The following is a 57671-nucleotide window of genomic DNA, read 5'->3' as shown; positions in this document are numbered from 1 at the left end:
CCAAATAAAATCAATATTAATGATATAGAAGAAAGCATTATCATATTTCTAAACCAAACTTTTAAATTATTCAACATCTTAGTTTGATATTGTATTTCTCCAATATAAGCTTGTTTCATTTTGCTCTGCATAAAAAATCACCTTTCATCAATAAGTTAATCCTGTATCGAAGAAACCAACTAATACACCAACAAAAGCAATAACTACTAATAAAAGCATAACATAAATTGGTGACATATTTCTCTTAGTCAATAAATACCAACAGAAAATAACAAATACAGCTGATAAAATATTAGGGAATACGCCATTTAATGTATCTTGGAGTACTAAGAATGGTTTATCTGCACCTTCGGCAGTCATAGTGAAACCTGTTCTGATATTAATCCAAGTACCAGCAACAGCACCAATTACGATAGTACCTAACATTACTATAGATTCACGAATAGCTGTAGCTCTTTCACCAACTAAGAAATCAATTGCTTTACCACCGAGTTCATAACCTTTGAAGTATAAAAATCTCATACCCCAAGTAATAAGTAAGTTCCAAACGATTATATAGAAGATTGCCCCGATTGGTGAACCGCCAGTAGATAGACCCATTGCAATACCTAATAAAATTGGAATTAATGTACCTACTACCAAGGAATCACCGATACCAGCGAGTGGTCCCATAAGACCTGCACGAAGACCATTAATTGTTTCTGCATTGATATCATCTGCGCCATTAGCTTTTGCTTCTTCCAAACTTGCAGTAATACCTACAACTACACTACCAACCTGTGGTTCTGTATTAAAGAAGGCTGTATATGTCTGCATTGCCTTTTTCTGTTCTTCTTTTGTTTTATATAATTCTTCGATAATTGGCAACATAGCACATAAATAACCAAAAGTCTGCATATGTTCTTGGGAGAAACATGTTAAATGTCCATAGTACCAATTTCTAAAAGATTTATTTAGTGTTTTCTTAGAAATTTTCTTTTCCATTTAAATATCCTCCTCATCGTCATCATCATAGCTTGTTGCTCCACTAGCTGCTGCTTTTTTAGCTTCTATGCGAAGCATTTGAATTTTATAATTGATAATTGCAAACATACCGCCAACGATAGCAGCACCGATTAAGTTTAATCCTAAACCTGCAGCTAAAGCAAAACCTAAGAAAAATGGAATGAAATCCATAACATCATTAACAACTTGTTTTAATAAGATAGCAACCCCAACTGATGGAAGTAATGCACCTACTGTGAATAATGTCTGCATTGCAATACCATCCATTGGTAAATAAGTTTTAATAGCTTCTACAGCATCTTGACCATATAAACACATAACTACTGTTGGAATGAAAGAACATATAATATGAGAAATCCAAGGAAGACCCATATCTACGAAATATAACTTATGAAAATTACCTTCTTCAACAGCTTTCCAACCAATATGTTGCCATGCAAGGTTGATAGTAGCAGTACCATAGAATAAAACTGTACCAAGTGTACCTACCATGGAACCAAATGAAGTAGCCAAACCAATACCTGCTGGACTTGCTGGATCAAGACCTAAAGATTTAACAGCTATCATTGCAAGAGGAATACCGATATAACTTACGGCACGAACATCAGCAGAAACTGTACCACCTGGAGTAACAAGTGCTATGTATACAACCTGCATTGCAGTACCAATTAAAATACCGCTTTGAATATCACCTAAAACAATACCACAAACTAAGCCCCCAACGAGTGGACGACCTAATGTATAGTTACCAATTACAGTACCACCCATACCAGGCATACTAGCTAAACAAGCAAATATACCTAATATAATAGCTTGGAGCCAACTTATTTCCATGAAACTCCCTCCAATTCATCTTATATACAATCTAATTAAAAACCAAATTTACCTTTGAATTTATCCCAATTACCAATAGAAACATCTGGTAATAAAGAAAATTCAATGCTATAACCAGCTTTACTGATATCTTCTAAAGCTTGTGCTTCTTCTTGAGTAATGGACTGATTATTTCCAAGTGTTGTTGAACCTTCGCGGTCATTACATGGACCTACGATTACTTTTGTAATACCACATTTAAAACCTTGTTCAACTAAAATTTTTCTCATATCAATAGGGTCTTTTGTAATTAAGAAATAACGTGTATCGCTATCTAAAACTTTTTGAGCTTTCTTTTTGAAATCTTCTACAGTCCAAACAAATGTTTTTTTACCACTAGCTGCTTTATAAGCTGCTTTTAATACATCGGATTTTGCTGCTTTATCATTTACAGCGATTAATCCATCACAAGGATATTCTCTAGCCCAACGAGTACAAGTTTGACCATGAATCATACGGTCATCAATACGAATAAAAGAAACTGACATTATAAAAACCTCCTAAAATAATTGCCTAAAATTAAATATCATCCTCAGACTCTTCTACTATTTTAAATTCTTGCATAGCCATACGAGCCTGTTCTAAAACTTGGTCTGCTATTTCATCTAAGGAAACAGTATCTTTCATCAAAACAGTTGTCAAAGCTAATGGTAAATTCATTCCGCCTAAAATAACTGTTTTAATTCCTTTATTAACTAAAACATTTGTGGCATTTGTAAGTGGTGAACCACCGATTATATCACCTAGTAAAATAACTTCATCATCAGTTGAAATATCTTTTACTTTTTCAGTGAATAATGCTACAAATTCATCTACGCTTTTTCCATTTTCAAGACCAACAGATAAGATATCTTCTCTGTTTCCTGCCAACATGGATAAAGCATCATTTAAGCCATTTGCAAATTTTCCATGGCTAACTAATATTACATACTTCATAGTAGTTGCTCCTTCGTTTTTTATATTTTCTAATAATTCTCTTTACATCAACTATTCTATCAATATTTACGAAAATAATCATATGTCTACAATCACTAAATGAGTATTACATTTGTCACAATTTTATTTCATTCATTATGAGCAATAAAAAATAGTAGCCTAAAAACAGAATTTTAAGCTACTATTACCATCAAAAACAGTATAACATTATTTCTCATTATTCATTTAAATACTTATTTATATCCTTTTGTAATTCCAACAAACCTATATCAATATCGCTTTTATTTCTTATCATATCATTAATTTTTATATCAATTAAATTCAAAGCTTGATTATATTTTTTAAATCTACTATGTTCTAACGTTTTATTCATAACTTCATCTAAAAGATTTACATTTATCTGATTTTCTTTATTATCTTTACCTAAAAGGCATACAATATCTTCAGATTTATTGATTGATTTTAAAGAAGAAATTCCTTGTGAATACTTATATAAATCCTTTTGTGTTTCTTTTTCATAGGTGAGCATTTTCAAAAATTCCCAAGCTATATCAGCATTTTTACTTCTCGAAGATATTCCCATCAATAATGAAGAAATTTCACTTCCTTTATCATTAGATGATATCAACGGCATTTTTATACAATCCCATTCAAAATCAGAGAATTTTTTTACTCTCCAAGGATATGGCTTATATGTACGATATTGCGCAAAAGACATAGGAGCAAACGCTACTTTACCTGTATTAAATTCTTCCTTCGTAATGATATGTTCTTGATTTAATTTATTTAATTTTTCTACGAAAATAACTGCTTCTTTCGCTTCATCTTGGTCGATAAAACATTCTTTTCCATCTTCATCGAATAATCTTATACCATGACTATACATAGAATTTAACCAACTAAAATTATAACAACCATACTGGTCGATAGCCCCATCACCATTAGTATCTTTTGTAACTTGTTGACAAATATTATAAAAGTCATCTAAAGTCCAATCATTTTCTGGTATAGGTATATTTTCCTTTTCTAATAAAGTCTTGTTTACAAACATCAACATAGGATTACTTTCGTATGGCAAAGCATATTGTTTATGCTCATATTGACCAGCTTTTAACGTGCTCTCATAATAATCATCTTTATTAAAGTTCTTATCATTTTCTATTTCTTCTGTTAAATCCTTTAAAACACCTAAAGAACTCAGCGTATTAAAATCTTCATCTACAATCATAAATACATCAGGTTCTTCACCATTTACAATTTTATTGGCTAACCACAAAGAATAATCAGATTTTAAAATACCACTTTCATATTCAATCTCTACATTAGGATGTAATTTTTCAAAACGAGCTATAGCATCATCTATGACTTTATAATCATTTCCATTAGGCAATTCCCAATTGCCTACAAATATACCTAAATGTATTACTACTTTATTCGTATATAGATTTGTTACAGCTACATAAATAAATACTATAGCCATAAAACTTATTATAACTTTCTTAATCATTATCAAAATCCTTTGCAATTTGACCTGTCTGTACAGCCCAAATAGCCAATTGCGTGCGGTCTCGTAAATCTAATTTGGATAAAATGGAACTTAAATAATTTCTGACTGTACCTTCAGATAAAAACATTTTTTTAGCAATTTCTTTATTTGATAAACCCAATCCTATATTTTGAACTATCTTCCATTCATTTTTAGATAATTCATCTAGACAATTTTCCTCAACATTAATGATTAAATTTCTATTTCTCGACATATTAGAAAACATGCTTACTACTTTTGTAGCTATATCTGGATTAATCAAAGCTCCGCCATTATAGATAACCATAATATCTTCATACAATTCTTCCATGCCTACATCTTTTAATAAATAACCACTTGCTCCATATTTTAAAGCACTAAATATATATTCATCATCATCAAAAGTCGTCAATATCACTATTTTTATCTCTGGATATTGTTCTTTTACGACCTTAGTACAATATACACCGTCCATTTTAGGCATTCTTATATCCATTAAAATTATATCCACTTTATGTTTTTTCAGCGTTTCTAATACTTCATATCCGTTTCCTACAACACCAACAATTTCAATATTATCATGTGCACCTAAAATTATCTTTAACGACTCTCTTATCAATTCTTGGTCATCTGCTATTAATACTTTTATCATTTTCGCAATTATTATTGGAAATACCGCATCCAATAATTCTCCTTCTCTATAAGATTTTTACTCTATAAAGGTATTTTTATCTCAGTTGTAAAACCATTTTCACTATAAAAATTTATATCTCCTCTTATTTGAGAAACTCTTTCTACCATTTGTTTTAGACCAAAACCATAGTTTATAGCCTTACAACCTTTACCATTATCTTTTATTTTTAAACACAATAAATTATTTTCTTTGTAAATATCAATATCCACAACTGTAGCCAATCCATGTCGTATACTATTTGTTATACTTTCCTGAATAACTCTAAATAAGATATCTTCTATCTTGGTCTCAAAACCAGTTTCATCTATTTGATAATTTAAATTTATCTTTAAATCCGTTACATCAGATATCTCTTCTTTCATTTTTTCAATAGCTTCTTTTAATCTATACTGCTGTAAAAAATCCGGTCGCATCTTATTTAGTGAATTTCTAACATCTTTCATTCCTTTACGTATAGCTTTAGAGATTATCTTTAATTGCGCTTTTGCCAATTGAGGATTTTTATCAATCATAGTAATACAAGCATCAACGCCCACAGCCATTCCTGCCAAAGCATGTCCTATCGTATCGTGAAGTTCTCTAGCCAAACGCTTGCGTTCATTTTTTTCACCAAATTTTTCCGTAACAATAACATATTTTTGCATTTTTTTATTTATCATTGCCACCATGGATAATTTTTTACTGATATACTCATTTTCCTGTATCTGCTTCAAGATATAAATAATCATAAAAATTATAAACAATATTATATTAAAACCTTCTAATAATCTCTTTATGATTATTAAACAATTTCTTATGCTAGCATCATAGACTAGGAAATATTCTTCTATATTAACTAAAGGATAAAAATATGTAACTATTTCATAATTTGCCAATAAATATATAAGACCTAATGTAACTAATAAGACTTGATACTTCAAGCCTTTTTTCAGATGATACATACAATCACAAAAAACAAATAAAATTATTCCATTATATGATAAATATATCAAAAAAATAAGTATTACTGAAATTACTACTTCCAACAAACTATATAAGTAATTTATTGTTTTATTTCTTATATTATTAAACTCTCGATAATAAACGCAATAAGCTAAACAAAGTAATAAACCAACAGACCCACTAATAATATATACTGGAGCCGTAGGCATATACATTACTTTATCAAGAAAACTCCTCGCCAAATCATTTCCAATGATATATTTTGTTGTAATCGCAATAACTGCTACATAAAATAAAACAATTATCACATTTAAAATAAACATCGTATTTTTAACAATAAAGAAAAATAATCCATATGTTCTATTCATTATTGCCACCTATCTTCATCATATTTAAATAAATTTTCTTTGTTTATCAGCGAAATAGGTATTATTATATTTTTTTCTATTTTTTTGCCATTTAAAATATTATACATATTTTCTACAGCTATTTGCCCCATCTTGATAGGTGATTGCTCTACCGTACCGACTATCATTTGATTTCTGCCAATCAAAGCTTTTATTTCTGGCGTGCCATCTATTCCATATACCATTACATCATTTTTATTATTCTTTTCCAAAGCAGCCAATGCACCTAAAGCACTTGGGTCATTTAACGCCATTACCACATCTATATCAGGTGTTTCTTCAATAATCTCTTGCATCTTAGGCATGGCAATCTCTAATTGCCCATCACATTCAGCTTCGTTTATAACTTTATATTTTTCATTATTATCAATTACGCTCAAAAAACCTTCAATTCGCTCTTTTGCTGATTTTGCTGTTGTATGTTTCAATAAAACAATATTCGCACTATCTAATCTTTCCATCATATCTTTTGCACATTGAACACCAGCATCATAATTATCCGAAACAATCGTACAATTCACTAAACTTTCATCACTAACTGGAGCGTCTATGATAATTACAGGAATATTTGCTCTTTTTGCTGCCTGTAAAGCTGGCTCTATTTGTTCAAAATCAATAGGATTTATAAAAATTCCATCTACTTTTTGGTCTATGAATTTATATATCTGCTCATTTTGCTTATCTACATCTAATTCTGGGTCTAAAGTAATCAATGTATCATTATTTTTCTCTACTACTTTTAAAATTTCATTATTGATTATTTTATAGAATGGATTATTCATGGTCATATAACTAACACCAAAAACTTTATGTTTAGCAACAGGTGCTGTGTATATGTTGTATGTAACTGTAAAAATTATTAATACCATAAAAAAAATTATTATATATGTCATGTTCTTATAAAAACGCTTCATCTATATCACCTTCTATCATTATAGCATTAAGCTAGGCATAAAAATAAGTGACAAAAGTCATATTTGTATTTATGTTTATACATACATATACAATCACTTTATAAAAAAACTGTATTTTAAAAACTAGACTAAATAAATTCATCTAATTTCTAAAATACAGTCTCAAAATCTAAAATTATTTATTATCCTTTAAATATTTCCTACCGATAACAATAGCAGCATAATCATCAACAGGAACTGGTGGTACTTGCATACCTAAAGGAATTAATTTTTTCCAACCTTTAGGTGGATTTTCCTGAAAATATAATTTTCTGGCTTCATCTGTTGTTCGATATTCATTTATTAAAACTATATCTCTATCTATAAATTCTTGTTTTAATAAATCATATTTTTTCTTACTGCTCGTACCATTTCCCATGACAATCGTCTTGATAATGTATTTCTCCAGCAAAGACTTTATTATTTGCACTAATTCGTCTGAATTAATTATTTTATGCTCTAAAACATCACTATTCTTTAAAATAGCTATGCCTGTTTTTTCTCTACCTGGATCAATAGCTAAAATTTCATCATTCATGATTAATCTCTTGCTCTGTTTCATTTTTTAAATAGATATGCAAACGCAATGGTCCTAAAACTTCTGTATCAGCAGCTGCAAAGGCACTAATTAAAACGTCTTTACCTCTGTTTTCAGCTAAAGCTTTTTCAATGGCATATATCTGATTGCCGTTTATCACACCAACTGTACCAGTCAAAGGATTTGGCAAAATACCATTATTTATAGCTGTCATATTCACATTACGTAGAAAATCGCTTATCAACATTTCACTATTACTACCATCAATAGGAACATTGTATATCTTTTGATATACAAATTCATTTTCTTGATAAACTACACGATTAGGATGCATCTCTAATTCAGTCAATACAGGATCACCTTTTACTAAATTAGCAGCTACAATAAGGCGAATAACTGTATCTCCTTTAGCTTGCTTTAATCTATCCATCGCTTTTTGATATTCGATAGGATAAATCCAAACGCCATCTTTAGAGCCTTCTGTTCCCAATCTATCAATTATTTTACTATTAGCTAATGCTATGATTTGATTTAAATCATTTTGAATTTTTACTGGGTCATCAGTCTTTTTAATTACACCGCTAGCCAACAATTCGCCTACACGATAAATTATTGGTCGTTCACGAATATTTTCTATACCTTCTTGCAAGTCATTATTCGTTTTTTCCAATTCTAAATTATCGGCTTTCAAACTTTCATTATTGGCTAATAAAAATTGATTATTTTCGACTAAACTTTGATTATGTTCTATCAAAGTCTGATTATCTGACCACAATTCTTGATTTCTATTTTGCAAAGCAACTTGTTCTTGTCTTAGAAGTTCAGCTGCTTGCTGGGCAATTTCTAAATCCTCTTGAGTTTCTTCTAAATTCTTTTTAGATTTAGCATATTCCTCTTTAGTCGTATTTAAATCGTTTTTTACATTGACTAAAGCGCCTGAAGCTTCTTCAAGCATAGATTGTTTTTCATTTAATTCTGCCTTTAATTTATTCATACCAAAAAGAGCGGTACGAACATCTTTGGAAGCAATAGCCAATATACCAAAGGTAACAGTTGTAATCAATATACCTGTGATAATTGTTACCAAAATAGATGTATGTCTTGGTCTTAAACCAAATAATGATAATTTTTTCTTGCCAACTTTACTGCCTAGGCGGTCGCCAATGAAAGCGATTACGCCACCGGTTAAAACTAATACGACAATCAGCATAATGCCATACACGGTTCATACCACCTACTTATTATTTTATTTTGATTCTTTACGAATTAAATAAATACCTGCTATCAAAGTTACAATATTAGGTATCCAAACAGCTATAACTGGCGGAATAAAGGAATTTTGTCCAATTGCACCAGCTAAAGTCATCAAAGTATAGTAAATGAAAATAATTATAATACTTATACCAAAACCGATAGAAGAAGAACTACGATTTGGCTGAATGCCAAGTGGTGCCCCAATTAAAGCAAACATCAAGCTAGCCATTGGCACTGTGAAACGTTGATATAATTCTATCTCTAATTTTTTAGTATCCACATATTGAGATTTCATTATATTAATCTGTTCACGAAGTTCTTTAATTGTCATCTCATCAGGTTTTTTCTGACTTTTAATAATCTGTTTAGGAGTTTGATTTATTGGCAAAACCTGTGAGTCAAATTTCATCATACGTTCTGTGTTTGGTTGAGATAAATCATATAATACACCATTATACATTACCCATTCGTCAACACTCCATTTAGCATATTCTGCGTTTTCTACACGCACCATTTTACCCTGTTCAAATTCCTGTATGGATAAATTATCTAAATTTCCTGTTTCAGCATCATATTTACGAGCATATACTAATCTTTGAATATTACCATCTTGGATTTGTTTGATAATTATATGCTCTTGAGATTCTGGAGATGTATTTCCTTGAATTTCATATCGCACTAAATCAGCATAAGCTTGGTTAGATGCAGGTACTACATATTCATTAAAACCAATGGAAAAAATACTAACGCCAAGAGAAAAAGCTATAACTGGTGTTACTAATCGTTTAAAACTAACACCACATGCCTTCATAGCAATAATTTCACTATTGCCTGATAATCTACCAAATGTCAATAATGCTGCAAGCAACATAGACATTGGGAATGTCCACACTATAATGCCTGGTAAACTATAGATGATTAAACGCACTATAGCTGAAAAAGATGCACCATATTGTGTTATATATTGAGCAATTCTCAATAATGTTCCTGACCCTAAAAATACAGCTGAAAATGCACAGATGCCAAAGATAAAGGTCATAATTGTTTCTTTTAATATATATTTATCTAAAATACGCATCTATCATCTTCTCCTATAATTTAAAGTCTTCACCTAAATAGAACTTACGAGCGAGTTCACTATTAGCAATTGTATCGCTATCGCCTTCTAAAAGAATTTGTCCACTATTCATAATATAAGCTCTATCTACAATTTGCAAAGTTTCTCTTACATTATGGTCAGTGATTAAAATTCCCATGCCACGTTCTTTTAAATAACTGATAATTCCCTGAATATCAGCCACTGCTAAAGGGTCAATTCCTGCAAAGGGTTCATCTAATAAAATGAAATGAGGTTCTAGTGCTAGACCTCTTGCGATTTCTACACGTCTACGTTCCCCACCAGAAAGTTGCATACCTAAACGAGTTCTTATATGAGTGATATTAAATTCTTCTAAAAGGTCATCAATCTTTTTATCTTGTTCTTTTTTGGATAAATTTCTAGTTTGTAAAATTGCTCGCAAATTATCCTCTACTGTCAATTTACGAAAAATAGATGCTTCCTGTGCTAAATAACTTATACCTAGATCTGCACGTTCATTAATAGGCAATCTAGTAATATCAATATCAGAAATAAATACTTTTCCTGATGTTGGCTTTTCTATTCCTACAATCATATAAAAAGTTGTAGTCTTTCCTGCACCATTTGGACCTAATAAACCTACAATTTCACCTTTCTTTACATGCAAAGAAACATCTCTTACTGCAGGCGTTCCTTTATACTCTTTAATAAGATTTTTTACTTCAATATGCAAACGTGTCACTCATTTCTATCTTTATCATCTAACCATCAACTATTTTATTTAATATTCACATTATCTCCTAAATAAACAGTTAATGTATTTCCTCTAACAATATTACCATTTTGAGTAGCTACTGCATTTCCTGTAAGTACTAATTTACCATTTTCTGTACTGTTGTAAGTAGCATTGTCACTATTAGTTACAATATTTCTTGATGGACTTTTAATATTTACATTGCCTGTAGCTACAAAATTAAAATCTTGACCATTGCCACTATAAGTTGCTGTATCGCTTGTAGATTGTACATCATTAGTTTTACTATTTAAATATACATTGCCTGTAGCTGTATATTGATTTGTCATCAAATTTCCTGATAATACATCACCGCGAATATCAGCTTGTGGTCCAGTTGCATTTCCGCCTAAAGGCATGGATATATCACTTGTTGCTTGATTATAATGTATTTCTTCTCCAGTTAATGTATTATCAGCTTTTACCAATACTACAGAACCTTTAGCTACAACTTCTTTATTAGCATTAGAAATCAAGCTTTCTGCCTTTAAGTTCATATCATCTTTATTTGCAGTTACGCCACCTGTAATAGAGGCTTCCTGTGTTTTAAAATTATATGTTGCTTGACCGCCAGTTAATACGCCACCATCACGAATAATAGTTACGCCACCTGTAGCTATTGCCATATCTGTCTGCGCATTATATTCTATTACATCGCCTTTTAATTCAATAGGAGCATCTGCTGCAATAACTGTATTTATCATTGAAAAACTCATAATAGCTACAGCAAGTGCTGTTTTTAGCTTACTATATTTTTTCATTTATTGATTATCTCCTTTTATAATATGTGCATTACCCATTAATTTGAAATTAGTAAATGCATCTTTACTTTCAGCCTTATCTGCTGTTGCCCTCATACCTGGCTTATTGATATCAACATTTCCTTCACAAGTCAATATGCCTTGCTCACCATTCCAAGTGACTTTATCTGTTTTAAATTTCAATTCATCACTTGATTTAGCTTCTATTCCATCAACCAATTCAATATTTTTATTTTTCTGGTCATATGTCGCTTTAGGAGCATTTATTTCTATGCTTGTTCCATCTTCACGATAAAAAGTACCTTTTACTTTTTCCATGGTAAACATCTGTGAATCTTGGTCTACTGTCATTGTTTCTGCATAACATTGCCAAATCAATTTACCATTTACTTCTTCTTTCAAAGTATTATTGTGATATACCATAACTTTATTTGTCTGTGTATTTTGTGTTTCTTCAACTTTTGGTCTACTAGCATAAGCCCAATAAATCAAACCAACTACTAACAAGACAAGAATTAAAACTATGGCATTTTTTTTATTTACCTTTTTAGTCATTTATTGACCACCTTAGTTTTTACGGTATGATGTTTTACTTTCTGCTGTTCAGGACGTGTATTCCAACGTTTTTGGAACCATATCCACTGCGTAGGATGTGCTATGATTTGCTCTTCAATAACTTTTGTCATACGCTCTGTGAAATCATACAAATCAGCATTTGTATCTCCAGTATCATTATATACTATTGGTTCATAAATTTCTATTTTATGTGTACCATCACTTTGACGAATGATAAATGCTGGCACAACTGGTGACATAAATTTACGAGCAAATACAGCAGGACCCATTGGTGTTGAGCATACTTCACCTAAAAATTCAATAAACGCTCCACCTGGACCTGCATCTTGGTCTGCTAAAAAGCCTAAAATACGACCTTTTTTCAAAGCTCTTGAAGCTGCCAAAAGCTCTGAAGCTGCACCACGTGCAAATATTTCTACCCCTACTTGAGCACGATATTCATCTAATAACTTTGTATACTGAGAGTCTGGCTGTGTTTTGGCAAGTGCTGTAACAGAAAAACCTGCTTTAACAAGACCAGCAGCAAGCCATTCCCATGTACCCATATGTGCTGTTAAAATTACAACACCTCTATTTTTTGCATATTCACGTTTTAAAATGTCTAAGCCTTCAAATTTTATATATTTAAAATCATCTTTTTTCAATCTTGGCATATATAAAATTTCCAAGACATTTTGACTTAAATTGATAAATGAATCTTTGACAATTTTCTTTGCCTTTTCCTCATCTATTTTAAAGGATTTCATCATTCTATCAACTGCACGATTGCGTTCTTTAGCTATTAAATGAAAATATAATATACCTAGTATATGCCCTAATCTAAGCAAATTTTTATGTGATAAACAACATAAAAAAGCACTAAAATATTTTAATAATTTATATTTCATTCTAATTCCTCTAATGTCTAAATAAACTTTTATTGTGAAATATTTTTTTCTACTTCTTTAGCATCTGTTTCATCTTCTATATTTAAATAACTATCAATAACAGCTTGCCATTTTTCTTGTGCTTTCAAAATAAATTCTATAATTTGACGAACTGCGCCTTTTCCACCAGCAAAATCACTTATTAAAATAGACACAGATTTTGCTTCTTCGGTAGCATCAGCTACAGTTGCTGGAAATCCAACTCTTTTCATTACAGCTAAATCAAATAAATCATCGCCAATATAAGCTACTTCTTCATCTTTTAATTGATATTCAGCCAATAATTCCTTATAAGCTGGAACTTTATTTTTTTTATTTTGATAAAAAGCATTTATTTTTAATTCCCTAGCACGATAAGCGAGCATCTTAGATTCTCTACCTGTGATAATAGCTGTTTTTATCCCTAATTTTTGGGCTAGAGTAATCCCTAGCCCATCTCTTACATTAAAAGTTTTAAATAATTCACCATTATCACCAACGGCTATAGAGCCATCTGTCAATACTCCATCAACATCTAAAATGAGCATTTTTACATTTTTTGCTCGTGCTAATGCATCTTGTGTATATTGCATTAAACCACTCCCTGACGAAGTAAATCAGTAAGATGAACTATACCTACTGGTTCATTTTTCTCTACATCAATTACTGGAAGCACTGTAATTGGTTTTGGTTGATGTTTTTCCATCATACTGAGTGCTTCAGCAGCCATTTTATCTTTTGTAATTATTACTGGATTTTTAGTCATTAAATCTTCTACTGGCTCATCTAAAAATTCTGCTCCACGAGCAAGCATACGGCGAATATCACCATCTGTTACAAGTCCAATGAATTTGCCATTTTCATCAACAACAGAAGTTGCACCTAATCCTTTTGCAGTCATTAAGAACAATGCTTCTTTTGCTGTTTTATGCACAGAAATAACAGGATTATCTTCTCCTGAATGCATAACATTTTCTACAGTTAAAAGTAATCTTCTGCCAAGTGCTCCACCTGGATGGAATACTGCAAAATCTTGAGCAGTGAAATTACGTGAAGATAAAAGTGCTATAGCTAGTGCATCTCCCATAGCAAGAGTCGCTGTTGTACTAGCTGTTGGTGCAAGACCTAATGGACATGCTTCACGCTCTACACTTATATCAATATAATAATCTGCATTTTTGCCAAGTGTAGATTCACGTCTACCACTCATAGCAATAATTTTTGCACCTATGCGTTTAATAATCGGTAAGATATTTACAATTTCATTGGATTCACCGCTATTAGAAATAGCAAGTACCATATCATTAGCTGTAACCATACCTAAATCACCATGGAAAGCTTCTGCTGGATGCATAAAAAATGATGGTGTTCCTGTACTAGCCAAACTAGCTGCTATTTTTCTACCTACATGACCAGATTTTCCCATACCTGTTACAATAACGCGACCATTACAAGCTAAAATAGCATTTACAATTGTTTCAAATTCATCATCAATATGATTAATTAATTTTTTTACCGCATCAGCTTCTATTTGAAGTGTTTCTATAGCCTTTTCTTTTATCATGATTATTACCTCACAATTTAACTCTCAAAAATCCCAGTAATATTTTATTTGTTTATTTTTTTCTTTGTTATTTCATTGATTGCGATTAAATCTTTTAATAAATCTTCTAATTTATCTAAGTAAACCATATTTGGTCCATCGCAAAGTGCTTCTTCTGGATTATCATGAACTTCCATGAAGAAACCATCTACACCTACACCAGCTGCACCACGAGCTAAGAATTCTACATATTCACGATTGCCAGCAGAACTTGTTCCTGCGCCACCTGGTAATTGTACGCTATGTGTAGCATCAAAAATAACTGGATATCCTGTAGAACGCATAATAGGGAAAGAACGCATATCTACAACTAAGTTATTATAACCAAAGCTTGCTCCACGTTCTGTGAGTAAAATCTTTTCAGAACCAGCTTCTTCTAATTTTTTTACTACATTTTTCATATCTGCTGGAGCCAAGAATTGACCTTTTTTTACATTTACTACACAGCCAGATTTTGCAGCTGTATATAATAAATCTGTTTGACGGCTTAAAAATGCTGGTATCTGTAATACATCTACTACTTTAGATACTGGTTCTACCTGTGTTTCATTGTGAATATCTGTAACTACTGGAACATTGAGTTCATCTTTAATACTTTGAAGCCATTTTAAACCTTCTTCTAATCCTGGTCCACGATATCCATTATAAGAAGAACGATTTGCTTTATCGAATGAAGCTTTAAATACATAAGGAATACCAAGTCGAGAAGTTATCTCTTTTATAGTTTTACCAATATATAAAGAGCGTTCATATGATTCTAATACACATGGACCTGCTAAAAGTACTAATGGATTTCCCGCACCAACTTCAAAATTGCCAATTTTTACTGTATGCATAGCTACACTTCCTTACTTTTTAATTTATTTATTTTTTTCCATTTCTTGGTATATTTTATTTACTTCTTCTAAATCTTCTTTTGTATCCACACCAACAAAATGTTTATCTGTGGCTATAACTTTTATTTTATAACCATTTTCTAAAGCTCTAAGTTGCTCTAAAGACTCTGTCTGTTCAAGTGGTGTTGGTTGCATTTTAGCATATTGTAACAGAAAATCTCTACGATATCCATAAATTCCAATATGTTTATAGACAACAACTCCTGTAGCTTCACGAGGATATGGTATTAAAGAACGTGAAAAATACAATGCATAACCATTTTTATCTGTAATTACTTTTACATTTCCTGGTTTTGCTTTTTCTTCTTCTTTCATAGGAGTCTTCACTGTAGCCATTTTTAAATCTTCATCATTTAAAAATTCTTGTGCTAAATCATCAATAATCTGTGGATCAATAAGTGGTTCATCACCTTGAACATTGATGATTACATCTGCATCTGGGCATTTTTGAGCTACTTCTGCCAGTCTATCTGTACCTGTTGGATGATTTTTTGCTGTCATTATAGCTTTTCCGCCAGCTTTGACCACAGCTTCATATACTCTTTCATCATCAACAGCTGCTATTACTTCTGCTGGTTTTGTAGCATTTAATACACGTTCATATACACGTACAACCATTGGTTTTCCAGCTATATCAGCAAGAGGTTTCCCTGGTAATCTTGTAGATGCATAACGAGCTGGTATTACACAAATAATTTTCATATTTATCCCTTCAATCTAGGTAATTTTTCTTTCAAGTATTCAAATAAAACTTGTGTTTCATCAATAAAAGTAACTTCTATACTAATGATGTAAATTGGTATAGGTCGTTTTTTACACAATAATGTTTCAGGAATTTTTACAGCATCTTTATCAGTGATAATGATAGCTTCTGCACCTTGCTCTTCGGCTTGATGCATTACATCTCTTATTTCTTCTTCTGTATAATCATGATGGTCTGGGAAACGCAAGCTTTCTGTAATGACAGCTCCAATATCATTTAAAGTTTGTTCAAATGAAGCTGGATTTCCAATAGCTGACATAGCTATGACTTTATGACCTTTCATCATATCTACAGATAAAATTTCATTTGGTTTTCGACTGAATAAATTGCCAATTTCTACAAAGCCTAATGGCTTATGTGTACTTTTTACTACTAAAGCATGATCATTGTATTTTGCCAAAGTATCTCTTATTTCCTTGCATGCGGATTTGCTAGCTTGATCCACTTTTGTCAATAGACAAACATCTGCTCTATTTAAATGATTTAATGGCTCACGAAGAGTTCCACGTGGTAACATATGACCATTGCCAAATATATTAATAGCATCAACTAATAAAATATTTAAGTCGCGTTTTAATTGCCAATGTTGATAGCCGTCATCTAAAATTACCACATCTACATTGAAATTATCTACAGCATATTTTCCTGTGATCGTTCTATCTGTACCAATTAAAACTGGAATATCTGGCAAACTTCTAGCTAAAAGATAAGCTTCATCTCCTGCTTGATCTGCTGACATAAATACTTGATTGCCATCAGATACAATGCCCACTTCGCCTTTCCATTTTGCACGATAACCACGATTTAAAATTGCTACTTTATAGCCTAAATCGCGAATATATCTGGCTAAAAGTTTAGCAGTTGGTGTTTTTCCTGTGCCACCAACAGTGATATTACCAATGCTGATGACAAAACAATCCAATTTTACTTGTTTAGCAATACCCCATTTATATAAATTCAATTGGAAATTTACTAAACTACGATAAATCAAGGAAAAACTATATAACACACCTAAAAATAATTTTGCTGGTATGCTTTTCTTATTTTTATCATGTACTAATTTGTATAAATAAGTTTGGAGATTTTCTATTTTTTCTGTAGAACGTACCTGCACAGGATTTACTTTTTCGTATTCATCTAATAATTCATGTAAAATAACAGCAGAACGACGAGAAGCTCCTCGATTATCTTCAATTATCTGCAAAGTTTCTCTTTCCATCTGATGACGTTTTTCAGGGCAATTAAATAGCTCTAGTACTGCCTCTGTTAATTCTTTGCTATTTTTTACAGTAATACATGCATTTCGCTTACTAAATAATACATGAGTATCTTTGAAGTTAAACATATTCGGACCAACTATTATCGCCTTTCCATGAGCTGCCGGCTCTAAAATATTATGTCCACCATGTTTTATTAAACTTCCACCTACATAGATAACATCGCCTACACTATAGACTTTACCTAATTCTCCAATAGTATCTAAAATCACTACATCTTGTTCATATGATGGTTTTTCTTTTAGTACAGTACGGAAATTTGTCTTAAATCCGTGTTTATGACAAATACTAGCAATTTCATCTTTACGCAAAATACTTCTTGGTGCAATCAATAATTTAACATTAGGATGCTGTTTTTTTAATTCACTATAAGCTTCTAAAACAGCTTCTTCTTCACCTTTATGCGTACTTCCTGCTAAAAATATTCCTTTTGCCTTATCCAAACATAATTCTCTCAACATATTGTTACGTTCTTTTTCATCTACATTAGTATATGTTTGGTCAAATTTCGTATTACCTGTAACGGTAACTAAATTTTCATCTGCACCTAAACGAATAATATATGAAGCATCTATTTCTGATTGCATAGCAAATTTTCTTACTGTGCCAATCATATCAGATAAAATACTAAACATATATTTATAACGTTTTACAGATTTATCACTAATTCTGCCATTTACCATCATTACTGGTATATTATATTTTCTTGTAGCCTTTAAAAAATTCGGCCAAAGTTCTGTTTCTACAGGTAAAAATACACGAGGACGAATTTTTTTGATAAAACGCTCAGGAAGCCATGGCAAATCTAAAGGAAAATAAATTATACTATCTGCATCTTTGATAATGCGATTAGCCATAGTATATCCTGTATTAGTTACTACTGATACTAATATGGGAGTATCGGGAAATTCTCTGCGAAATTCTTTAATAATTGGACTTGTCGCTACAATTTCTCCCACAGAAGAGGCATGTATCCAAATACAATTTTTGCCTGCCACTTTATCTAAGGCATGCTCTGGCAAAAAACCAAAACTTTGAATCATGCGTTTTAAAAATCCTTTTTCACGAATAGTTCTAACTATAAAATATGGTATCAATAGTATAACAAGCAATATAGCTACAATATTATATAAAATCTGCATATGCTTCACCTATTTTGCTTTCTTATTACTAAATTGTATGTTATACAAATGACTATATAAACCACCTGTCTGCATAAGTTCTTGATGTGTACCCATTTCTTGTACACGTCCATTGTCTAACACAACAATTTTATCAGCATGTACAATTGTTGATAGACGATGTGCTATAACAAATGATGTTCGACCAACCATCAATTTATCCAATGCCTCTTGAACAATTTCTTCACTTTCTGTATCAAGTGCCGATGTTGCTTCATCTAAAATCAAAATACGTGGATTTTTTAAGATAGCTCTAGCAATCGCCATACGTTGACGTTGACCGCCAGATAAAGTTATACCACGTTCACCAATTTTCGTATCATAGCCATCAGCTAAATTCATAATAAAATTATGTGCATTAGCTGCTTTTGCTGCTTCAATGATTTCTTCATCAGTTGCATCTAATCTACCATAGCGAATATTTTCTTTAATTGTGCCACTAAATAACATGGTTTCTTGAGGCACTACACCAATTTGTTCACGCAATGATTTTATAGTAACATCTCGAATATCTATATCATCTATTGTTATAGCGCCCTCAGTTACATCATAAAATCTAGGAATTAAATTTGCAATAGTAGATTTTCCTGCTCCACTAGGACCTACAAATGCAATTACTTGACCTGGATTAGCTGTTAAAGATAAATCATGTAATACATTCACACCATCTTTATAGCCAAAACTAACATGATCAAATTTAACTTTACCACTGATTTTAGGAAGCTCTTTAGCATCAGGTTTATCCTTTAAATCTTCCTGTGTATCTAATACATCAAATACACGTTCCGCCGCTGCCATAGCTTTATTAATTGTGCCATATACTCTACTAATACGTTTTACAGGATTAGCTAAATTTACGGCATAAGTTAAAAAGGCGATAAGTGCCCCAGCTGTCAAAGCGCCATTAACTACTTGATAACCACCAAACCATAAAATTACAGTTACAATTACAGCTGCTAAAAATTCTACAGTTGGTGTCAACAATGAACTAAGCTGTACACTTTTCATATTTGCTTTAAAGTTTAAATCATTTTGATTTTGAAATCTTTCAATTTCATGTTCTTCTCTAGCAAATGATTTTACTACACGAACGCCAGAAATTGTTTCTTGTAATAATGATGTTATTTCTGCTGTACGTTCTTGAATTAATGAACCACTTTTTTTGAGCTTTCTACCAAAAATTTTCATAGCTTGCCCAATCAATGGTACAACTATCAACGTAACTAAACTCAATTTCCAATCCAAATAAAACATCATAACTAAAGAACCTATCAAAATTGATGATTCTGTAACTAATTCTATTAAACTATCAACTAATGCTGCTTGAAGTGCTGCTACGTCATTAGTTATATAGCTCATAATTGTTCCTGTTTGTTTTTTTTCATAATATGCTAACTGCAACTTCTGAAATTTCACATAAAGCATTTCACGAACATCAATAATTACTCTTTGTGCTATATATGATACTAAATACGACTGACCATAGAAGAATATCCCTCTAAAGAAAAATACTACCACTATGCCTACTGCAATTAAATTTAACAGTACCATATCTCTTTCCATAAGTACCTTATCAATCATATCCTTTATAATCCAAGGTACATATAAATTTGCTGCTGCTGACATTATGATACAAACAATAGCTAATAAAAGCCTTTTCCAATATGGTTTTATAAATAAAATCAATCTCTTATAATCATTCATATCATTTATCCCTTAATCTCATTTTTAAATTTATCAGCTGTTTGTAATATTAACTCAGCTGTCTTATCAGCCACTCCTGGTGAACCTAGCTTTTCCTTTACCATTAATAATTCTTCTTTTACTTTTTTAGCAGATTCAGTATCTTTATATAAATCTCTAGCAAGTCGAGCTATATTTTCACCATTTACTTCATCTTGTAACAATTCTGGCAAAACTTGTTTATCAACTAAAATATTTGGCAAACTAAAATATTTTATCTTCACAAAAATTTTAGCTATGCGATATGTGATAGCAGACATCTTATATAAAACAATTGATGGAAGTCCCATAAGTGCAGCTTCCAAAGTAACTGTTCCCGAAGTTGCAATAGCAAAATCACAGCAATTCATCAAATCATATGTCTTTGTTTCACATAATTTTACTGTTAAACTATATTCATTTATCTTTTCTTCTAAATATTTTTTATCAATACCAGTAGCTACAGGTAAAAAAAACTTTACTTCTGGTCGTTCTTTCTTTATTAACTGCGCAGCTTGAAGCATTGGTTCTAATAAATTAGCTATTTCTTGCTTTCTACTTCCCGGCAATAATAAAATATTATCTTCTTTCAAATTTATGCCAAAAAATTCAGCTGCCATCTCGCGACTCATTGAAGCCTTTACATTATCCATCAATGGATTTCCTACAAATGAAATATCTGCGCCTGCTTTTTTATATACATCTAATTCAAACGGAAAAATCGCTACAATCTTATCAGCAATTTTAGCTACTTCTTTAGCTCTGCCCTTACGCCATGCCCAAGCTGAAGGTGGTATATATGAAAATACAGGTATATTCATTTTCTTAGCTTCTTTAGCGAGACGCCAATTAAAATCTGGATAATCTATTAAGACTAAAATATCAGGCTTTTGTTTTTTCATTTCTGCTACTAAGGCATCTTTTAATTTAAACATTTTGCGTAAATTAACTAATACTTCCCAAAAACCCATCACACTATAATCTAACATATTTTTACAAAGCTTTACTCCAGCTTGTTCCATTTGTGGACCACCAAAGCCAAACATTTCAATATCACTACAGATATTTTTCAAAGCTTTAGCCAAATTTGCTCCATGCATATCACCAGAAGTTTCCCCTGCTGAAAACATAATTTTATACATACAAACCTCCAGCCTTTATCAAGCAGAAAAAGACGCGATGATAACATTTTATAATGTATCGCCGCGTCCTACCATACTACATTGCCACAATAGTTATAGCATTTTCATCAGCTAGTGATAAAACTTTTTCTCTATCTACAATTAAAGTGCGTCCTGCTTCAATTACTAAACCAGAAGCTTTTACTTCTATCATAGATTCAATTGTTTTTACACCAACAGCTGGCATATCAAAACGATTATCTTGAGCTGGTTTTGCCACTTTTGCTACAACTGCATTTCCGCAAGCGAGTTTTCCGCCACGTAAAATACATGCATCAGTTCCTTCAATAGCTTCTAAAGCCATTACTGCTTTATCTTTAACAACTACAGTCTGACCAATATCCAAGCCGCCAAGAGCTTTTGCCATTTTGAAACCGAATTCCATATCTAAATTTTCTCTCTCTGTTGGTTGACGTTTAGTCAATACACCTTTTTTAGGCATAATCATTTTCAAAAGCATAGTCTGGTCAAATGTGGTAATTCCTTCTTTAGCAAGTTCTGCCACAAATGCCAACATCATAGTATCATCACTTCTATCTTTTAATGATGATAACAAAGCTATCATTCTAGCATCAGGTAATTCATGTTGTCCTGAAAATAAAATTTCCTTAGTAACTTTACCAATCATGACAACATCTGTTACTTCTTTACCTTTTAAATAATCAATTATACTACCCAATTGAGCTACATTGATGGATTTAAAATCTGTTGCTACATTTTTTAAATCTTCTTCTACACCATCAACTAAACCTACAGCATAAACATCTATACCCATAGCTCTTGCTGCTTTTGCTACTTCAACTGGTAATCTACCTATCCCAGATAATAAACCTATTGATTTCATACTAAAATCCCCACTTTAATTATTACCTTCATGGTTTTCTCTGCAAATACCACGATCAGCATTTCTTAAGAATCGTAAAAAATGTTCTACTTCAGCACAAGAATCAACTTCTTGTTCAATTACAGATATTGCTTGTGCTAATTTTAGTCCTGAACGGTACAAAATTTTATACGCTTGTTTAATAGCTTTTCTTGAAGATATAGAAATTCCTGCACGAGCTATACCTACACTATTTAAACCACAAACATTTGCAGGTCTACCATCTACAATTGTATATGGCACAACATCTTGTACTAATTTGGAAAAGCCTCCAACCATTGCATTTCTACCAATTTTTACAAATTGATGAACACCGGCAAAACCACCAAGAACAGCTCTATCTTCTACAATAACATGCCCTGCAACAGATGCATTATTTGCCATAATAACATTATTACCAATAATTGCATTATGTGCTACATGCGTATAAGCCATTAATAAGCAATCATTGCCAATACGAGTTTCTTCTTCAGCTCCACAAGCTCTATGAATTGTAGCATATTCACGAACTTTTGTTCGATCACCAATATATACATAAGATTTTTCTCCCACAAATTTTAAATCCTGTGGTTCTGCACCAATAGATGCTCCTGGAAAAATCACGCAATCTTTGCCAATTTTTGTCCAACCAGTAATAACCGCATGTGGTTCAATTCTTGTACCATCACCGATTTCTACATTTTCGCCAATAACTGCAAATGGACCAATTTCTACATTTTTTCCGATTTTGGCATTTTCATGAACTATTGCTAATGGATGTATTTTGCTTTCTGCCTCCATTTGTATTCACTCCTTAAAAACTACACCATTTGGTGAAATTCCATCATAGTAAAAGAGCCAATTAATTGGCTCTTTACACCTTAATTAATCATTTTATAAGTTTTCTGGTTTTTGTAAAGCAAAAGTAAAGTCACCTTGAGCTACTAATTTATCATCAACAAAACCTTCACAATGAACTTTACCAAAATCGCCACGAATTTTCACAATTTCAGATTTCATAATAAGCTGATCACCAGGAACTACTGGTTTTTTAAATTTAACATTATCCATACCGCCAAAGTAAGCTAATTTACCGCGGTTTTCTGCTGGATATAATAAAGCAAAACCACCAACTTGTGCCATTGCTTCTAAAATTAACACGCCTGGCATAATTGGATGACCTGGAAAATGTCCTCTAAATTGGTCTTCATTTATAGAAATATTTTTTATACCTACTGCATATTTCATAGGTTCTAATTCAATAATACGATCGATCAATAAAAATGGGGGACGATGTGGTAAAACTTTTTCAATTTCAGGAATATCAATTCTCATAGTATAACCTCTCTTCTGCTTAAGTAAAGTCTGCAAGAATTTTCTTTGCTAACTTTGTATTTAATTCATGACCTGATTTTACAGCAATTACATGACCTTTTATTCTACCTGCTAATCTCAAATCACCAATAGCATCTAAAATTTTATGACGAACTAATTCATCTGGGAAACGAAGTTTATTCATCCAACCTTCATCATTGTAGACGATTACATTATCTAAATTTCCACCTAAACCTAATCCCATTTTACGTAAAGCTTCTACTTCTTTTTCATAAGCAATAGTTCGTGCTATAGCTATTTCCTTCTTATATAAATCTTTACTAGTAAATTCAAAATCATGATATTGTATACCAATTAGTGGATGTGGATTTATGGAAGTAAAGCTCACACGAAAACCATCATAAGGCAATACCATTATAAATCTTTCTTTATCATCTATACGATATACTTTATCAATTGTTATTATATCTGCTTCTTTTTCCTGTTCTTTTATTCCTGCTTTTTCTAGCAATTCTAAAAAAACATTTGCTGAACCATCTGTTACTGGTGGTTCTTCACTGTCAATTTCAATATAACAATTATCTATATCACTAGCAAATAGTGCTGACATTAAATGTTCTATTGTAAAAATCTTGACATCTCCATTACTAATCGTTGTCGCTCTTAATGTAGATGTAACATTACTTGCTATTGCTTTTATCTGTGTTTTTTCTGGTAAATCCGTTCTAATAAATACAATTCCTGTATCTACTGGAGCAGGACGCAATTTCATATTAACCTCTGTGCCTGAATGCAGACCAATTCCAGTATATGAAACATCTACCGCAATTGTTTTTTGCTTTATCATCGTCGTCCTCCTAAAAATTATATATAATTATTTTACAAGACAACGCTATTTACTGCAAGTTATTTGCTTCTTTTTTCTTTCTTTCAACATATTTCCATCTATCATGAAGCCAGAACCACTCTTCTGGATAATCTCTTATATGTTGTTCTACTAAACTAGTTAAGCTTGCCATCATATCATATATATCTTTTTGTTTGTCTTTTGTTTTAGCTGTAAAAACTGGTTCTAATACTGTTAAAATATGATGTCCTGGTCTTTTTTTATCTTCAGTAATAAAAGCTGGTAATATTGGTGCCGATTTAAATCTGCTCATCACCGCTGGACCTTGCACACAAGATGCTTCATAACCTAAAAATGGCATAATAATCCCTGTAGAACCACCATCTTGATCCATAATTAAACCAATAAAATATTTTTGTCCAAGCATTTTCATCATTTCTTTGATATCCAATTTATCTGTTATATGCATACCTGTAAATGCTCGACAATAATTTATAAAATTATTTACACCTTCATTGCGTTGATGTTGAGCCACTCCTGCTATCTTCATTCCTTTATGAGTGAGTGCTGCTCCTATAATCTCCCAATTTCCACTATGTGCTGTGGCAATGACACCACCATTTCCATAGGACATAGCTTTTTTTATATTTTCTTCACCTTTTATAGTTACATATTTATCAATATTTTTACATATAACTTTAAATCGCAATACTTCCATGATCATTGGTCCAAATCTAGTCCAACTTTTCTTGGCAATTTGCTCAGCTTTATCAGTTGATACTTTTAAACAACGCTCAATATTATGTATTGCCATTTGTTTTCTTTTTTTAGGAACAACAATCCATGTTAATTCACCTAAAATCTTACCTATAAATCTTGCTACACTAGCTGGTAATAAACAACAAATATCACTTAAAAATACTAATATATGATATAGCATTTGTATCTCCTTTCACTTTATATTCCTATCTTATTTTTTCACAATATCAATTCATTTATAAACTAATAAAATCTATAAAAAAAGTAGCTAAGCATTAGGGCTTGGCTACTTTAATAATCAAAGAATTACTCGATTTAATTATTTTTCTCTTCTAACGCTTTTAAACGCTTTTCCATTAATTTTAATTTTTTCATCATATCTGGCAAACGAGATTCATTTGCTTTAATTCTAAGCCATTCTTGATGAGGACGAGCAGGGAAACCTGCATAAAATGAATTTTCTGGTACATCTGCAATAAGACCTGTACGTGCTGCCATAACTGAATTACTGCCAACTTTTATATGACCTTTAGAGCCAACTTGACCTGCAAATGTAACATTATGACCAACAATTGTTGAACCAGCAAGACCTGTTTGTGCTACAACTAAACAATTTTCTCCTAATACACAGTTATGACCAATGTGAACAAGGTTATCTACTTTTGTTCCTTTGCCAATCACTGTTGAACCTGTTGTTGCTCTATCAATTCCTGCATTACAACCAATTTCAACATCATCTTCAATTACTACATTACCTACTTGTGGTACTTTTGTATGTTTTCCATCTTTAGTTATAAAACCAAATCCATCTGCACCAATTACTGTATTATCATGAATAATTACATTTTTTCCTACTTTGCAATATTCGCGAACACTAACACCTGAATGAATAATTGTATTTTCATCTACACTAGCATATTGACCAATATAAACATTTGGATATATTTCCACATTATCGCCAATAATTGCATTATCATCAATATAGGCAAAATCCATTATAGCTACATTTTCACCAATTTTTACATTTTTACCTATATGTGCCTTAGAGCTGATAACTTTTTCTACTTTCAATTCAGGTTTAAAAATATTTAATAAAATATTGAAAGCTTCTCGAGGATTTTTTACTTTTATACAAGTTTTTGAAAAACCATCTACATCTTCTTGTATAATCACTGCAGCCGCATTACAAGCAATAGCTTCCTCTAAATGTGGGTCTACAGCAAAAGTTATTTCACTTGGACTAGCTAAAGCAATTCCTGTTGCACCTGTAATGACTAAATTCTCATCATAATCCCCACAAAGTTTACCATTTATTAAATTTGCTATCTCTGCTAGTGTTCTTTTCATAATATTACCCCTTTTTATTGCAACTTCTGAATTACATCGTCTGTAATATCAATTCCGCCTTGAACTACAAACTCTTGTTTTTGAACTTGCATACCATTTGAACGCACTAATGTTTTTGGCACTACAGCAGATAATTCTTTTTCTGTTGATACTTCTGCGAGTACCTTATCCATTGTATTTTTTACTTGAGATTTATATTGCATATCTAAGCCTTGATATTGACGTTGAATATCCATCTGGGCTTTTTTAAATTCTTCATCAGACATAGTTGCTTTTTTGCTCATTAAATCTGTTTCTTTAGCTTCGATTTCTTTATTCTTAGCATCAATATTATCTCTAATTGTTTTTATTTGTGGTGCTTCATTCATAACTCGTTCAGCATCTAAATAACCTAATTTAGTTTCACTTCCACAACCTGACATAAATACACTCATCAATGTAACAAGTGCTATTACTAACATTAATTTTATTTTCATGACACCCTATCGCCTTTCCATATATTATTTACCATTATTATTTTGCATTTGTTCATTTGTAAGTTCAGCCATTACATCGTCTGTAATATCAATTGCATCAGCACCAACTACCATACCATTTAAAACTGTATCATCAAAATTATCTATTTTTATATTACCCAAAAAATCTAATGTAGCTGGAACATCAGCAATAACTAATTTTAGATGTTTTTGAATTGCTATTTTCATAGCCTTACTAGCAATGTCTTTTAATATGCTTCTCTTTAATAAATTTATTTCATTTTCTTTTGTATGCAATAATATTATTAATCGTTCACTATCTTTTTTTCTAGCTTGAAGCATCTGCAATCTATCTTGAAGATATTGTGCCTCTCTTTTTTGTTCAGCTTGTTGTCTTTCTAAAGAGTTTTGTACATCTATTTGATGTATCTTTTGAACATTTATACCTAATTCTTGTTCTCGTTGTGCTCGCCACTTCATTAACTCATCAGCAACTTTTAAATTATATTGTTGCTCAATCAGCGCCACATTTTCTCCGCGTTCTTTTTTTAACTGTTCTAATAATGTTAATAGATTATCTTTTTCTTCTTGAGTCAATCTCAAGTTTTCAGCATTATCTAATTTCATAGTACAATTAAAAATAGCGTTTGTATATTTATCAGTTATTAATGTTTCTGCTTTATTTTTTTCAATAGATAATCTTTGTCTTATTTCATGTTCTTTTGTTATCGTTTCTTCTTTTAATTGTTGTTTAGCTTTTATTTCTTGTAAATTATTTTGTTCATCTACAACTTGTTCAAATACTTGACTTGCCGGATTTACTTGCGGTGGTTGCAATTGTTCTGTATTTAATGCATATGATTTTAATTTTATTAAAATCAACGTCTTCTCTGCTTGCAATTTTTCTAATTTAGCATAATCACTATGTTTAGACATCAATTTATCTATATCTACCGTAGCTATTGCTGAATTAACATCTAATTGCACTGGAGGTTTTTGTGTTTGTTTATGCCAAATATATAAAGCTCCTATAATACATAATAATACACAAATGACACCTGTAATAATAGCACTTTTTCTACTCTTATCCTTTTTATTCTCTTGCATATCATTATCTTTATCTTGCTCATTTGCCATAAAGCCACCTCCCTACAAATTTATTTAGATTATTAAAATACCGAGCATCACTGCATTTGCTCGGTATTTCATCTAAAAGCATAAAAATTAATTTTGACTAGAAGAATTTGTTGTATCTGTAGCTTCAGCAGAAGTTGCATCAGAACTATTAGTATTATCTGTAGTTACATCACCCTGAGCTTGAATTTTTGTTAAAACATCTTGAGTGATATCCTGTCCACCATATAATACATTGTTTTTATCTAATACAACATTAATACCTCTAGAATCAGCTACTGCTTTTACTTGTTCTTCTATGCTATTACGAATAGGATCGATTAATTCTTTTTGCTTATCTTGCATTTCTTTTTGTTTTTGTTCTATAAATTGTTGCTGCTGTTCAGGTGTCATATTTGCAGCCTGATTTTGGAAATCTTCTTGAACTTGTTTTGCTGCTGCTTCATATTTTTCACGAGCAGGTTGCATTCCTGGATGTTCTGCAATAAGTTTGGAATAATCTACAATACCAACATTAGAAGAAGATGCTCCTGCCATACCAGATTGATATTGTGAAACTCCAAGAGCGACAATACTAAATACAAATACTGCTGCAATAATAACACTAATAATTTTTACTTGTTTCTTTTCGAAATTAATCAACTTTATCTTCTCCCTTTATAAGGCTTTTGCCTCTTAGTTAAAACACTTTAATTATAACAAACTAAAAATTCTTATTCAAGGAAAGAATTAACTGCAGAAAAAATCCTGCAGTTAATCTTTACTAAAAAAAATAATAATATTATTAGAAGTTTCCACCTACATTAAAATGAAGTCTTCCGCCATCTTCACCCCAACCATAATCAAGGCGCATAGCACCTATTGGAGTTTGCATTTGTAGTCCTAAACCTACACTAGCATGTAAATCTAAATCTTCTTCAATGGAACTCCATGAACCCCAAGATTTACCACCCCAAGCATCACCTACATCTGTAAATAAGGCACCTTGTACTTTATTCATTAATGGGAAACGATATTCCATTGTACCCATTAACATTCTATTACCAGAAAATTGTCCATCACGATAACCACGAACAGAATTTTGACCCCCTACTTCAAATAAAGCAGCTTCTGGTAAATCTTCATTTGCATAACCTGCACTACCACGGAATGCTAAAACTTGTGCATGACCTACTTTATAATATTTTTGTACACTACCTGTCAATTTAGTATAATCAAAATCTCCACCTAAGCCAGCATATTCAACAGATAGACTAGTTCTAGTACCTTCAGTTGGATAGAAAATATTATCTCTTGTATCACGAACCTGAGAAGCTATAATACTTCTAGTTTCCCCAAAGTTATTATCAAGCCATTCTGTATTTTTACTACGGTCTAAACCATCTTCATGTCCACGATATTCTGTATTATTTATTTTAAAACCTAAATAATTCATTGTATATTCATCTGTTGGACGACCAAAGTTTAATTCATACCCTTGATTTTTTTTATCGTAAGTTTCAATAAGATCACCGCCATTATCGTAATCATCATATTCAAACTTACGATCATAAATACGGAAAGTACCTGTAGTTTCTTTTTCATCAAGCCATGGTTTAGTATAAGAAATGCTGTATCCGCTATCGTCTCCACCGTCGCCGCCAAATTCATACATAGCTTTTACAGAATCACCAGTACCTCTGAAATTAGTATCCCCAATACTTACCATTCCTAAAAGACCATCTTCGCTACTGTAACCAGCACCAATACCAAAAGAACCTGTACGTTTTTCAATAACAGTCAATTCCATGATGATATTATTTGGATCTTCTTTACCTGGTAAAATTTTCACACTAACGTCTTCAAAAAATCCTAAATTATATACACGTTGCATACTACGACGTGCTTTTTTGGCATCAAATACTTCGCCTGGTTTTATACGCATTTCACGAGTAATAACATAATCTTTTGTTTTATCATTACCTTTTACTACATAACCTTCAAGAATACCTTCATTAAAAGTTAAAGTTAAATTACCACTTTCATCAATAGATATATCTCTTAATTTTGCCAAAATATATCCATCTTGGCGATAGCTAGCTTCAATATTTGCTAAATCTGTATTCAATTGACGAATATTTAAAATTTCGCCTTTTTTTACAGTTAACATATCTTCAATTTTATCTGTAGAATAAACTTGATTTCCTAAAATCTCTACAGAATTTAACACAGGATTTTCCATTACATGATAAGTTATTTTTACACCTTCAGGGACAACTTCATAAGAAGGATAATTATCATAAAAATAGCCTGTATTATAAATATTATTCCTATCTTGTTCTATATTTTTTATATTGAATTTATCTCCAGCTTTTACAGTTAAAACATTTAAGATATCTTCTTTAGCTATTTTTTCATTTCCCACAACATCTACACTGACTACTGTCATATCTGTATATGCACTATTATTATTTTTAATAGTTTCTTCTGTTGGTCTTTGTTCTTTCCAAGTATTCATTTTAGCAATAGCTTCAGGATCTTGGACTTTATCCACTTTATTTTTTTTGTCATTATTGATAACAATTTCTTTGTCTTCTTTTGCAGCCTCATTGTCCGCAGATACATCTTGCATTGTTTCATCAATTTTTGCTGCTACTTCTTCTTCAGTTAAGTTTTCAGCAGATACAATATTTTCATGTACATTATTATCTGCAACATTTGCAAAACAATTATTTATACTAAAAGCACTGATATTAGCCATAGCTAACGCGCAGACTAATAATTTATAATTTTTCTGTTTCAAACAAAAAACCTCCTTAATTTGGCAAAACTCACCAATACTGTAATTTTATCACAACTATATTAAAAATAATATCTTTCATATGAAAAAAGTTATGATACTCAAGAAAATATGAGTATCATAACAAATTCATCTTAAAAATAAATTAAAATTTCCACTGCATTTCTAATTTTATATTATATACACCATCATCTTCTACTTCTGTGATAATACCTACATTATTATTCATATAATATTGTAAGCCCACCCTATTTAAATCATAATTTATGCCTTTTGTATAACGAAGCATAACCTTATCTGACAAATATTTTCCAATTTGAACACTATACACATCGCCATCATCTGTATCAAAGCGTTTTTTAGCACTATCAGATAAGCTATCTCGAGAAATTCTAAATTCATCCAAATTCAATACATTTCTTAATGTACCCTCAATTTCATTTAAGAAACTCATCTGTAATCCCACAGATGCTAAGGATAGTAAATCATCTTCTGTTATTTCTCCAGAACTGCCTTCTTTATAATCTGTTCTAAATGCTAGTAATTTTATTATTTCTGCATCATTCATTGCTGGTTCAGAAAACAATCTCGGTTCTAATTGCTTATCTAAAGGACCTTGTAGGCTTGCAAATATTTTTGTTCTATCAAGTCTAGTCACAGCTAGAAAATCTATACTTGGGAAGAACGAATCTACTTGATTAAATACTATATTACCTACTTCAATCTTAAAGATATTTTTCAAAACATTAATTGTTCCTTTATCAACAGTTAAACTACCTGAAGATTTTGGATGAATAGTTGTTCCTTTTATGTTAAAAGCACCTTTTATATACAAATCATATAATAAGGCATCATAAGCATGTACATTATCACCTAAGGTAACATTTATATCTAATAACATTTCAGGAAGCGGTGTATCTGTTGTTTCTGGAAGCGGTGGCATAGAAACTTCGATATTATTAAAGTCAAGATTAGTTATCAATTTTGGCAATCTTCTACCATGAAATTCTTCTTCGATTAATTGTAAATTGCCCACTAAATGACCTGTATAATAATCTGACACAATATCTAAATTATTTAAATCAAGATTAAAGCTATAACCTGTAATACCTTGACTTGTGAGATGTGCCGTTCCTACTAAATTATAATCTCCTTCTCCCATTTTACCTGTGAAACGCTTAACGGTCATTAAATCTTGGTCAAAATCTATATCTACATTTATATTTTCTAATGGACTATCTATATATTTAAATTTAATAGCACTATCTACTGTAGATATATTTCCTTTAAAATTAGGTTTTTGTACTGTTCCTGTAATATTTAAATCACCTTGGACATTACCCATAGACCATTCAACAAATGGTGTTAACGATGGCAATATATTTAAATCTGTATTTTCCAAATAAACCTTTAAGTTCATCTGTTGATTTATATTTTGCTCATTTCTTTTATCCATTTCTAAAGCTGCTATCGGTATACTGCCTTCTGCTTTTATTGCACATTGACCTTTATTTGCAGCCATTTGATTTATATAGATTACACCATTTTTTAAATTTGCTAATGCATAAGCATTATCAAACTGAGTGCCATCACCTTGCGTATAAATAGAAATATCTGCTGTTGGCTCATCAATTGTACCGCCAACTTGAATATCACCGTTCATAACACCATTTATATTTATATTCATATCACATAAATGAGTTAATAGATTTACATTCATATTACTAGCTGATATTCGTGCATCTATAGGACCATTTTCTAAATCTATACTGCCTTGAGCCGCCACTTTACCTGCACCTTGTTCAGCATAGAATTTATCTATTTTCACGACTTTATTATCCAATTCAGCATCAATTTGAATATTTTGTAATGGATAATCTTTTAACGTGCCATCTATCATCGTACCATTCAAATCAACATGTGGATTTTCATAAGTACCATTTAATTGTGCTATACCATCAAAACGACCATTTAATAAATTATTTTTTAAATTAGCCATGGACATTGCTGCATTGATATCAGCTTGAACAATAATCGCTTTTCCTTCAACTTGTTTAGTATTTAAATTTACTGCTCCATTGAAATCAAATTCACCATTATTTTGTTTAAATTTAAATTGCTCTAAACTTAAAATTCTATTAGCTAATTTTAAATGACCATAAATATCATCTATATTTTCACCATTTAAGACAATATCGTCTGCCTGCAAGATACCATCAAAATTTAAAGCACCCACTTTACCAGTTAAAACACCATCAAAGCTTGCTTTTCCTGATACAGGATATGGTAAATCTACTTGTAATTTATCGATTAAGATTTCATCTGCTTTAAATTTAAAATTCATTTCTTTATTTTTATCTAAACTACCAGACAAAGTGGCTTTAATAAATGGTGATGTTATTACAAAATCTTTTAAGACTATATCACCATCATTATATTCATATGTCCCATCTACTTGCGTAATTAATATACCATATAAACTACCTTCATAAAAATGTACATTACCCGTAGCTTTTATATCCTGCAAATTACCTGTTAGATGTATACTATTATCTACATTTCCTGTTATTTTAAATTCTGGCATAACAACTTGCATTAAATTTTCTACACGTGCTTGTTTTGTCTGCACTACTATATCGATAAATTGTTTGCCTTTAAAACCTAATAATCCAGTGGCTTCATGCGTAATTTCACCATCATTGATAAACTGACATCTATCTACACGCATACCGTCTAAATTACCCACCGCATTTACTAATAATGAATCAAATGGTTGATTTAATATCGCTCCATCTTTTGCCATTAAATCAATTCGCAATACAGGATTATCTAAATGACCAGACAATCTACCACTAAAATTAGCATCTCCAGAAATATCTATATCTGGTAAATAATTTTTAACTAAAGACATATCTACATTTGAAGCATAAAAATCTGCATTTATATTATCATTTTGCAGACCACCTTTAGCTGCCAATTTTCCTCCATTAGCAAAACTAGCCGTTAAAGCATCAATTTGAAGTAAATCTTTTTCTTTATAAAAAGAGGCTTCTAGTTTTTCTACTGGTATATTATCATAACTTCCATTATTTACCTCTAGACGACCACTGAGATCTAAGTTTTCAAATTCTACACCTTGACCTTTAAAATCGCCACGAATAATAGCATTACCTGTAATTACTTGTGGTAAATAATTATTAAAAATAGATATATCTATATTAGATGCTCTAAATGAACCTTTATATGATAAATCAGCTAAATCACATTGACCAGATGCCCAAATCCAACCATTAGCAAAATCTGCTCTAAAATCATCAATGAATACTTTATTATCTCTATATCTAGCCTGAATATTTATATCTTCTATAGGATAATCATATATATATCCTAATTTAGAATTAACTTGAGCACCGATACGTATATCATCTAAAGTACCATAAATAGCACTTACAAACGAAACTTCGCCATTAAATGGTATACCTTCAATAAATAATTCAGGTCTAAAACTTTTACTTTCTGCGATTAAACGCAAACGCGGTTCAGTCATATAGTCTTCAATATTTCCATGAACAGCTACTTTTTGTCCTTGAGCACTTCCACTTACAAATAATTGTATATTTTTATTATTTAATAAAATAATACCTCGTATATCTTCTACATTTTGACCTAAGACTTCACATGCGCCATCTACAAAACTAACAGAACCATCTAAAGTGTATTGATTTTCTAAATTACCACTAATTGTTATATTTGCCTTATTTATAAAACCTTGTTTTATATTAACATTAGCTAAATACTCTTCTGGTATAAATGGCAAGTATTTCAAAATATCTAAATCTTGCGCTTTTATTTCTAAGTTAGTTTTGATTACTTCACCTACAACACCATCAAATTCTACTAAAGCATCTTCATGATTTAAACTACCATCAAGATTTATAGCTGTTAAATCTGCGCAATCTGCTTCTAAATTAATTTTATCTATGGATAATTGCTTTCCTTCAAAGCGCAATTTAGATTGTCCATTTTCGACTTTTACAATTCCTTTAAAATCAACAGGTGTATCTGAGTCTTTATCTATTAAATCTTCTACGTTCCATGAACCATCACTGCGCTGAATAATATTAACCTCAGGATTGATGACATCTACTTCACTTAATCCTGCTAATGGAGATTGTCTCAAAATCTGCCAAAAATCTATAGTAAATACTACCTTATCTGCTTTTGCTATTAATTCATTTTCTTTATCATAAATTTCTACATCATCTATAGCTGCTGAACTTGTAGATACAATATATAACGAATTTATATTTATTTTCGTACCTAAGATATTTTCTACTTGTTTAGATATTAAATTAGCCGTTTCTTGTTTGAAAGATTGAGAGTTTATCCATAAAAAAGTCATTAAACTTATACAAAATATTATAAATACACTAGCTCCTACAATAATTTTAGACTTTTTTTGCATCTAACTCACCTCTATATTAAATAGTTAAATAATCTCTATACTAAGAAACGGGAACTATTTTAGTTCCCGTTTAAATAGTTTATTCTGTTTTTAGTATAGCATGAATTTATTATAGAGAAAATATCTTAATATGTTTTTGCTGCTACTGCTTGAACATCTAAATCAACAGGAAGACCCATTGCTTTATCTAACTGAGCTTTACTTACATTGTAATCATAAAGAGCTTGTACATAATTTGTTTTTGCTGTAGTCAAAGCAACTGCTGCATCCATAACATCGATATTAGTACCTACACCTGCAGTATAACGAACTTGTGCGATAGTATAATCTTCACTTGCTTGATTTACTGCTACACTCGTTGTTTGAATATTTTTTTCAGCAGAAAGTAAATTCAAATATGCTTGATGTACTTCTAATTGAATGCCTTCATTTACATATTGAGCATTTTCTTGAGCTTTAGCTAAAGCTGCTTCTGCTTGTCTTACCTGCGCTTTAGTTACATTGTTATCAAAAAGGTTCCAACTAGCTTTAACACCAATTTCAGATTGTTCTGCTGCATCATTGTTAAAAGCATCATTACCATCAATAGTATAACTTGCATAAGCAGAAAGTTGTGGTAAATTACCAGCTTGGGCTGCTTTTACACTTGCTTTAGCTTGTTCAATAGATTTAGCTGCTGCAACACCATCTGGACGATTTGTCATCGCTAAATCCATACATTCAGCTAAGCTTAAATCATATTTTGTATATTTTAATTCATCTTGAATATTAATTTTAGTATCTATAGGTAAACCAATTAAATTATTCAAAGAAGAAATAGATAAATCATAATTGTTTTCTGCATTTACAAGATTTTGTTTAGCATCTGCTAGTTCTACTTGAGAGCGCAATACATCAGATTTAGCTACTGTACCTGCAGCATATTTAGCATTAACTGTATCTAAATGTGCTTGCAATTGATCTACAGTTTCCTGATTTACACCTACTAAATTACGGCACTGTAAAATATTATAATAGCCTTTTGTTGTATCATATTTAATCTGTTGTTTTGTATTTTCCAAAGTTAAATCGCTGATATCTACACCGATTTCTTTACTTTTAATATTATTTTCTAATTGTCCGCCTGTATATAATGGAATAGAAGCTTCTACCACGTTTTGATAAGTAGAATCTCTATTATACATATCATATGTTTCCCCACCAGCAGCAGCTGCTACTGTTTGCCAATTGATAGAAAAGCCTTTTTGACCTTTTGCTTCACTCAATGCCCAACGAGCTGAATCTGTATCATATACAGACTGTTTTATAGTTCTATTATTTTCTAATGCTAATTCTACTGTATTATCTAAAGTTAAATCTACAGTATCTTGTGCAAAAGCTAAATTACTACCACCTAAAAATAATGAGCCACTTAATAACACAGCTGTTATTGTTTTATTTAAAGACTTTTTATTCATTTTCAAATCCTCCCAAATTAAAATTCATGTCTTAAGCCTACATAAGCGGCTCTTTCATCTGAATCATTAATATCTTTTATCTGACCTATTAAATATGTGTCTTGCGCCACTTCATATTGACCTTTTAATTTAACTCTTAAATCATTAGGATCATAAGCATCTACAGAAATTTTTCCTTTTTCTCCTGCTTTTAAGTCAACACCCACGCCGACTTTATCATCAACTAATCCACCTCTACCTGTAAAAATGCCATTACCTGTTCCTATCTGTAGATTAGTACCACTATCATCACCGCCAATATCATCGGCGCCTATTAGCAAAAAAGAATTTGGATCTGTATAAACTTTTACATCAGCATTTACCATCCATTCAGATTGCCCACCACTATACAATGCTTCTACACCTGGCTTAACTTCAATAGAAGACACTTTACTCATCATATTATCTGCACGCTGTGATATATTATCTGCGTTGCTGATTATGTTTTTCAAGCTTTGTGCTGTCTGTGGGTCTGCAACTACAGTTTCCATATTAGTTGCCATTTTTTTTACACTTTCACTAGTTGCTGATAAATTAGCAATCGCAACTTTCATATTATTAGCAGTTTCGCCATCACCAGCAAAATCATTTATCATGATTTCAATTTCATCTGCAGCCTTAGCCATACTAGCTGTCATTGCAGATAAATTTTTAATCATATTATCAATATCTTGCTGATTATTAACTGCTAATGTAGACATAACTTGCATTAATTGGTTCATATTTCCAGTTAAATCTTTAAGATTTACTGCTGTTTGAATTAAAGATTTCTGTACATCTTGGTTACCTAAAATGTCATTCATACTTTTTATCAAACCTCTTACATCATCTAAAGTCACACTAGCTTGAACCAATAAATAATCTAATCCTTTTTCATCAACACCATGCACTTCTTCTCCACCTACTAGATACTCACCAGATGGATGTTGTGGTGGCATGATGCTGATAAATTTTTCACCCATTAAACCATCACTACTGATGGTAAATAATGAGTCTTTTGCAATCTGCATATTTCCTTTTATGACAACAGTAACTCTTGCCTTATCTTTATAAGCTTCAATCGCTGATACTCGCCCAGCATCAATACCGGCATAACTAACACCAGCACCTATCTTTAATCCTGTAACTTGATTAAAAGTGATATCAAAAGTATAGTCTTTTTCTTTGCCAAAACTAAAGCCACTTAAATAAACTATAATACCAATTAATAAGGCTAAGCCGATTGTCGTAAAAATCCCTACTTTTGCTTCATTGGACATTTTTTCACCTCTTTCTAATTTGGCTAACATTTATAAATTCTAAAACTCTACTATCTGTGGAATTTCTTATTTCATCTGGAGTGCCAATTGCTATCATCTCACCTTGATACAACATAGCAATTCTATCTGCAATATAAAAAGCACTTTTCATATCATGTGTTACCACTATAGAAGTAACACCTAATAATTTTTGCATCTGTACAATAAGCTCATCAATCTTAGCAGAAGTTACAGGGTCTAAACCCGAACTTGGCTCGTCATACAATAAAATTTTCGGTTCAAAAGCAATTGCCCTAGCTAAACTAACACGTTTTTTCATACCACCAGATAATTCATTCGGCATGTAATTTGCAAAACCAGATAAACCTACTAAATTTAATTTTTCTTCTACAATTTCTTTGATTTCCTTGGCAGATAATTTGCTATGCTCTTGTAAACCAAAGCCTACATTATCGCCTACACTCATTGAATCAAATAACGCAGAATATTGGAAAACCATTCCCATATTTAAACGTACTTTATCTAGTTCTTCTTCTTTTAATTTTGATATTTCTTTACCATCAATGAAAATCTGTCCTTGTTCAGGTCGTAACAGCCCTATTAATAATTTCAATAAAGTCGATTTACCTGAACCGCTACCGCCAATTATAACTAAGGTTTCACCTTTATTAACTTCAAAATTAATATTGTTTAAAATCAATCTATCCTTAAAAGATTTATATATGTTGACTACTTTTATCATTATACCACCTCAACGATAAAGCAACATAGATAATAAACAATTACTAAAGAATATAACAATAATTGAAATTACGACAGAACGAGTCGTTGCTTTACCTACACCTTCTGCACCATTTTGAGCATTTAAACCATAATAACAACCTACAATAGCGATAATTGCACCAAATACAATGGATTTTAATAAACCACCTGTTATATCATGAACATCTACAAAAGTGTCTATTGAATGTAAATACATATAAATATTAATATCATAATATTCTGCTACCATCCAACCACCAATAGAGCCAATGACATCGCCAAAAACTACTAAAATAGGCAACATAAGCATACAAGCTATCAGTCGAGGTACTACTAAATAACCAATTGGATTAGTAGCCATAACTTTTAAAGCATCAATTTGTTCCGTTACCTTCATTGTACTGATTTCAGCTGTTATAGCTGCGCCAACTCTACCGGCTGTTACAACACCTGCTAAAACTGGTCCAAGTTCACGCCCTACAGCAATAGTTACTATACCACCTACTGTAGATTGTGCTCCTAAACGAATAAATTCTGTAGCAGTCTGCAATGTTATTACCATACCCGTAAATAACATCGTAAGTGTTATAATCGGCAATGTATCTACACCTAAATGTGACATTTGCTGAAAAACATGTCGCATTCTCGGAGGATATCTTAATTGTGCAATCGTATTGCCTATTAAAATAGTAAATTGCCCTAAAGTTTCTAAATGACCAATAACAAATCTCCCTATTTTTTCAAAAAATCTTATTATCATTTTATAAATCCTCAACTTTATAGCTATTAACTTTATCGAAAAAAATATCCGTGAGAAAGACTCACGGATATTTTCTCACTATTCGATTTTAGCAATGAATTTAAAAATAGTAAATAGTTATTTACTTTTTTTTAAGCTTTTAATCATTTTTTAATATTTATACTCGTTTGGATAAAATTATCAATCACATAATCTGTAGATATTTTACTTTCACGATTTTTATTGAACTCTTCTCGTTCTTTTTTACTCATTTTACCAATTTCTTCAGATAATTTTATAGCTTCTTTTATCGCTTTATCTTGATCTTTTTCGCTTTCTACATCAATTGTTGGTGAAATAACTATTTCATTATTTTTATTCAAATTTTTTATTTCATTCAAACGGTCAACTGTAGATAATTGAGCTATATCTTGCGGTGTTACAACTAATCCACTTTGTAAAACTTGTCCTAATTGTACAAAGCCACCACCTTTTACTTCTAAAAACATTTGACCTTCTTTTTGAGTTTTAGGAATGGTGTATGGTATAGTTACTGTCACATTTTCTCGACGATATGGTTTTAATGTCACATTAAAATTAACTAATTCGCCCGGTTTAGCTTCCTCTTTATCTGGAATAGCACTGACAATAGAAGCTGTTTTTCTACTAGAAGTAAAATCCACATCTACTTTTACATCTAAGATATTAGAAGGTTTATCCATATTTGTGCATAAGAAATACAATGCTTGTGTCAATTCTCCCACCGTAAATTGACCGACATCTTTAGGATCATAAAACATATTTTCTCGCTCAAATTTTCCTTCAGGAACTTCATCTGTCATTATGGTAAATTTTATTTTTGATGTACCATAACTTGCTCTATCTGCCGTTCTATCCATAGAAGCATATACAATACTTGATGCTAAAGTTGGCAAAATATCTTCATCATATGCAATTTTGGATACAAAGGTTTCTTCTTTGCCTAAATTTCTATCTTTTACTTTAACCCTTACAGGAATAGAAGATGGATATTCATTTAAAATTCCACCTACACCACTGAAACGGTCTTGATTAACTCTACCGATGATCTTCCCAAAAGAACTTACCTTCACGCCATTTAAGATACCACCTGCTGAGCCTATAATATCAGCTTCAGTCATAAAATAATTTACATTTCCCTTGTAAGTCATTGCATGACCAAATCCCAATATTTTATTGCCTTCAACAGCTGTTACTGTACCTGTTCCCCCAGCAGAAAAATCACCATAAGCCATAACTACGCCTACAGGATCGCCAGCTTTCAACGTTGCATTTTGCTTGATATCACTATCTTTATTTCCCATAGGAGCACTGATAAATTCCCCTGTATTATACGGTGTCATATTTTTATATTTTAAATTATTAGCTAAGAAATTTAAGGCATTATCATTAAAGCCTGAAACATAAATCGGCATCATCGAAGTATTATTAAAACTACTTGCTTGAGCTTTATTTTGTTTTTCTAAGCTTTTCAAAATAAAATCAGTCAAAGATATATGTTCTTCTAATTTATCAGCATTAACATCTGTTTTAGAATTATCTTCTAAATCTTTTATGATTTTATCTGTTTGCACAATGTCAGCATCAACATCTGTTTTATCTTCTTGCGTTTCTATATCAAGACCACTTAATATTTCTTCTAAGCGTTTTTGTGCCTTACCTTTTACAGCTTCTTGCCCTTCTGGTGTCGCTAGATGTTTTGATTTATATTTTTCTACTTCTTTATCAATATTTTCATCATAATTATCTTGATTTTTTTCATATTCTTCTAGTGAAGGTATTTTTACTTTTTCTATATTAGATTTATTTATCACAGCTAAAGGGTCTGGCAAAGTCCAAATCTTTAACATTTCTTCAATAGGTGTTATATAAAATTTATATGGTAATACATCTTGACCGACAGCTCTAGCAACTGCACCAATTAATTTGCCATCAACATATACAGGACTACCGCTCATACCATGAATAACGCCGTTTGTTTCCTCAATAATCGGTCCATATGCACGCGCTAATATCTGTTTTGATGAGCCTTTTCCATTATTGACTACACCTATTATTTCTACATTGAAACTAACCTGCTGTGCTCCTTGAACTACAGTTTCTGCATAACCTTGCATCCCTGGTTTTAATTCTGACGTTGTCATTATTGGAGGCATAGCTAATGCAGAATTTGTATACAATAACAACATTAAACATATCGTTACTAAATATTTTATCATTAATACTACACCAATTCTCTTTCTCTTATTATTCTAGCTGTTCAACATATACTACTACTTGATTTGGTGTTATATTATCACCAACTTTTACTAAAACCTGTTTTACTACACCATTAACAGTTGCTCTAGCAGCTGCTGAAGTACCTGTAAGTGTAGATATTTCCACTAGAGAATCTCCCATTTTCACAGTAGTACCTTCTGCCACTGTTGAACTTACTGTCCCTGCAATTACTGCTTTTTGTTCCACTTGTTTATTTCCCATAGCTAATCCTACTGTAGTCAACAATATTAAAGCTATAATCGTCGATAAGATTAAATATTTTCTTTTCATCTCAATCACTTCCTTTGATAAGTCTTTTATTTTTCCCATTAAATTCGTTTTAAAATAAAATTATTCTAATTTGATAATACCATATCCTTGTATTCTTAACAAGCTAACGGCGTACAGCTGTAAGTGCTGTTGCTACAGGTCTTTCCATTCCATCTGATGGAGAATTTACTATTTTCCCACCGATAACTAATTCAGATGAACCGCCACCATCAAAATTAACAGCATCAACAACTTCCATACCGATTAAAAATCTAGCAAATTCATCAAGCATCATACCTTTACTATGAGCTTGTCTACCATCTAAAACTGCAAATAATACATTTCCATTTTTTAAGATACCCACTGCTGTTCTAGGCGCTCTAGCCCCTGTAACATCTGGACCAATCTGTTCTATAGATGAAGTTATATCAACTTGACCATTTTTTACTAAACGAGGCCCTACGCCTAAAATATCTGTAGCGCTATCCCATGGAGTATTTAAAATCTGATTTACTACTAAATCATCGCCTACATTTAAACCTGATAATATATTTTTCCCATTACCTGTTGCAGATACAACAATTTCACCAGGTCTTAAAAGGCTATTGCCACTGTTTATTTTTACAATTTTATTATCTTTTACTACATATTCAATACCACTATTATCTGTACCTGTGGATTTTCCATAATATTGATTATATAACATTACACTATCACTTGTTCTTGTGCCGTTTAAACCAGAAACATATACATCTCCATTTTTACTTTGCACAATACCACTATAACTTACATCACCAATATAAGGTGTTCCATCTGCCAATACACCAAATCCAGTGCGTGTCAAATACATAGAAGAAACTAAATCTCCTGCAATTTTAGTTACACCATATAATTCCTTACCAGAACCAAAATAAGAAGCATTTTCAGCTACTGCTGCATTTACATAATCAGACATAGCAGAAACTGTATTTTTTGCCATCTTATCTCCGCCACCTAAAACAGGTACAAATTTAAAATATTTAGGACTAACTTCTACTAACTGAGCATGTTGTTTTACACCTGATTTTTTGCTGTAATAAGAAATCTGTGTCAATCCTGGCTCTAATTCTTTAGTAATGCTATACTCATAATCTTTTTGCACATCTATATACAATCTTCGAGGATTATTTAATTCTCCCATATCAAATGCGCTATTATCTGCTACTTTTATAACAACACAACTTGTTTTGTCATCACTATATACTTCTAAAAAAGGAACTGTATCATCATTTACATTGATACCACTTAAATATTGTTTATTTATAGGTTCAGAAAAATCTACCATTATATCGCCATTTGGCTGTTGTTTTACATCATATTTTGTATCAGGATTTATATCAAAAACAACTCTAACTTTATCTGATGCTTTACTAAAACGAATAGAATTTATCATAGATTTTTCTATTTTTTCTGTAGTTATTTTAGTTTGTATATTCTTGGCTGAATTATTCTTTGCATTTGCGACAGGTAATTGGAATAAACATATTCCCACCATCATAAATATAAATATTTTTTTTAAATTCATCTTTTTATTCCTTTTGTATCTCATATATTTTATCAATTAAATTTATTTTACTAAGAAAAAAAGACTGCTAAAGCAGCCTTTTTTTATTCTTCTATTTTACGTTCATGTCCATTTGATTTTTTACTAATTCTAGTAATTTTATCCATATATTCAAGAGCTTTACCAGTACCAATAGCTACGCAAGTCAATGGATCATCTGCTAAATAAGTAGTAATGCCAGTTTCTTTTTGAATTAAGCTATCTAATCCATAAAGCATAGCACCGCCACCAGTCATGATAATACCTCTATCCATAATATCAGAAGATAATTCTGGTGGAGTATCTTCTAATACACGTTTTACACATTGTACAATAGAAGATACTGGTTCAGCTAAAGCTTCACTTACTTCATCAGATTTTACTTCAATTGTTTTTGGAAGTCCTGTAATCAAATCGCGACCACGAATTTCAATTTTTTCATCACGAGCTCCTGCAAAAGCTTGTCCTACTTCAATTTTAATAGTTTCAGCTGTGCGTTCACCGATCATTACATTATGTTTATTTTTTATATAAGTGATAATGCAATCATCAAATTTATCACCAGCCATGCGAAGTGAATCGCTTACTACTACGCCACCTAAGCTGATTACAGCGACATCAGTTGTTCCTCCACCGATATCTACTACCATGCAACCATTTGGTTCAGCTACATCAAGACCTGCACCCATAGCAGCTGCCATTGGTTCTTCAATAAGTTCAGCATGACTTGCTCCAGCTTGCATTGCAGCTTCTTGAACAGCTCTTTTTTCTACTGTAGTTATACGAGAAGGTACACATATCATAACACGAGGTCTAAACATAAAACGACGTCCAGATACTTTACCTATAAAATATCTAATCATTTGTTCAGTAATTTCATAATTAGCGATAACACCATCTCTAAGTGGTCTTATAGCTACAATATTTCCAGGAGTACGTCCAATCATACGACGAGCATCTTCACCAATAGCTAAAATACGATTAGTATCATTATCTATAGCCACAACGGAAGGCTCACGCATAACAATACCTTTACCTTTTATATAAATAAGGACATTCGCTGTTCCAAGGTCAATCCCAATATCCATGGACATTCCAAACATTTATCCTACTTCCCTTCTCTTACCAAATTATAAGTTAATTATCTAGTTTTAATACTTTATAATATATAATACATATATTAATTTGGCAAGAAAAAGCTACTTTAAATATGATTAGCTCAAAATAAATATTATTTCTAAATTTTAATATAATTCCTTCTATATATAGTTATATTTATTAAATTTATCTTAATATATTTTCCTTTTATTATGATAAACATAGATTATACTTATATTTATAAAAGTTATGGATAAGATAATTGACAATCAATATTTCAAGTGTTATTATGTGGTCATAATAATTAGTATAAAACTTAGGGGGTATATTATAATGTTTAAAGGTAAAGTTGTCATTGTTGGGGCTAGTAATGTAGGTTCTGCTGTTCTTACAAAACTCTTAGATTTCCAACTTGCTTCTGAAATTGCACTTATCGACTTAAATGAAAATAAATGTAAAGGTGAAGCTCTTGATGCTAATGATGCTACATCTTGTATTCATAGCTTAAATATCAGAACTTACCATGGTGATTACTCTGATTGTAAAGATGCTGACTTAATCATCATTACTGCTGGTCCTAGTATTAAACCTGGTGAAAAAGCTGACCGTCTTATCTTATCTAAAACAAACTGCAAAATCATGAGCAGTGTTATGTCCGAAATCACTAAATACACTAAAGATGCTCTTATCCTCATGATTACAAATCCTCTTGATGTAGCTACATACCATGTTTCTACACAATTTGATTATCCACGTGAAAAAATCATTGGTACTGGTACAATGCTTGAAACTTTCCGCTTACGCAGAATCATTGCTGACCGTTATCATATAGACCCTAAAAATATTCATGGTTATGTTCTTGGTGAACATGGTAACTCTGCTTTCGCTGCATGGAGCACAGTAAACGTTGCAGGTCTTGGTCTTGAACATGTTGATGAATACTTCCATTTTGATGACAAACTTGATAAAAAAACTATTGAACAAGCACTCGTAAATAGAGCATATGATATCATTAACTTAAAAGGTTATACAAACACTGGTATCGCTATGGTAGCTGCTCGTTTCACAAAATCCTTTATGTACAATGAACATACTATTTTACCTATGTCTGCTGTATTAGAAGGAGAATATGGCTTAAGTGATGTAGCTCTTAGTATCCCTCGTATGATTTGTGCTGATGGTATCGTTCGTTCCTTCGCTCCACATCTTCCAAAAGAAGAACTTGATTTACTCTATGCTTCTGCTGAAAGTGTAAAAAAAGCTATCGCAAGTGCTAAAGAATAAATTATTTTAAAATTAAAGCCCTCAGATTAACTGAGGGCTTTTTTATTAACTAAAATCATCATTAAGCTAAATAATATAAAAAATGCGAACTTAAATTTAAGTTCGCATTTTTTATAACTCACTTTAATTAGCAAGTTTTACATTCTTCATAGATACCAGCTTTTTTAAGTGTTTCAACCATAGTATCACCCATATGAGCTACAGTTTTAGCAACTTCAATACCTACTTCGTTCAAAGCTTTGATTTTATCTGCTGCAGAGCCTTTGCCACCTGCAATAATAGCACCAGCATGACCCATACGTTTACCTGGAGGCGCCTGCTGACCGCTAATGAATGCAGCTACCGGTTTTTTCATATTTGCTTTAATCCATGCAGCAGCATCTTCTTCAGCATTACCACCAATTTCACCAATCATCATAACAGCTTTTGTTTCAGGATCTTCATTAAATGCTTTTAATACATCAATGAAATCTGTTCCTTTTACAGGGTCTCCACCAATACCTACGATAGTTGTCTGACCAAGACCTGCTTTTGTCATCTGATCCATTGCTTCATAAGTCAATGTACCAGAGCGAGATACGATACCGATATGACCTTTACGATGAATTTTTCCTGGAATAATACCAATATTACATTCATCAGTTGTCATAATACCAGGGCAGTTTGGACCGATAAGACGAGTTTTCTTGCCTTCTAAAGCACGACGAACTTTTACCATATCTAAAACAGGAATATGTTCTGTTACACATACTACTATATCAAGATTAGCATCAATAGCTTCTAAAATACTATCTGCTGCAAATCTTGCAGGTACGAATACTACAGAAGCATTTGCACCTGTTTTTTCAACAGCTTCTTCTACTGTATTGAAAATTGGCACACCGCCTACAACTTGACCGCCTTTTCCTGGTGTTACACCACCTACGATATTTGTACCATATTCAAGCATATGTGCTGTATGGAATATAGCAACTTTACCAGTTGCCCCTTGTACAATTACTTTTGTGTCTTTATTAATAAAAATTCCCACGAACTATTCCCTCCCGCATCAGGCATTTTTTACTAATTCTACGATTTTCTGTGCACCTTGTTCCATGGATTCTGCCATGATAAGACCTGGTACATTTGCATTTTTCAAAATTTCGCGACCTTCTTCAACATTAGTACCTTCAAGACGTACAACGATTGGAACATTGAGGTCAATTAATTGACTTGCTTTTACTATACCTTCTGCAACTTTATCACATCTGTTAATACCACCGAAAATATTAACAAAAATACCTTTTGCTTGACCACCTTCAAGCATGATTTTAAATGCTTTAGCATTATCTTCTGGAGAACTTTGACCACCAATATCCAAGAAGTTTGCAGGCTCTCCACCGTAATATTTAATAATATCAACAGTAGCCATTGCAAGACCTGCGCCATTTACCATACAAGCAACGTCGCCACCTAAGTTTACATAGTTAAGACCAAGCTCTGCAGCTTCACGTTCTTTATGATCTTCTTCTGTTTCATCGCGCAATGCTTGAATTTCTGGATGACGGAATAATGCACTATCATCAAAATTCAATTTAGCATCAAGAGCCATTACTTTATCATCTTCAGTGATTACAAGTGGATTGATTTCTGCTAAAGAACAATCTTTGGCAATGAATAAATTATAAAGATTTTGCATTAAAGCTGCTGCACTACGTACAGATGCTGGAGTGAAGTTCATTTTAAATGCCATGCGAGTTGCTTGGTAAGAAGTAAGCCCTAATAATGGATCAATATATTCTTTGAAAATTTTTTCTGGAGTTTTAGCTGCTACTTCTTCAATTTCCATACCGCCTTCTTCAGAACCAATCATAACAACTCTAGAAGATACACGATCAACTGTGAAACTTAAATATAATTCTTTTTTAAATTTACAGCCTTCTTCAATTAAAAGACGATTTACTTTTTTACCAGCTGGGCCTGTCTGTTTTGTTACTAAAACTTTGCCCAAAATTTCATTTGCATAAGTTTGCACTTCGTCTAAAGACTTAGCGAGTTTTACACCGCCAGCTTTACCGCGACCACCAGCGTGAATCTGTGCTTTTACAACATATACTGGACCTTCTAATTTTTCTTTTGCACCTGCAACAGCTTCATCAACGGAAAAAGCAGGTACACCATTTGGCACTGCAACACCAAATTCTCTAAAAATTTGTTTAGCCTGATATTCGTGAATGTTCACTCAAAATAACCTCCTCGGTTTTTTATTGCAATATAAAATATAATATTAAATCGCCTTAAAATAACAGCTAAAATACCATTATTTCAACTTGATTTTTATATTTAATTGTTTTTATTACTAGTTAAAAAATTAATAATTAATTTATTTAATTATTATTATACACTTTTTTATAAAATAGTAAATATCTATACTTAAAATAATTGTTCATATATTTTATTTATAATTGCATAATAAAAAAACAACCTTCAATAATATAAAAACTTATAAATTCTTGAAGGTTGCTCTTGATTTTTATTTTATTTTACAAAAACCTTTTTATCTTTTTCTGGCAATAAAGAAGCTGCATCTTTATCTACGATTACAACCACATCTTGATGTAATTGTAAAATAGAAGCTGGTGCATCTGGTCTTACGCTACCATATACTGCTTTGTAAATTGCTTCTGCTTTATTTTTACCACTAGCAAGTAAAATGATTTTTTTAGCGAGCATGATAGTTTTAATACCCATGCTAATTGCATATTTAGGTACATCTTCTTCATTTTCAAAAAATCTTGAATTTGCTTTGATTGTTTCTTCATCTAATTTTACTTTATGAGTAGTTGCTTCAAATTTGATATCTGGTTCATTAAAGCCAATATGAGCATTTTGCCCTATACCTAAAACTTGAAGGTCTATACCGCCTTTTGCTTCGATTAATTTATCATATTTTTTGCATTCTTCTTCTAAGTTTTCAGGATTTCCATTTGGTATATGAATATTTTCTGGTTTGATATTTACATGGTCAAATAAATGTTTATGCATAAAATAGTAATAGCTTTGTTCATTTTCTTTGTCTAATCCAATATATTCATCTAAGTTAAAGCTAATTACTTCTGAAAAATCTAGACCTACACTTTGATGAACTTTTACTAAGTTTGCATACATACCTTCTGGTGTAGAACCTGTTGCAAGACCAAGTACGCTATTTGGTTTTAAATATAACTGACCTGCTACTATTCTTGCTGCTACTTTGCTCATTTCTTCATAAGAATCTGTAACTATTATACGCATTATATATACCTTCCTTATTTTCCTTTAATTTTAAATTTTTATTTTTTATTATCTAATCTTAAAATATTGATTGCTTCTGTTGTTCTTTGTTTGAATGCAGAAGCTAAGTCCATAGTATCTTTAACAACCTGAGTATATAATAAATCAATGATAAAAATTTGCGTTAATTTTGTGGTAATTGAGCCAGTTTCCAATATAGATTCTCTTGTTTCATAAAAAATACAAGCATCAGCATATTCTTTTAAAATAGTATCTCTATTTGATGTTATTACGATTAATTTTGTACCATTTCGTTTAGCAAGCTCAACAGCTTTTATAATTTCAAAAGATTCACCTGAATGAGAAATAACCACTACAACATCATTTTCATGTAAAAGTGCCATATGAAGCATTATAAGATGACTATTATCTATGCCTCTTGCATTAAAACCAATACGCATAAATTTATAAGCTGAGTCATCAGCTACAAATCCTGAATTTCCTAAACCTATAAAAAATATACGTTCAGCTTTTTTTAGCATATTTACACTTTTCAATAAAATATCTTCATCTAAACCACTTACTGTTTGTTCTAAAGTTGCTATATTATTGGCTAATAACTTATTTGCTGTTATGATAATACTTTCATCACAAGTAATATCTTTGCTGATTATAGTTCGTTGTTTATTATTAACCATTTCTTCAGTCAATGTAAGTTTAAATAATTGAAGACTTGCAAAGCCCATTTTTCTCACAAAACGTGTAATAGTTGCTTCACTAACTCCACAATTTATTGCCAAAGAAGCTATAGGTGTTGTACAAAATTCTTCTGCATGTTCTTTTATATATCTTATTAAGATTTTATCAGATTTTGATGCTTTGAAATTTGGTCTATCTAATTGATGTAAGATCTTCATAATATTCTCTCCAAATCACATTGTTTGATGTAATAAATTGTATAATGCACCTAACATTCCAGCATCATTTTCCAATTTGGCAAAATCCACTTTTGTATGGGTATATACATCTTCTACTAATCTTTGTTTTAAGGCATTATCTATCAATGGTCTCAAATATTTACTTTGTGCCATTATGCCACCACCTAAAATAATCATTTCAGGATTTAAAACAGCTGTTATATTAGTAATGCCATCTGCTAAATTTTCCATCAATGTATTAATAGCAAATTTAGCATCTTCATCACCATTTTTTGCCCAATCAAAAATGATTTTACCATTTAATTCTTTTTCATCTAATTGTTTTGCTTTTGCTACATCTTTTACTAATCGAGTTGTTGAAACTACTTCATGCATTGTTCCCTTAGGAATTCTCATATAAGCAATTTCTCCAGCACTATTACAAACACCATGTATTACTTGATGATTATATACAGCACAACCGCCTGCGCTTGTTCCTACAGTTATGCAAAATAGTGAAGAACAACCTTTCCCTGCTCCTAACCACATTTCGCCTAAAGCTGCACAATTAACATCATTTTCTACCGCACAATTTAAATTAAACTCAGTTTCAACAATTTTCTTTAACTGTACTCCTGTATAATCAGGTATTGCATCTGGTAAAGCATAGAAGATACATCCTTCTTTAGGGTCTACCATGCCAGCTGTAGATATGGCAACTCCAGCAACTTGATAGTTCGTAATATAGCCACTAATAATTGTTTTTACTTTTTCTACAATACCTGGACCTCCATATAATTTAGCTTCTGTGGGCATTGAACTTTTTTCTATAAAATTCCCCTGTTCATCAGCTAAACCATATTTTATAGCTGTACCACCGATGTCTATGCAAATATACTTTTGTTTCTCCATAATCTCGCCCTTCTTTGCAATAAATTTATCTTAATCTTATTTTACAATAAAACCTTGATAAATTCTATTGCTGCGAACACCTGGTTTTACTTCGCCATTGATAGATATAATACTATCTCCTGCATAAACAAGACCTTCACCACATGGTGCATTAAATGGAATTTGTCCAATGGAGCGCCATGTATTTGTTTTAGCATTGTATACTAAAATTTGATTATTCCATTTAAATTCTGCTACATCTGCACCAAAATATTTAGCTTTAAAATCTGCCAATTCTTGATCTTTTAAGCTTCCTAAATTACTTACAGCCCAATCGTAAACTTCTTTATTAAAGCCACCAATTACAAGCATTTCATCTTCATTTAATTTTATGGAATTTCCACCATATACAGAGATAGCTTTATTATCAACTTCTACGCTAGCCACTTTATCCCATGCATCTTTTTGAATATCATATACATATCCATCTGTTAACGCAGTATTTGTACCGCCACCAAATACATATAATTTATTATTCAAAATTTGAGATACTGACTGTTCACGTAAAGCACCTGTGAAGCTTGCTAATTTTGTTAATTCTTTTGATTTTAAATCAAATTTATAAAAATCTGCACTTGCTTTACCATCTTGATTACCAAGACCAATATAAAGTGCTCCATTTGCATAGCCAGCTACACCATTTTGTATTTTAAAAGGTAATTCTCCAACTTTTTCAATTTTCAATTTACCTTTTGCATCAGTAGTCAAACGAGTTATAGTTTTTGCACCTACTGCATCTGTACTACCACCGATATAGTAAACACCATCTTTAGTAGTTACAGACATACCATAAGCAATTTCAAAAGGCATTTGTTGATGGTCAACTTCTGTTAAACCTTCTTTACTAGCTTTAAAAACATATACATCAGAATATGTTTTTTTCGGACCACCTACAGCAGGGCCACCGTTAGGGAAATTAGCTCCACCACCTGCAATGATATAGCCGTTATAATTTCCAGATAACATGCCAGCTACACCGATATTTTCAGTCTGACCTTGTGCTGGTGATAAAGTTCCTACAGACTGCCATAAAATCTGTGGTTGTCCAACTGTTTCTGGAGCTGCAAATGCTGAAGTTAACGGTAAAGTAGCTGCTACTGTAGCAGAAACAATCAAGCTAGCTAATAATTTTTTCATATTAATCCACCTCATATATTATAAAAATTAAATTTTTACTTTAAAAATGCCTTTTTTCAAATCACTTACTTTAGTTGCTATAACACCTGTGCGATGTGCATCTTCTGGATAACAAATCAAGAAATCACCTGGTTTTAAAATTACACTAGCTTGCATATCACCTTCCATAGGTAGAAAATCGTCCGCTTCTTTATATTCACCAAGTTTCATATTTTCAATGAAGTTAATATCTATGGTTTCTTCGCCTTTGACTAAAATATGAATATCTAAATATGCTTTATGTGCTTCCCAAAAACGTTCTTCACGTTTTACTGTAGTATATTCTGCAACATTCACATAAAGATTATCTCCATCAATTTTATGTGTTCCTTTTTCATAATTTAATAAATCATGTTCTTTTACATATTTAAAACAAGCTTTCACATTTTCAGGCAAAAACTCATATGTTTTTTCTTGATTAATATTGCCAAAAATCATTAAAATGCCTCCAAACTATATTTAAAATCATAAAAAATTATCTAAACATTAAATGTTGAAATTGCATTAATGAAAACACAATTTCAACATTTATTTACATCAATTATTTACTAGATGGAGCTTTACTTGTATATACAGTAGTTCCTTTTGGAGCCACAAAACTTTTATCTGTTAAATAGCTTACAATATTACCAACTACTAAAGAGCTAATAATTGTAATAATTGTATATGTCCAGTAAGAAACAGATGGTACAAAATATTTGAGATAAATTACGATGATGCTAGATACGATGAATGCTGCAACAGCACCTTTAGCATTTGCATGTTTGCTAAATGCACCAAGTACGAACATACCTACTAAAGCGCCAAGTGCTAAACCAATAAAGCTATTGAACCATTCATAAGCAGATTTAATATCTCCACTAGCTAAGAATATAGCTACGATGATAGCTAAAATACCAATACCTAAAGAAATATATTGAGCTATTTTTGTTTGACGTTCACTAGACATTTCAGGATTGATTACAGATTGAATATCTAATACCCAGCTTGTAGCTACGGAGTTAATACCTGTAGATAAAGTGGACTGAGCTGCTGCGAAAATTGCTGCAAGTAAGATACCAGTAATACCTGCTGGTAATTCATATGTGATATAAGTTGCAAATACTAAATCTTGACGAGTAGTCATCAAAAGGTCTGGATTTTGAGTATAGAATACATATAAACTTGTACCAACTAAATAGAATACAGTTGCTGCAAAAATGGATAATACCCCATTACCTAAAGTCATTTTATTTAATTGTTTAATATCTGTTGTAGTTGTAAAACGCTGTACGATATCTTGGCTGGATACATAAGAAGAAAATGTTGTTAAACCGCCACCGACTAAAATTACGAATACACTTGTAGATAAAATATCAGAGCTAAACCAAACTTCATTTTCTAATAAGAATTTATGACCAGTAGTCAAAGTATTCATAACAGTGCCAAATCCACCATTAATGCTTGCAATCATAACTACTAAAGTCAACGCAATACCTACGATTAAAACTACACCTTGGATAAAGTCTGTCCATAAAACGGCTTTTAAGCCACCGCTATAAGAATAGATAATTGCAATAATACCCATTACAATAATTAAAATATTTACATTTATACCAGTAAGTTCAGCTAAAGCAATGCAAGGTAAGTACATGATGATAGACATACGACCAGTTTGGAAAACAATGAACATTAACGCACCTAAGATACGTAATCCTTTGCTACCAAATCTTTTTTCTAAGTAATGATAAGCTGTATCAATTTGAAGAGTGCTGTATATTGGTAAGAAATATTTAATAGTTAATGGAATGGCAATCAACATACCAATTTGAGCCCACCATAAAATCCAAGAACCACCATAAGAGTTACCTGGTAATGATAAAAATGAAATAGGACTTAACAAAGTAGCAAAAATAGATACACAAGTTACCCACCAAGGAATAGTTCCGTCACCTTTGAAAAATTCTTTGCCTTGATGTTCTTTGTTAGAAAACCATAATCCAGCAAATAAAACGCCAAGTAAATATATTACTAACACAGCAGTATCTATCCATGTAAATCCCTGCATCTTTTTTCCCTCCTAAATTATCATTTATTTTTTTAAAATTCTTTATTTTAAATCTTTTTTTTAAAAAGGTGCATTAAACCAATGATTAATGCACCTTTTCATGAGCTAAAATTTACTCAATTCTCAATTAAAATCAAAAATATTTTTTATAAATTTCTTTAGCTCTAGCTCTCATTTCTGGAGAATATTTTTTCATTGGTTCACGGCAACAACCAGCTTCAACACCAGCTTCTTCAAGCAATAATTTTATAGTGCCATATAAACCATTGTCTAAGATATCTGTGATTAAATCATTTGTAACATGTTGAATTTCAAGAGCTTCAGAAATTTTTTCTTGTTTTGCCAATTCAAAAGTCTGACGAGCACGTATACCATTTACGTTATAAGTAGAACCAATAGCACCATCTACACCTAATACTGTAGCAGGTAAGAGCATTTCATCAAAACCAGCAAAAATTAAAACATCTGGATAAGTTTTTCTCATTCTTTCTAATAAATAGAAATCTGCTGCTGTGAATTTAACACCAACGATTTTGGGATTAGCAAATAATTCACCAAATTGAGCAAGGCTCATATCTACACCAGTTAAGAAAGGAATAGAATAAATAATCATTCTGTTATCTACATCTTTGATGATTGTTTCATAGTAGTATTTAATTTCATCAAAGCTAAATTTATAATAAAATGGAGTTACAGCACTGATTGCATCATAACCTAAATCTGTAACAAAATTAGCAAGTTCTACGGATTCTTTAAGATTGATAGAACCAACTTGAGCAATCAAAGTGATATCATCTTTTGCTTCATCTTTAGCAATTTCAAAAATACGTTTTTTCTCTTCTGTGGAAAGCATAAAGTTTTCACCTGTGCTACCACCAACATATAAACCGTCCATTTTGCATACATCAATATTATGACGTACAATCTGACGTAAACCTTTTTCATTTATATTGCCATTTTCATCAAAAGCTACTAATAAAGCAGAATATAATCCTTTTAAATCTCTAGTTGACATTTTATTTCCTCCAATTATTTTATATCAATATCTTTTAAAACATTAACAAAGTTTTTAGCTATCAACTGTGGTCTTGTGATTGCTGAACCGACAATCGCACCAAAAGCACCACATTCATAAGCTATTTTTAAATCTTCTGGTGTATTTATTCTACCTTCTGCAAAAACTGGGATATCAAGTCTATCCACCATTCTTGCTACCAACCCAAAATCAGGACCTTTTAATTTAGGTGTATAATCTGTATATCCAGATAATGTTGTAGATACACAATCAAAACCTATTTTCTGAGCAAAAATTCCTTCTTCATCATTAGAGATATCAGCTAAAGCGATTTTACCATTGTCTTTTATCAATTTAACTAAATCCTCTAATTTTTCATCATTTGGACGTTTACGCAATGTCGCATCTAAAGCGATTATTTCACAACCACTTTCCAATAATTCTTCTACTTCTTTTTTTGTAGCTGTGATATAAATTTCAGAATCATCATAGTTTCGTTTAATCAAACCGATAACAGGAAGACCTGTTACTTTTTTAATTTCTTTTATATCTTCTACACCTTGTGCTCGTATACCCACTGCACCAGCCTGTTTTGCTGCTAACGCCATTCGTCCCATAATAAACGGGCTATGTAATGGTTCATCAGGAAGAGCTTGACAAGAAATTATTAATTTTCCTTTAAACTGTTCTAACAATATTGATAACTCCTCTCTCTATTTAAATTAAATTTATTATTTATTCCTTATGTTTTTTCTTACAAGCTTATTATAATACTACTCTATCAAAAATGCAATATTATTTCAAAATATTTTTAAGAAAATTTTATAAATAGCAACTTTATTTAACATAATAAAAATTATTAAAAATAAATTTATAACCAAAAAGACTTTTAAAATCAACATTTTAGCTTTAATAACTTCTTTTGTATATCAAATTTCAATCTAGAAAAAATCTTTCATTAGCAAAAGAATTTTCATTTCAAATATATTCTTCTAAAATTTTGATATAAAATTTCATTTTACATCTATATCCGCCTTATTTTATTGCTTTTAATTATTATTTATGATATAATATATTAACTCTCGGGGATGTAATGGTTTCGACGGGGGTAGTTGGTGCATGGTAAGCGAGTCGGGAGGTCATCAACCCGTTAGTAAGGTGAAACTTTTATTTAAATATAAAAGCTAACAAAGAATACGCTTTAGCAGCTTAATGCTAACCTCTTTCTATTCTTTTCCCACGTGAATAGAAAAGAGGCCAATAGTGGGATACTTAAAAATCAATTCTCGGAGATTTTTAGGGAATTTTATCGAGATAGTAAAATTGTAGCCTGTCTATAGGCGATGATTTTATAAAATTAAAATATAGACTGCACTCGGAGAAAGCTGTGAAACAATACTTTCGGACAGGAGTTCGATTCTCCTCATCTCCACCAAAATCAACAATAATTTTTTAACATAAAAAACCAGTATACTAAACAGTAATACTGGTTTTTATTTATTTTAAGGAGTATTTACTTTGATACAAATTCTTCAAGAACTCTCTATTTTATGTTTAAGCACTATTTTCATGTTATTTTTCTTATTGATTAATATTTATCATAAAGAAATTTATTTCACTATAGATAGTACAACACTATTTATCAAGGCCCATATCAT

53 protein-coding genes and 1 other RNA gene (1 of these 54 only partly in view) are annotated in these 57671 nt (G+C 31.5%); 2 read left to right on the top strand and 52 right to left on the bottom strand.

Annotation, left to right across the window (positions count from 1 at the left end):
* The 42 genes from F553_RS0102155 to mreB form a co-directional block, all read right to left on the bottom strand.
* Positions 1–131: the 5' end (the start) of a hypothetical protein gene (locus F553_RS0102155; RefSeq protein ID WP_018998801.1), read on the bottom strand. The gene continues 139 nt to the left of window position 1, outside the view; 131 of the gene's 270 nt are visible here — the first part of the coding sequence; its start codon is at positions 129–131; its stop codon lies off the left edge, out of view.
* A 16-nt stretch (positions 132–147) separates the two neighbouring features.
* The gene (locus tag F553_RS0102150; protein ID WP_008539788.1) at positions 148–984 is read right to left on the bottom strand and encodes a PTS system mannose/fructose/sorbose family transporter subunit IID; all 837 of its coding nucleotides are present in this window, start codon (positions 982–984) and stop codon (positions 148–150) included.
* Positions 985–1839 (bottom strand): PTS mannose/fructose/sorbose/N-acetylgalactosamine transporter subunit IIC, encoded by an 855-nt coding sequence (locus F553_RS0102145; RefSeq protein WP_008539786.1) that lies wholly within the window; start codon positions 1837–1839, stop codon positions 985–987.
* Between the two features lie 35 nt (positions 1840–1874).
* Entirely contained in the window at positions 1875–2366 is a 492-nt protein-coding gene (locus F553_RS0102140; protein ID WP_015561601.1) for a PTS sugar transporter subunit IIB, read from the bottom strand.
* Between the two features lie 31 nt (positions 2367–2397).
* A complete protein-coding gene (locus F553_RS0102135; RefSeq protein ID WP_018998800.1) occupies positions 2398–2814 on the bottom strand; it encodes a PTS sugar transporter subunit IIA in 417 nt (138 codons plus the stop codon).
* Between the two features lie 217 nt (positions 2815–3031).
* Entirely contained in the window at positions 3032–4321 is a 1290-nt protein-coding gene (locus F553_RS0102130; protein WP_018998799.1) for an ABC transporter substrate-binding protein, read from the bottom strand.
* Positions 4314–5024 (bottom strand): response regulator transcription factor, encoded by a 711-nt coding sequence (locus F553_RS0102125; protein ID WP_018998798.1) that lies wholly within the window; start codon positions 5022–5024, stop codon positions 4314–4316. The genes F553_RS0102130 and F553_RS0102125 overlap by 8 nt, the downstream gene beginning before the upstream one ends.
* A 29-nt stretch (positions 5025–5053) precedes the next feature.
* A complete protein-coding gene (locus F553_RS0102120; RefSeq protein ID WP_018998797.1) occupies positions 5054–6343 on the bottom strand; it encodes a sensor histidine kinase in 1290 nt (429 codons plus the stop codon).
* On the bottom strand, positions 6343–7251 hold the full coding sequence (locus F553_RS0102115) for a sugar ABC transporter substrate-binding protein (RefSeq protein ID WP_279625107.1): 909 nt from the start codon (positions 7249–7251) through the stop codon (positions 6343–6345). Before F553_RS0102115 ends, F553_RS0102120 begins: the two co-directional genes overlap by 1 nt.
* Before the next feature lie 220 nt (positions 7252–7471).
* Positions 7472–7873 (bottom strand): RuvC family protein, encoded by a 402-nt coding sequence (locus F553_RS0102110; RefSeq protein ID WP_018998795.1) that lies wholly within the window; start codon positions 7871–7873, stop codon positions 7472–7474.
* Positions 7866–9095 carry a DUF3084 domain-containing protein gene (locus F553_RS0102105; RefSeq protein WP_018998794.1) on the bottom strand — a complete coding sequence of 410 codons (1230 nt, stop codon included), beginning with the start codon at positions 9093–9095 and terminating at the stop codon, positions 7866–7868. The genes F553_RS0102110 and F553_RS0102105 overlap by 8 nt, the downstream gene beginning before the upstream one ends.
* A 24-nt stretch (positions 9096–9119) precedes the next feature.
* Positions 9120–10205 (bottom strand): LptF/LptG family permease, encoded by a 1086-nt coding sequence (locus F553_RS0102100; protein WP_008539776.1) that lies wholly within the window; start codon positions 10203–10205, stop codon positions 9120–9122.
* Between the two features lie 13 nt (positions 10206–10218).
* Entirely contained in the window at positions 10219–10938 is a 720-nt protein-coding gene (gene lptB / locus F553_RS0102095) for an LPS export ABC transporter ATP-binding protein (RefSeq protein ID WP_008539774.1), read from the bottom strand.
* Positions 10939–10982: 44 nt separating this feature from the next.
* Entirely contained in the window at positions 10983–11759 is a 777-nt protein-coding gene (locus F553_RS0102090; RefSeq protein ID WP_008539772.1) for an LptA/OstA family protein, read from the bottom strand.
* The gene (lptC, locus tag F553_RS0102085) at positions 11760–12314 is read right to left on the bottom strand and encodes an LPS export ABC transporter periplasmic protein LptC (protein ID WP_018998793.1); all 555 of its coding nucleotides are present in this window, start codon (positions 12312–12314) and stop codon (positions 11760–11762) included.
* Entirely contained in the window at positions 12311–13222 is a 912-nt protein-coding gene (locus F553_RS0102080) for a lysophospholipid acyltransferase family protein (protein ID WP_008539767.1), read from the bottom strand. The genes lptC and F553_RS0102080 overlap by 4 nt, the downstream gene beginning before the upstream one ends.
* A gap of 29 nt (positions 13223–13251) precedes the next feature.
* Positions 13252–13833 (bottom strand): KdsC family phosphatase, encoded by a 582-nt coding sequence (locus F553_RS0102075; protein ID WP_018998792.1) that lies wholly within the window; start codon positions 13831–13833, stop codon positions 13252–13254.
* Positions 13833–14804, bottom strand: coding sequence for a KpsF/GutQ family sugar-phosphate isomerase (locus tag F553_RS0102070; RefSeq protein WP_008539763.1), 972 nt, complete (start codon positions 14802–14804; stop codon positions 13833–13835). The genes F553_RS0102075 and F553_RS0102070 overlap by 1 nt, the downstream gene beginning before the upstream one ends.
* A gap of 44 nt (positions 14805–14848) precedes the next feature.
* Positions 14849–15679, bottom strand: a complete 831-nt coding sequence (gene kdsA / locus F553_RS0102065) for a 3-deoxy-8-phosphooctulonate synthase (RefSeq protein WP_018998791.1) — start codon at positions 15677–15679, stop codon at positions 14849–14851.
* 24 nt (positions 15680–15703) lie between these two features.
* Positions 15704–16441: a 3-deoxy-manno-octulosonate cytidylyltransferase gene (gene kdsB, locus F553_RS0102060; protein WP_018998790.1), complete on the bottom strand. Its 738-nt coding sequence runs from the start codon at positions 16439–16441 to the stop codon at positions 15704–15706.
* A gap of 2 nt (positions 16442–16443) precedes the next feature.
* Positions 16444–18921 (bottom strand): tetraacyldisaccharide 4'-kinase, encoded by a 2478-nt coding sequence (lpxK, locus tag F553_RS0102055; protein WP_018998789.1) that lies wholly within the window; start codon positions 18919–18921, stop codon positions 16444–16446.
* A gap of 9 nt (positions 18922–18930) precedes the next feature.
* The gene (locus F553_RS0102050) at positions 18931–20664 is read right to left on the bottom strand and encodes an ABC transporter ATP-binding protein (RefSeq protein WP_008539759.1); all 1734 of its coding nucleotides are present in this window, start codon (positions 20662–20664) and stop codon (positions 18931–18933) included.
* A 5-nt stretch (positions 20665–20669) separates the two neighbouring features.
* A complete protein-coding gene (gene lpxB, locus F553_RS0102045) occupies positions 20670–21824 on the bottom strand; it encodes a lipid-A-disaccharide synthase (RefSeq protein ID WP_018998788.1) in 1155 nt (384 codons plus the stop codon).
* Between the two features lie 76 nt (positions 21825–21900).
* A complete protein-coding gene (locus F553_RS0102040; protein WP_008539757.1) occupies positions 21901–22707 on the bottom strand; it encodes an LpxI family protein in 807 nt (268 codons plus the stop codon).
* 15 nt (positions 22708–22722) lie between these two features.
* Positions 22723–23526, bottom strand: a complete 804-nt coding sequence (lpxA, locus tag F553_RS0102035) for an acyl-ACP--UDP-N-acetylglucosamine O-acyltransferase (RefSeq protein WP_018998787.1) — start codon at positions 23524–23526, stop codon at positions 22723–22725.
* A 93-nt stretch (positions 23527–23619) separates the two neighbouring features.
* Complete coding sequence (gene fabZ, locus F553_RS0102030) at positions 23620–24060, bottom strand: 3-hydroxyacyl-ACP dehydratase FabZ (RefSeq protein ID WP_008539755.1); 441 nt, start codon at positions 24058–24060, stop codon at positions 23620–23622.
* Between the two features lie 19 nt (positions 24061–24079).
* Complete coding sequence (lpxC, locus tag F553_RS0102025; RefSeq protein WP_018998786.1) at positions 24080–24907, bottom strand: UDP-3-O-acyl-N-acetylglucosamine deacetylase; 828 nt, start codon at positions 24905–24907, stop codon at positions 24080–24082.
* Positions 24908–24956: 49 nt separating this feature from the next.
* Positions 24957–25847 carry a lysophospholipid acyltransferase family protein gene (locus F553_RS0102020; RefSeq protein ID WP_018998785.1) on the bottom strand — a complete coding sequence of 297 codons (891 nt, stop codon included), beginning with the start codon at positions 25845–25847 and terminating at the stop codon, positions 24957–24959.
* A gap of 134 nt (positions 25848–25981) precedes the next feature.
* Positions 25982–27013 (bottom strand): UDP-3-O-(3-hydroxymyristoyl)glucosamine N-acyltransferase, encoded by a 1032-nt coding sequence (gene lpxD / locus F553_RS0102015; RefSeq protein ID WP_018998784.1) that lies wholly within the window; start codon positions 27011–27013, stop codon positions 25982–25984.
* Positions 27014–27027: 14 nt separating this feature from the next.
* A complete protein-coding gene (locus F553_RS0102010) occupies positions 27028–27489 on the bottom strand; it encodes an OmpH/Skp family outer membrane protein (protein ID WP_008539751.1) in 462 nt (153 codons plus the stop codon).
* A 24-nt stretch (positions 27490–27513) separates the two neighbouring features.
* Complete coding sequence (locus tag F553_RS0102005; protein ID WP_018998783.1) at positions 27514–28626, bottom strand: coiled-coil domain-containing protein; 1113 nt, start codon at positions 28624–28626, stop codon at positions 27514–27516.
* Between the two features lie 87 nt (positions 28627–28713).
* Entirely contained in the window at positions 28714–29265 is a 552-nt protein-coding gene (locus F553_RS11605; RefSeq protein WP_018998782.1) for an OmpH/Skp family outer membrane protein, read from the bottom strand.
* A gap of 142 nt (positions 29266–29407) precedes the next feature.
* The gene (locus F553_RS0101995; RefSeq protein WP_018998781.1) at positions 29408–31405 is read right to left on the bottom strand and encodes a BamA/OMP85 family outer membrane protein; all 1998 of its coding nucleotides are present in this window, start codon (positions 31403–31405) and stop codon (positions 29408–29410) included.
* 142 nt (positions 31406–31547) lie between these two features.
* Positions 31548–35867, bottom strand: coding sequence for a translocation/assembly module TamB domain-containing protein (locus F553_RS0101990; RefSeq protein WP_018998780.1), 4320 nt, complete (start codon positions 35865–35867; stop codon positions 31548–31550).
* Between the two features lie 125 nt (positions 35868–35992).
* Entirely contained in the window at positions 35993–37324 is a 1332-nt protein-coding gene (locus tag F553_RS0101985) for a TolC family protein (RefSeq protein ID WP_018998779.1), read from the bottom strand.
* A gap of 17 nt (positions 37325–37341) precedes the next feature.
* Positions 37342–38622, bottom strand: coding sequence for an MlaD family protein (locus F553_RS0101980; protein WP_018998778.1), 1281 nt, complete (start codon positions 38620–38622; stop codon positions 37342–37344).
* A 4-nt stretch (positions 38623–38626) separates the two neighbouring features.
* Positions 38627–39364, bottom strand: a complete 738-nt coding sequence (locus F553_RS0101975; RefSeq protein WP_008539741.1) for an ABC transporter ATP-binding protein — start codon at positions 39362–39364, stop codon at positions 38627–38629.
* A gap of 9 nt (positions 39365–39373) precedes the next feature.
* A complete protein-coding gene (locus F553_RS0101970) occupies positions 39374–40144 on the bottom strand; it encodes an MlaE family ABC transporter permease (protein WP_018998777.1) in 771 nt (256 codons plus the stop codon).
* A 143-nt stretch (positions 40145–40287) separates the two neighbouring features.
* The gene (locus F553_RS0101965) at positions 40288–42381 is read right to left on the bottom strand and encodes a SpoIVB peptidase S55 domain-containing protein (protein ID WP_018998776.1); all 2094 of its coding nucleotides are present in this window, start codon (positions 42379–42381) and stop codon (positions 40288–40290) included.
* A 28-nt stretch (positions 42382–42409) separates the two neighbouring features.
* Entirely contained in the window at positions 42410–42712 is a 303-nt protein-coding gene (locus F553_RS0101960) for a biotin/lipoyl-containing protein (protein ID WP_008539736.1), read from the bottom strand.
* Positions 42713–42815: 103 nt separating this feature from the next.
* Positions 42816–44255 (bottom strand): phosphodiester glycosidase family protein, encoded by a 1440-nt coding sequence (locus tag F553_RS0101955; protein ID WP_018998775.1) that lies wholly within the window; start codon positions 44253–44255, stop codon positions 42816–42818.
* Positions 44256–44338: 83 nt separating this feature from the next.
* Positions 44339–45376, bottom strand: coding sequence for a rod shape-determining protein (gene mreB / locus F553_RS0101950; RefSeq protein ID WP_018998774.1), 1038 nt, complete (start codon positions 45374–45376; stop codon positions 44339–44341).
* 328 nt (positions 45377–45704) lie between these two features.
* Here mreB and F553_RS0101945 point away from each other — a divergent pair, with 328 nt between their 5' ends.
* The gene (locus F553_RS0101945) at positions 45705–46655 is read left to right on the top strand and encodes an L-lactate dehydrogenase (protein ID WP_018998773.1); all 951 of its coding nucleotides are present in this window, start codon (positions 45705–45707) and stop codon (positions 46653–46655) included.
* 127 nt (positions 46656–46782) lie between these two features.
* On the opposite strand, the gene sucD is transcribed toward F553_RS0101945, so the two are convergent.
* The 10 genes from sucD to F553_RS0101895 all read right to left on the bottom strand — a co-directional run bounded on the left by sucD (position 46783) and on the right by F553_RS0101895 (position 56708).
* Entirely contained in the window at positions 46783–47685 is a 903-nt protein-coding gene (gene sucD, locus F553_RS0101940) for a succinate--CoA ligase subunit alpha (protein WP_018998772.1), read from the bottom strand.
* 18 nt (positions 47686–47703) lie between these two features.
* Complete coding sequence (gene sucC, locus F553_RS0101935) at positions 47704–48876, bottom strand: ADP-forming succinate--CoA ligase subunit beta (protein WP_008539731.1); 1173 nt, start codon at positions 48874–48876, stop codon at positions 47704–47706.
* Between the two features lie 296 nt (positions 48877–49172).
* Complete coding sequence (gene nagB, locus F553_RS0101930) at positions 49173–49928, bottom strand: glucosamine-6-phosphate deaminase (RefSeq protein ID WP_008539730.1); 756 nt, start codon at positions 49926–49928, stop codon at positions 49173–49175.
* A 38-nt stretch (positions 49929–49966) separates the two neighbouring features.
* Complete coding sequence (locus F553_RS0101925; protein WP_008539729.1) at positions 49967–50824, bottom strand: MurR/RpiR family transcriptional regulator; 858 nt, start codon at positions 50822–50824, stop codon at positions 49967–49969.
* A gap of 15 nt (positions 50825–50839) precedes the next feature.
* Positions 50840–51736: an ROK family protein gene (locus F553_RS0101920; protein WP_018998771.1), complete on the bottom strand. Its 897-nt coding sequence runs from the start codon at positions 51734–51736 to the stop codon at positions 50840–50842.
* A 36-nt stretch (positions 51737–51772) separates the two neighbouring features.
* On the bottom strand, positions 51773–52912 hold the full coding sequence (locus tag F553_RS0101915) for a cyclically-permuted mutarotase family protein (RefSeq protein ID WP_015561644.1): 1140 nt from the start codon (positions 52910–52912) through the stop codon (positions 51773–51775).
* A 27-nt stretch (positions 52913–52939) separates the two neighbouring features.
* A complete protein-coding gene (locus tag F553_RS0101910) occupies positions 52940–53389 on the bottom strand; it encodes a NanQ anomerase/TabA/YiaL family protein (protein WP_018998770.1) in 450 nt (149 codons plus the stop codon).
* A gap of 103 nt (positions 53390–53492) precedes the next feature.
* Positions 53493–54998, bottom strand: a complete 1506-nt coding sequence (locus F553_RS0101905; protein ID WP_018998769.1) for a sodium:solute symporter family protein — start codon at positions 54996–54998, stop codon at positions 53493–53495.
* Between the two features lie 133 nt (positions 54999–55131).
* Positions 55132–56013, bottom strand: coding sequence for an N-acetylneuraminate lyase (locus F553_RS0101900; RefSeq protein WP_018998768.1), 882 nt, complete (start codon positions 56011–56013; stop codon positions 55132–55134).
* Positions 56014–56027: 14 nt separating this feature from the next.
* Positions 56028–56708 carry an N-acetylmannosamine-6-phosphate 2-epimerase gene (locus F553_RS0101895; RefSeq protein WP_018998767.1) on the bottom strand — a complete coding sequence of 227 codons (681 nt, stop codon included), beginning with the start codon at positions 56706–56708 and terminating at the stop codon, positions 56028–56030.
* Between the two features lie 389 nt (positions 56709–57097).
* On the opposite strand from F553_RS0101895, the gene ssrA reads away from it, so the two are divergent.
* Positions 57098–57448, top strand: a transfer-messenger RNA (tmRNA) gene (gene ssrA, locus F553_RS12265).
* The last annotated feature ends 223 nt before the right edge of the window (positions 57449–57671 follow it).

The organism is Megamonas rupellensis DSM 19944, from assembly GCF_000378365.1.
Taxonomy (GTDB): domain Bacteria; phylum Bacillota; class Negativicutes; order Selenomonadales; family Selenomonadaceae; genus Megamonas; species Megamonas funiformis.
The sequence above is the reverse complement of the archived record's forward strand: the minus strand, read 5'-3'. Positions and strand labels throughout refer to the sequence as shown.

Excerpts from the sequence above, each read along its gene's own strand:
- F553_RS0102150 (WP_008539788.1), bottom strand. The coding sequence starts at position 984 with ATGGAAAAGAAAATTTCTAAGAAAACACTAAATAAATCTTTTAGAAAT.
- F553_RS0102145 (WP_008539786.1), bottom strand. The coding sequence starts at position 1,839 with ATGGAAATAAGTTGGCTCCAAGCTATTATATTAGGTATATTTGCTTGT.
- F553_RS0102140 (WP_015561601.1), bottom strand. The coding sequence starts at position 2,366 with ATGTCAGTTTCTTTTATTCGTATTGATGACCGTATGATTCATGGTCAA.
- F553_RS0102135 (WP_018998800.1), bottom strand. The coding sequence starts at position 2,814 with ATGAAGTATGTAATATTAGTTAGCCATGGAAAATTTGCAAATGGCTTA.
- F553_RS0102130 (WP_018998799.1), bottom strand. The coding sequence starts at position 4,321 with ATGATTAAGAAAGTTATAATAAGTTTTATGGCTATAGTATTTATTTAT.
- F553_RS0102120 (WP_018998797.1), bottom strand. The coding sequence starts at position 6,343 with ATGAATAGAACATATGGATTATTTTTCTTTATTGTTAAAAATACGATG.
- F553_RS0102115 (WP_279625107.1), bottom strand. The coding sequence starts at position 7,251 with ATGGTATTAATAATTTTTACAGTTACATACAACATATACACAGCACCT.
- F553_RS0102110 (WP_018998795.1), bottom strand. The coding sequence starts at position 7,873 with ATGAATGATGAAATTTTAGCTATTGATCCAGGTAGAGAAAAAACAGGC.
- F553_RS0102100 (WP_008539776.1), bottom strand. The coding sequence starts at position 10,205 with ATGCGTATTTTAGATAAATATATATTAAAAGAAACAATTATGACCTTT.
- F553_RS0102090 (WP_008539772.1), bottom strand. The coding sequence starts at position 11,759 with ATGAAAAAATATAGTAAGCTAAAAACAGCACTTGCTGTAGCTATTATG.
- lptC (WP_018998793.1), bottom strand. The coding sequence starts at position 12,314 with ATGACTAAAAAGGTAAATAAAAAAAATGCCATAGTTTTAATTCTTGTC.
- F553_RS0102080 (WP_008539767.1), bottom strand. The coding sequence starts at position 13,222 with ATGAAATATAAATTATTAAAATATTTTAGTGCTTTTTTATGTTGTTTA.
- F553_RS0102075 (WP_018998792.1), bottom strand. The coding sequence starts at position 13,833 with ATGCAATATACACAAGATGCATTAGCACGAGCAAAAAATGTAAAAATG.
- F553_RS0102070 (WP_008539763.1), bottom strand. The coding sequence starts at position 14,804 with ATGATAAAAGAAAAGGCTATAGAAACACTTCAAATAGAAGCTGATGCG.
- kdsA (WP_018998791.1), bottom strand. The coding sequence starts at position 15,679 with ATGCATACAGTAAAAATTGGCAATTTTGAAGTTGGTGCGGGAAATCCA.
- kdsB (WP_018998790.1), bottom strand. The coding sequence starts at position 16,441 with ATGAAAATTATTTGTGTAATACCAGCTCGTTATGCATCTACAAGATTA.
- lpxK (WP_018998789.1), bottom strand. The coding sequence starts at position 18,921 with ATGCAGATTTTATATAATATTGTAGCTATATTGCTTGTTATACTATTG.
- F553_RS0102050 (WP_008539759.1), bottom strand. The coding sequence starts at position 20,664 with ATGAATGATTATAAGAGATTGATTTTATTTATAAAACCATATTGGAAA.
- lpxB (WP_018998788.1), bottom strand. The coding sequence starts at position 21,824 with ATGTATAAAATTATGTTTTCAGCAGGGGAAACTTCTGGTGATATGCAT.
- F553_RS0102040 (WP_008539757.1), bottom strand. The coding sequence starts at position 22,707 with ATGAAATCAATAGGTTTATTATCTGGGATAGGTAGATTACCAGTTGAA.
- lpxA (WP_018998787.1), bottom strand. The coding sequence starts at position 23,526 with ATGGAGGCAGAAAGCAAAATACATCCATTAGCAATAGTTCATGAAAAT.
- fabZ (WP_008539755.1), bottom strand. The coding sequence starts at position 24,060 with ATGAGAATTGATATTCCTGAAATTGAAAAAGTTTTACCACATCGTCCC.
- lpxC (WP_018998786.1), bottom strand. The coding sequence starts at position 24,907 with ATGATAAAGCAAAAAACAATTGCGGTAGATGTTTCATATACTGGAATT.
- F553_RS0102020 (WP_018998785.1), bottom strand. The coding sequence starts at position 25,847 with ATGCTATATCATATATTAGTATTTTTAAGTGATATTTGTTGTTTATTA.
- lpxD (WP_018998784.1), bottom strand. The coding sequence starts at position 27,013 with ATGAAAAGAACACTAGCAGAGATAGCAAATTTAATAAATGGTAAACTT.
- F553_RS0102010 (WP_008539751.1), bottom strand. The coding sequence starts at position 27,489 with ATGAAAATAAAATTAATGTTAGTAATAGCACTTGTTACATTGATGAGT.
- F553_RS0102005 (WP_018998783.1), bottom strand. The coding sequence starts at position 28,626 with ATGGCAAATGAGCAAGATAAAGATAATGATATGCAAGAGAATAAAAAG.
- F553_RS0101990 (WP_018998780.1), bottom strand. The coding sequence starts at position 35,867 with ATGCAAAAAAAGTCTAAAATTATTGTAGGAGCTAGTGTATTTATAATA.
- F553_RS0101985 (WP_018998779.1), bottom strand. The coding sequence starts at position 37,324 with ATGAATAAAAAGTCTTTAAATAAAACAATAACAGCTGTGTTATTAAGT.
- F553_RS0101980 (WP_018998778.1), bottom strand. The coding sequence starts at position 38,622 with ATGTCCAATGAAGCAAAAGTAGGGATTTTTACGACAATCGGCTTAGCC.
- F553_RS0101975 (WP_008539741.1), bottom strand. The coding sequence starts at position 39,364 with ATGATAAAAGTAGTCAACATATATAAATCTTTTAAGGATAGATTGATT.
- F553_RS0101970 (WP_018998777.1), bottom strand. The coding sequence starts at position 40,144 with ATGATAATAAGATTTTTTGAAAAAATAGGGAGATTTGTTATTGGTCAT.
- F553_RS0101965 (WP_018998776.1), bottom strand. The coding sequence starts at position 42,381 with ATGATAAAATATTTAGTAACGATATGTTTAATGTTGTTATTGTATACA.
- F553_RS0101960 (WP_008539736.1), bottom strand. The coding sequence starts at position 42,712 with ATGAAAAGAAAATATTTAATCTTATCGACGATTATAGCTTTAATATTG.
- F553_RS0101955 (WP_018998775.1), bottom strand. The coding sequence starts at position 44,255 with ATGAATTTAAAAAAAATATTTATATTTATGATGGTGGGAATATGTTTA.
- mreB (WP_018998774.1), bottom strand. The coding sequence starts at position 45,376 with ATGTTTGGAATGTCCATGGATATTGGGATTGACCTTGGAACAGCGAAT.
- F553_RS0101945 (WP_018998773.1), top strand. The coding sequence starts at position 45,705 with ATGTTTAAAGGTAAAGTTGTCATTGTTGGGGCTAGTAATGTAGGTTCT.
- nagB (WP_008539730.1), bottom strand. The coding sequence starts at position 49,928 with ATGCGTATAATAGTTACAGATTCTTATGAAGAAATGAGCAAAGTAGCA.
- F553_RS0101925 (WP_008539729.1), bottom strand. The coding sequence starts at position 50,824 with ATGAAGATCTTACATCAATTAGATAGACCAAATTTCAAAGCATCAAAA.
- F553_RS0101920 (WP_018998771.1), bottom strand. The coding sequence starts at position 51,736 with ATGGAGAAACAAAAGTATATTTGCATAGACATCGGTGGTACAGCTATA.
- F553_RS0101915 (WP_015561644.1), bottom strand. The coding sequence starts at position 52,912 with ATGAAAAAATTATTAGCTAGCTTGATTGTTTCTGCTACAGTAGCAGCT.
- F553_RS0101910 (WP_018998770.1), bottom strand. The coding sequence starts at position 53,389 with ATGATTTTTGGCAATATTAATCAAGAAAAAACATATGAGTTTTTGCCT.
- F553_RS0101905 (WP_018998769.1), bottom strand. The coding sequence starts at position 54,998 with ATGCAGGGATTTACATGGATAGATACTGCTGTGTTAGTAATATATTTA.
- F553_RS0101900 (WP_018998768.1), bottom strand. The coding sequence starts at position 56,013 with ATGTCAACTAGAGATTTAAAAGGATTATATTCTGCTTTATTAGTAGCT.